Consider the following 57,671-nt stretch of genomic DNA (forward strand, 5'->3'; position numbering starts at 1 on the left):
GCGGGGGCGCCCCCCCTTCTCTTTTTTCGGGAATGGGTTACGGATGCAAACTTGCTTCTTTTCCCCCACCAGGCAGGCCCTTTGTCTGCTCCTTTTGCGGGCGACAAGGGGGGTGGAAATCATCTTCCCCTTTTGCGCCGCTGCCCCTCTACATCCTCCCTTTTGCATTGGGACAGAGGGGTACCGGCGGGCCAAAACCCGGCCCCGCACGGCTTTGGTGGCCGGGCCGCAGACACGACCGCGGGATTGCCGGGGGCAGCGCCCAGGCGGCCCGTTGACCGGCCTGTTACCACTCTTTGCCTGACAGCCATACTGCTTTCTCGTTCTGGTCATGCACCGCCGCCAGTCGAGCAGCATCGACTTTGGCGCGACCAAGGCCCGGCCGCTGATCTGCCAGGCCCTTTTTGCGGGCAGAAAAGGGGCGGGAAGCATCTTTCCGTTCTGCTCTGCTGTCCCTCTATGCCTTTTTTGTATTGGTACAAAGGGCATCCGCAGGCCGAAACTCGGTCGAAGAGCTTCGATGGGCAAGCCGTCGCCACAGTTGCAGGATCGCCGAGGGCAGCGTCTAGGCGGTCGATCGACCGGCCACGCGGTCTCCCTTTTTTCCTATTGGACAGAGGTGCATTGCCAATCTCTCTTGCGGGCAGCAAAGGGGTGAAAAGCATCTTTCTGTCCTCCTGCCAGTCTACACCTCTCTTTTTGTACCGGGGCAGAGGGACACAGCGGGCTAAGGCCCAACCAAACAGCTCCGGCGGCTGGGTTCGTCGATACACCGCAAAATCGCCGAGGGCAGCGCCCAGATGGCCCACTGACTGGTGAACCGTCCCCTCCGTCTCGGCCCTGCAACGCAGGGCAAAGGGGTGCCCTTTTGCAAGGCACTCTCCTTCGCCCGCGGACGGAACACCCACTTGTGGGGCAAAGGATCCCATTTGTCTGTCCCGCGGAGGGGGGCAACCAGTGCCGGCCGGCTGTGGGTTCCTGGCCCTGTGGCGGTCGATCAGCGACCATGAGCAGGTCGTGGGCATCCCCAACCAAATCGTCGGCGACGGCATTTGGAGTAGAACAGCCGGTCAGCGGGCACTCCTCCCCCGGCCGCACTCCCCTTCCAATCGGTCGAGTCGGCGGGCCAGGTGGGCCAGCTGGTTGTGCAGCAAATCGGGGTAGTCCCGCTGGTTGAGGGTCTCGCTGGCGGGCGGATCGACCCGGCGGCCGTTTTGGCGGACCACCGCGGCGGGAATGCCAATGGCGGTGGCCCCGGCGGGTACCGGGCGCAGCACCACGCTGCCCGCGCCGATGCGGCTGCCGTCCCCGATCTCGATGGGGCCCAGCACCTTGACACCGGCCCCCAGCAACACGTCGTTGCCCACAGTGGGGTGGCGTTTGCCCTCCCCCTTGCCGGTGCCCCCCAGGGTGACCCCGTGGTAGATGGTGCAGTTGTCCCCCACCACGGCGGTCTCGCCGATGACCACCCCGGCCCCGTGGTCGATAAAGAGGCCGCGGCCGATCTGGGCCCCGGGGTGGATCTCGATGCCGGTAAAACTCCGCCCCAGCTGGCTCAGCAGCCGGGCGAGAAAGAAGTGTTTCCGCCGGTAGAGGCGGTGGGCGAGCCGGTACCACAATAGGGCGTGGTAGCCGGGGTAGAGCAAAACGACCTCGGCCAGACTTCTGGCGGCGGGGTCTTTTTTTAGGATGGAGCGGGCGTCTTCAAGCCATTTCAATGGGATCTTCCTCCTGTGGCAGCGGGCCGCGCCGAACAGGCGGCGGCCGGTTGAACGGCGGCTGTCACGGGCGGAGACATCGCCCCCAGGGGCGGCGAAGAGGGAACCCCTTGCGCCGCTTTTTTGTGCGGGCAGTCAGTGCGCTCATCACAGGGTCTCCCCTCCTCTCTGCGGCCTTTCGCGGCCGCTTGTACAGTGTATGCCGGGCCGACGCCACCCGGCAAAAAGAAAAAGAGAGCCGCCCGGCACACACCGGGCGGCTCTCGATCGCAGTCGCTTGAAGGGAGCTACTCCTTCTCTTCGTGGTCGCAGCCGCAATCACAGCAGCCGCACTCCTCTTCGTCGTCAAAGGCGAAGTCGGTGTCCAGTTCCAGCTCCTCGCCACAGTTGGGGCAGGGCATGGAACCCACGTCGGTCAGGGTGTCCTCGTCGACATAGATGGTCTCGCCGCAGGTGGGGCAGGTCACTTCGTACATGGGCTCATCGCAGCAACAGTCATCATCGTCGTCATCTTCATCGCCGTAGAGGTCGTCCTCCACATCGGAGAGATCCTCGTCCAGCTCTTCCACAAAGTCCATCACTTCGTCCAGGTCTTCCTCGATGTCGTCGACAGTCAGGGCCAGGTCCTCGATGATGTCGACCATCGCCAGGATGATCTTGGACTCCTTCTTGCCCTTGTCGATGTCCAGCCCCTCGATGAGGCCCTTCAGGTAGGATACTTTTTCGCCGATGGTCATAGCTTGTCTCTCCTATTCAAATCAATTGGGGAAAGGGCGGGCGGGCAGAGTGGTTCTGTCCTACGCTCTCTCCATGTACTCGCCGGTGCGGGTGTCGATGCGGATGCGGTCGCCCTCGCTGAGGAAGAGGGGGACGCGGATCTCGGCGCCGGTCTCCAGAGTGGCCTCTTTCAAGGTGTTGGTGGCGGTGTTGCCCTTGAAGCCGGGGTCGGTCTTGGTGATCTCCAGCTCGACAAAGAAGGGGGGCTCGACGCCAAAGACGTTGCCCTTGTAGGACAGCACCTTGACCACGGTGTTCTCTTTGACAAACTTGAAGTTGTCGCTGAGGATAGACTTGTTGATGGGCAGCTGCTCATAGGTCTCCTCGTCCATGAAGTAGTAGAGGTCGCCGTCGTTGTACAGGTACTGCATGTCCCGCCGGTCGATAAAGGCGGTGGGGTATTTGTCGTTGGGGTTGAAGGTCTTCTCCAAAACCCCACCGGTGATGACGTTTTTAATTTTAGTGCGGACGAAAGCGGCCCCCTTGCCGGGTTTTACGTGCTGAAATTCCACTACCTGCACGACGGTGCCGTCCATCTCAAAAGTAACTCCGTTGCGAAAATCTCCCGCAGAAATCATGGGTCCATCCTCCAAATCATTAGTTCTTATCCATTCTATCCTATCACCGTCTATTTTTCAAGTTCTTTTTCGGCCTGGCGCCGGGGTTTAGAGGAGGAGCAGCTCCTTGGGGGAGCGGGTGATGTCCTCGGTCCCCTGGGAGGTGATGACCACCATGTCCTCGATGCGCACCCCGAACTCGCCGGGCAGGTAGATGCCCGGCTCCACGGTGATGACCATCCCCTCTTCAAGGGCGGTCTTACAGCCGGGCGAAAAGCGGGGTTCCTCGTGGATGTCCAGCCCCACCCCGTGGCCCAGGCCGTGGCCGAATTGGGCCCCGTAACCAAAGGAGGCGATGTAGTCCCGGCTGGCCCGGTCCACCTCCTCGCAGATAACGCCCGCCTGGGCGGCGGCAATGCCGATCTCGTTGGCCTTGAGGACGATGTCGTAGATCTGGCGCTGTTTTTCGCTGACTTTTCCCAGGGCCACGGTGCGGGTCATGTCGCTGCAGTAGCCGTCCACCGTGCAGCCAAAGTCCATGGTGAGGAAATCACCCGTCTGCAGCACGTAGTCCCCCGGCACCCCGTGGGGCTTGGAGGAGTTTTGCCCCCCCACCACGATGAAGTCGAAGGAGACCCCTTCGGCCCCCTGGCGGCGGATGAAAAACTCCATCTCTAGGGCGATCTCCCGCTCGGTCTTTCCCGGGGCGATGTGGCCGAGAATGTGCTGGAACCCCTCGTCGGTGAGGGCCTGGGCAGCCTTTATCTTGGAGATCTCGGCGGCGCTCTTGCGCATCCGCAGGCCGCCCAGCACCTCTTCAAAGCCGCTGCCGTCCACCAGCTGGGCGGGGAGTTTCTCCATCCACCCGCGGGCCTTTGACAGGGAGCAGAGAGAGTCCATCACCCCGTAGGACCGGACCCCGTGCCGGGCAAACAGCTCGCCGATCTGGGCGTAGAGTTTGTCCTGTAAGAGCACCTGGCAATCCCGCGCGGCGGCCCGGGCCATCTCGATATAGCGGAAGTCGATGATCAGGTAGGTCTCCTCCCGGGTGACGACGACGGTGCCCGCCGAGGAGCGGACCCCGGTGAGGTACTGGCGGTTTTTCTCATCGTCCACCAGGGCGGCGTCAATGCCCTGGGGCAGCAGTTCACAGACGCGCATGGCTACACCCTCCCCGCCAGGGCCTCGATGGCCAGCAAATAGCCCTGGGTGCCCAGGCCACAGATTTGGCCCACGCAGACCGGGGCGGTCACCGAGCGGTGGCGAAACTCCTCCCGCTGGTGGACGTTGGAGATGTGCACCTCCACCGCCGGCAGCTTGACGGCGGCCAGGGCGTCGCGGATGGCGTAGCTGTAATGGGTGTAGGCGCCGGGGTTGATGACGATCCCCTGAAAGTCGGTCAGTCCCCGGTGGATGAAGTCGATGAGCTCGCCCTCGCCGTTTGCCTGAAAACAGATGCAGGAAAGCCCCAGCTCGGCACATTTTTGGCGGCAGGACTCCTCCACGGTCTGCAAATTTTCCAGCCCGTAGTGGCCCGGCTCCCGCACCCCCAAAAGGTTCATGTTGGGCCCGTTGATGATGGCAATGGTCTTTTTCACGTGGATCCACCCCTCTTTATTTTCTCCGCCCCGGCGGGGCGGGACAGCGCTTTACCCCTGCAGGGAGCGGTAGTAGTCTTTCATGGTGCGGGCGTCCTCGGCCTGGGTGCCAGCGGACTCGCAGATGAAGGTGGGGCTGCAGCCGTACTGGCAGATGAGCTCCATCAGCGGCTCATAGGCGGGACCGTAGACGGTGTCGGCAAAGGTCAGGTGGACCTTTTCGCCCCCCTTTTCGGTGTACTGGATCTTGGAGAAGTGAGCGTGAAATCCCTTCATCCGCCCGTCGCCCAGCCGCTCCCCCACCGCCAGCAGGATGGCCTCGTAATCGCTCTTCTGGGCGATGCCGCCCAGGGTGCGGGCGTTGAGGTGGCCAAAGTCGATACAGGGGATCAGCCGCTCGTCGAGACAGCAGAGGGAGAGCACCTCGTCCAGGGTGCCCAACTGGTTGATCTTCCCCATGGTCTCGGGGCAGAGGTGGACATGGCCCAACCCCTCCTCGTCCATGGCCGCCAGGGCCCGCTGCAGGGTATCGCCGGCCAGGGCCAGGGCCTCCTCCCTGCTGATTTTCGAGCAGGAGCCGGAGTGGACCACCACCCGGTCGGCCCCCATGCCGGCGGCGGCGCGGACGCTCTGGAGGATGTACTCCACCGACTTCTGGCGCTTCTCCTCCTCCACCGAGGAGAGGGAGATGTAATAGGGGGCGTGCAGGGAGAGGGAGATGCCGTGCTCCACCGCCTTTTTGCCAAAGGCAGCCGCCGCCTCGGGGCTGATGCGCACCCCGTGGCCGCACTGGTACTCGTAGCAGTCAAGGCCCATCTTCTCCACATAGCCGGGGGCCTGGATGGTGGCCTTGTACCCCTGGTCTTTAAAGCTCTGGGAATTGCCCGCCGGGCCGAATTTTGCCGCCATTTCAGTCCTCCTCCCGCTTGATGAACAGCCGTTCCAGCTTGCGCTTGAACTGGATCTGCGCCAGCTCCTGCCCGTCGATGGGGTTGACCAAAATGGTCTTGACCCCGGCGATATTTCCCCCCAGCATGTCGGTGAAGAGCTGGTCGCCCACCATGGCGCAGGCCTCCCGGGGCAGCCCCAGCAGCGCCACCGCCCGGCGGTAACTCTTCGGCAGGGGCTTTTTGGCGCTGTGGACATAGGGCAGGCCCAACAGCTGGGCAAAGGGGCGCACCCGCTCCTCCCCGTTGTTGGAGATGATGCAGAGTTTGATCCCCCCCGCCCGCATGGCCTCGACCCATTCGCGCGCCCCCGGCGCCGGGGTGGGGTCGTCGTGTTTGGCAAGGGTGTTGTCGATGTCGACGATCAGCCCGCCGATGCCGGCGGCCTTCAGAAATTGCAGGGTCACCCCCTGCACGCTCTTTTGCATGTAGTCCGGTCTCAGCACCTGCTCGCTCCCCCTTTGGGCGGCTACGGCCACCCCTTTAGTATCTCAAAAAATTGTTTCAAAATTGCAAAGAAATTGAAGCCGGCAAATGAAAAAGCGGGCTGCAAAGCCCGCTTTTATCTTTTGTTCGCCATGCCCGATGGACCTGCAAGCTTATCTCTTTTTGAATTTGCGCTTGCGAGCCGCTTCGGATTTCTTTTTGCGTTTTACAGAGGGCTTCTCGTAGTGCTCACGTTTGCGAACCTCCTGCAAGACACCCGATTTGGCGCACTGGCGTTTGAACCGCCGCAGCGCGTTGTCCAAGCTCTCATTGTCTTTGACGCGAATTTCCGACATTTACTTCCCCTCCCTCCGCCATGCGGCAGGAGTTTACGGCGCCGCGCCCCCGCAGGGACCGCCCCGTAAGATGCCGCCGCCCAGGGCTCTCACCCGTGGACCTGGCCGCTACAAGTTGTACCGGCAGGCGCAACTTGTATAACAGAGACTATTATACAATGCCCTGCCAAGGGCTGTCAATAGCTTGCAGGGGGCAAGTTGGAAAAATTCAAAAAGCAAACGGTTTCCAGCAAAAAACTCCCTATTTGATGACGATATTCACCAGCCGGCCGGGGACGTAGATCTCGCGGATGGGCATCTTCCCCACCAGCGCCTCGGCGATGGCGGCGTTGTCCTTGGCGATCTGGATGGCGGTCTCCTTGTCGCAGTTGACCGGCACCACGATCTTGGCCCGCACCTTGCCGTTGACCTGCACCGCCAGCTCCACCGTCTCGTCGACGCACTTGCTCTCGTCGAAGAGCGGCCACTTCTCCTTGGCCAACATGAGGCCAAAGCCGTGCTTCTCGTACATCTCCTCGGTGAGGTGGGGGGCGAAGGGGTTGAGGATGACCAGGAAGTCGTGCAGCTCGTCCTTGGTGATCCCCTTCTTGGCGTAGATCTCGTTGATGAGGGCCATCATGGCGGCGATGGCGGTGTTGAACTTGAGGTTTTCGATGTCCTCGGTCACCTTTTTGATGGTCTTGTGGAAGCTGACCTCCAGCTCTTTGGAGTAGCCCTCGCCCGGGATGAGCAGCTTGGAGAGCCCCCAGACCCGGTCTAAAAACCGGCTGCAGCCCTTGATGGAGTCGGCGCTCCAGGGGGCGGCCTTCTCAAAGTCGCCGATGAACATCTCGTACAGCCGCATGGTGTCGGCCCCGTACTGGTCGACGATGTCGTCGGGGTTGACCACGTTGCCGCGGGACTTGGACATCTTCTCCCCGTTCTCGCCCAGAATCATGCCGTGGCTGGTGCGCTTGGCGTAGGGCTCCTTGGTGGGGACCACCCCGATGTCGTAGAGGAACTTGTGCCAGAAGCGGGAGTAGAGCAGGTGCAGGGTGGTGTGCTCCATCCCCCCGTTGTACCAGTCCACCGGCAGCCAGTACTCCAGCGCCTCTTTGCTGGCGATCTCCTGATCGTTGTGGGGGTCGCAGTAGCGCAGGAAGTACCAGGAGGAACCCGCCCACTGGGGCATAGTGTCGGTCTCCCGCTTGGCGGGTCCGCCGCAGTGGGGGCAGGTGGTGTTGACCCAGTCGTCGAGCTTGGCCAGGGGGGACTGCCCGTCCTCGGTCTGGTGGAAGTCGGCCACCTCGGGCAGTTTCAGGGGCAGTTCGGACTCGGGCAGCGGCACCCAGCCGCACTTCTCACAGTAGACCATGGGGATGGGCTCGCCCCAGTAGCGCTGGCGGCTGAAGACCCAGTCGCGCAGCTTGAAGTTGACCTTGGGGTGGCCTTTGCCCTCTTTTTCCAGCCAGGCGATGATGGCCTTCTTGGCCTCCTCCACCTTCATTCCGTCCAGGAAGCCGGAGTTGACCATCACCCCGGTGGCGCAGTCGGTGAACGCCTCTTTCTCCACGTCGCCGCCGGCCACCACCTCGACGATGGGCAGGTCGAAGGCCTTGGCGAAGTCGTAGTCGCGGGTGTCGTGGGCGGGCACCGCCATGATGGCGCCGGTGCCGTAACTCATGAGCACGTAGTCGGAGATGAAGATGGGGATCTCCTTGCCGCTGGCCGGGTTGATGGCCCGCACCCCCTCGATCTCGACGCCGGTCTTCTCCTTTTGCATCTCGGTGCGCTCAAAGTCGGACTTGCGGGCCGCCTTCTCGCGGTACTCCAGCAGCGCAGGCATGTTGGTGATCTGCCCGGCCCACTGGTCGATGTAGGGGTGCTCGGGGGAGAGGACCATATAGGTGGCCCCGAACAGGGTGTCGGGGCGGGTGGTGTAGACGGTGAGCTTCTCGCCGGCGGTGGTGGTGAAGTCCACCTCGGCGCCGGTGGAGCGGCCGATCCAGTTGATTTGGGAGCTCTTGACCCGGTCGATGTAGTTGACCTCTTCCAGATCGTCGATCAGCCGCTGGGCGTACTCGGTGATCTTCAGCATCCACTGGCTCTTGACCTGGCGGATGACCTCGCCCCCGCAGCGCTCGCAGACGCCGCCGACCACCTCTTCGTTGGCCAGCACCACCTTGCAGGAGGTGCAGAAGTTGACGGCCATCTCCTTTTTGTAGGCCAGCCCCCGCTTGTACAGTTGCAGGAAGATCCACTGGGTCCACTTGTAGTAGCTGGGGTCGGTGGTGTTCACCTCCCGGTTCCAGTCAAAGGAGAGGCCCAGGGACTTGAGCTGCTCTTTGAAGTGGGCGATGTTTTTGGCCGTGACGATCTCGGGGTGGATGCCGGTTTTGAGGGCGTAGTTCTCGGTGGGCAGGCCAAAGGCGTCCCACCCCATGGGGTAGAGGACATTGTACCCCTCCAGCCGGCGCTTGCGCGCCACGATGTCCAGCGCGGTGTAGCTGCGGGGGTGCCCCACGTGCAGGCCCTGCCCCGAGGGGTAGGGGAACTCCACCAGGGGGTAAAACTTGGGTTTGGAAAAGTCGGTGGTGGCGGCAAAGACATTCTCCTCGTCCCACCGATCCTGCCATTTCTTTTCGATCTGTTTGAAATCGTAGCTCAAAACTGTATCCTCCCTCAAAACGCCCCAAAGGCCGCGGTCTCCCGCGGCTTTTGGCTGCCTTATTTTTTCAGTTCGTCAATGGCCACCGGCTTGCCGTCGGCCCAGAGCCGCTCGAGCCCGTAGAACTCGCGGGACTCCTTGTGGAAGACGTGGACGATCACGTCGCCGTAGTCCAAGACGATCCACCCGGCGGACTGGTAGCCCTCGATCCGGTCCGGCTCCACCCCGTTTTGTCCCAGGAAGAAATCCACCTGGTCGGCCAGGGCCTTCACCTGGGTGGTGCTGGTGCCCTCGCAGAGGACGAAGTAGTCCCCCAGGGTGGACACCGTGGAGATGTCGAGGGCCTTGATGTCCCCGGCTTTTTTGTCTTCTAGCGCCTGCACAGCCAGTGCGGCGATCTCTCTTGCAGTCATTCTCTGCTCCCTTTTCATCAATTGGTCTTTACTCGCCGCTGGTGGCGCTGGAGGAGGCGGCCGAACTGCTGCTCTCCTTGCCGGAAATGGTGTCTTTGCCCGGCTTGGCCCCGCCCAACAGATCGTCGATGGTGTTGCCGTTTTTGTCGTACCAGGAGGAGGAGTTGGCCACCTCGGGGCAGGTCAGCTTTTCAGCCGGCACCGCCTCGGTGTGGGGGCGAAACTTCTCGTTGAGGAGGTTTGCCAGCTCCTCTTTGTGCACCGAGTAGATGGACAGCCCCGCCTTGGAGTAGGCGGGTTCGCCGGGCACCATGTACATCTCGACTTGCGAGAGGTCCAGCTTGGATGCCTTCTGGGCGTAGTTCAGGATGTCGGCGCCGGTCAGGTCGGTCTCGACCTTGTCGTAGCACAGCCCCACCAGCTTGATCATCTCGTTGGTGGAGAGCTTGGTAATCTTCTCCATCCCCGCGGCGATGAAGAGCCGCTGGGCCTTGACCCGGCCCAGGTCGCCCTCGGCGTAGAGTTCGCGGGAGCGGACAAAGCACTGGGCCTGCTGGCCGCTCAGGGTCTGCTGGCCGGCTTTGATTTCAAGTCCCTCGTCGACGATGGTCACGTCGTAGGGGACGTTCATCTCGATGCCGCCGATGGCGTCCACCGCGTCGATGAAGGTCTGCATGGTGATGGTGATGTAGTGGTCGATGGGCAGCTGGTACTGGGTGGTGATGTAGTTGACCAGGTTGAGGATGTGCTTGTCCTTGTTCTCCCCGCGGGAGAAGACGGCGTTGATCTTGCCCGAGGGGATGTCGTCGCCCACGTAGGTGTCCCGCGGGATCTGTAGGATGTGGGCGGTCCCGTCCTCCATATTGAAGTTGACCACCATGATGACGTCGGTGAGTTCGTGGTCGGCGTATTCGGGGCGGGAGGTGTCGTTGTCGGTGCCGACGATGAGGATGTTCACCGACTTCTCCTGCACCGCCTGCGAGTTGCCGTATTCAGACATGTCCGCGCCGCCGAAAAGGTTGGAGTGCAGCAGCACGTACACCGCCGTTCCCCCCGCTACCACCAGGGCCAAAACCACCGTGGTGACGATGAGCGCGATCTTCTTTTTTCTGTTGCCGGTCTTCTTGCCTTTGTGGGGGGTTTCCCGCATCCTCTTTGCCATGTTACTCTCCCTCGATGTAGTGGTTATACGCCGTGACCGACCCCTCGAAGATGGGGCGGCCCCTCTGGGCCAGGTAGATCAAATTGTTCTGCAGGGCCCAGGCCATAGCGCGGTTTAAATCGGTAAAACAGAGCTGTCGCAGCTGCTCCACCCCGGCGAAGGTCCGCTCGGGGCCGGTCATGTCCGCCAGAAAGACGATCTCCTCCTCCGCCGACATGTTGGGCCGGCCGGTGGTGTGATAGAAGATGGCGTCGAGCACCCGGGCATCGGTGATGCCGAAGTGCTCCCTGGCAAAAGCTGCCGCCGCCGGCCCGTGCAGCAGCGCGCGGCTGCTGCGGGCCAAGGCATTGTTTATTATAGCAAACTCTCTGCACCAATGCAACAAAGTGTCCAGGCTTTCCTCCTTCATGCAGTCGTGCAGCCAGGCCGCCCGCAGACAGACATCCTCGTCGGCCCCGTGGCGCCGCGCCAGGGCACCGGCCTGCTCCACCACGTTTTTGGTGTGGCGGTAGCGCTCGTCGGAGAGGTGGGCCTTGACGTACTCGCGGTAGGGTTTATAGGGGTTCACTTTCCATCCTCCCCTCGGTAGAGGCGGCGCTCCTCGATGTAGCGCAACACCGCCGGGTCCAAATAGTCCGACACGTCCTCCCCGGCCGCAAGCCGGGCCCGCAGCCAGGTAGAGGAGACCTCCAGCGGGGGGGCGTCCACCAGCAGGAAGGTCCCTCCCTCGGCCCGCAGGGAGTCGGCCGCCCCCTGCAGGGCGGCGCGGTCATCCTCCCGCCGCGGGGCCACGCAGAAGGCCGCCATCCCCAGCAGTTCCCGGTAGCGGTGCCACTGGCGAAAACTCAAGAGCATGTCGCTGCCCATGAGGAAGAAGAGCCGGTCTTCGGGCCAGCGGCGGTGGAACTCCGCCAGGGTGTCGAAGGTGTAACTCCGCCCGCCCCGGCGCAATTCCACGTCGCTGATCTCCACCGGGACCCCCCAGTCGCAGAGGGCGGCCATCTCCAGCCGCTGGGCGGGGCTGGCCCCCGCCGCCGGGGCCTTGTGGGGGGGCTGAAAGGTGGGCACCACAACGCAGCGCGCAAGGCCCAGCGCCCGGCAGATGGCCCCCACCAGCAGGGTGTGCCCCCGGTGGGGCGGGTTGAAAGTGCCGCCAAAAATCGCCGTATCCATCTCGCTCGCGTCCTCCCTCGCCTTACAGGGTGTAGGCGGAGTCCTTTTTCTTCTGCTTGAAGAGGACGAACTTGGTGCCGATGACCTGCACCACCTCGCTCTTTGTGTACTCGGCCAGCTCGGCCGCCGCCTCGCGGGGGGTGTAGGGGCTGTTTTCCAGCACCCGGCCCTTGATCAGCTCCCGGGAGGCCAGGGCGTCGGCCACCTGCTTGGTGACCGCCGGCTCGACCCCGTTCTTGCCGATTTGGACGATGGTGTCCAGGCCGTTGGCGCGGCCCTTCAAATACGCTCTCTGTTTGCTTGTCAACATGGTCGCAGTTCCTCTCTATCTCTCACGGGCCGGGCCGGCGGCACGGCTCACAGGTACTTTTTCAGCTCTTCCACAAAGAGCCGCAGGGCCTTGCCCCGGTGGCTCATGGCGTCCTTCTCCTCGGGGGGGATGCTGGCAAAGCTCCGCCCCTCCCCCACCTGGAAGATGGGGTCGTAGCCAAAGCCGTTGTAGCCGATGCGCTGGTGGGCGATCTTCCCCACGCACTCGCCCCGGGTGTGAAAGCTGCGCCCGTCGGGGAAGACAATGGTGATGACGCTGACAAAGCGGGCGGTGCGCCCCTCGTCGGGGACGTCTTGGAGGGCCGCCAGCAGTTTGTCCACATTCTCGTCGTCGGTGGCGTTTTCCCCGGCGTAGCGGGCCGAGTAGACCCCCGGCGCGCCGTCCAAGCAGTCCACCGACAGGCCGCTGTCGTCGGCCACCGCCGGCAGACCGGTCAGATCGCAGATGGTCTGGGCCTTGATGCGGGAGTTCTCTTCAAAGGTGGTGCCGGTCTCCTCGATCTCCTGGCGGATGCCGGCCTCCTTCAAAGAGACGCACTCCACCCCGTAGGGCTCCAGGATGCGGTGGAATTCCCGCACCTTTTTGTCGTTGTTGGTGGCGATGAGCAATTTCACAGCCTCTGTCCTCCTATTTGTTGTCGTCTGGGGCGCTACTCCTCGCAGAAGAGGGCGTCCACAAAGGTCTGGGCGTCAAAGGGCTGCAGGTCGTCGACCTGCTCCCCCACCCCGATGTACCGCACCGGCAGGCCCAACTGGTCCTTGATGGCCACCACCACCCCGCCCTTGGCGGTGCCGTCGAGCTTGGTGAGGACGATGCCGGTCAGGTCGGTGACCTCCATAAACTGCTTGGCCTGGTTGACCCCGTTCTGGCCGGTGGTGGCGTCGAGCACCAAGAAGGTCTCCTTCTTGCTGTCGGCGGCCTCCCGGTCGATGACCCGGTTGATCTTGGCCAGTTCGTCCATGAGGTTTTTCTTGTTGTGCAGCCGCCCGGCGGTGTCGCAGATGAGGACGTCCACCCCCCGGGCCTTGGCGGCGGCCACCCCGTCGTAGATGACGGCGGCGGGGTCGCTCCCCTCCTGGTGGGCGATGACGTCGCAGCCGCTGCGCTGCCCCCAGACTTGCAGCTGGTCGATGGCCGCGGCGCGGAAGGTGTCGGCCGCGCTCAAAAGCACCGTGTGCCCCTGGTTTTTGAGCAGGGCGGCCAACTTGCCGATGGTGGTGGTCTTGCCCACCCCGTTGACCCCGATGACCAGCAGCACCGTGGGCTTGGTGGTGATCTCCAAAGCGGTGTCGCCCTGGAGGATGTCCAACAGGACCCCCTTCAGGTAGCGGCGGATCTCCTTGGGGTCGGTGACCCGGTCGCGCTTGACGGCCTCCCGCAGTTTCTCCACGATCTTGAGGGAGGTGTCCACCCCCACGTCGGCCATGATGAGGGTCTCTTCAATCTCCTCGAAGAGGTCCTCGTCGATTTTGGTAAAGCTGGCGGCAATGCCGCCCAGGGCCCCGGCAAAGGAATCCCGGGTCTTTTGTAGCCCCTTTTTAAATTTGTCAAACAGCCCCATGCTGCGCCTCCTCTCAAGCGGTTGCACTCATTCGGTCTTCAGGGTACCATCCCAGCGGTATCTCTGCAGGTCCACCCGCCGGTCGGGGGTGATTTCGACCCCCTCCGCCTCCAGCAGGAGGCGCTGTTCGTCCAAGGGGCCAAAGGTCCCCTCCGGCGCCAGGCGGCCGTCTCTCCCCACCACCCGGTGGCAGGGGACGCCGGCGCCCGCGGGGCAGCGGCGCATGGCGCCGCCCACCACCCGCGAGGCCCGGGGGCTGCCGGCGAGAAAGGCCAGCTGGCCGTAGGTGGCCACCCGGCCCCGGGGGATCTGTCGGGCCAGGGCGTAGACGGTCTGGTAAAAGTTCATCTGCCCACCCCTTTTATGGTATGTATTTCCCGGGGAAAAAGCCGCCGGCTAGTTCACAAATTCGGACCCCACCTCGGAGACGTCCAGCTTCAGCAGCTTGGAGACCCCCTCCTCCTGCATGGTGACGCCGTAGAGGACGTCCGCCTCCTCCATGGTGCCGCGGCGGTGGGTGATGCAGATGAACTGGGTCTCCCCCGACATGGTGCGCAAGTAGGCGGCGTACTTGTTGACGTTCACGTCGTCCAGGGCGGCCTCGATCTCGTCGAGGATGCAAAAGGGCGACGGGTGGACGGTGAGGATGGCGAAGTAGATGGCGATGGCCACAAAGGCCTGCTCGCCGCCGGAGAGGGATTGGAGGTTGTTGATGATCTTCCCCGGCGGGGCCACCTGGATGTCGATGCCCGACTCGAGGACGTTTTCCGGGTCGGTGAGGCTGAGGGCCGCCTTCCCCCCGCCAAAGAGGTCGACGAAGATGCGGCTGAAGTGGCGGTTGATTTGGGAGAAGTTCTCCTCAAAGCGGGCGATCATCTCCTTGGTGAGGGCGGCGATCAGCTTGTGCAGGCTGTTCTTGCTCTCCTCCACATCCGCGATCTGGGCGCTCATGAAGGAAAACCGCTCCTTCTCGGCCCGGTACTCCTCGATGGCGTCCAGGTTGACCGAGCCCAGGGCCCGCATCTTCCCCTTGAGGGAGGCCAGGCGGCGCTTGGCCTCCCCCTCGTCCTCCAGGGGGCGGGCCTCCTGCTCGGCCTGGCTGCGGGTCAGCTCGTACTGGTCGTAGAGGTCGGCCACGATCTTGTCGTAGTCCTGCTGCATGGTCTGCTTGCGCTCCTCCAGCCGGGCCAGCTCCCTGGCCACCCCGTCCTTGTCGGACTGGATGGACTTTTGCTCCTGGCGGTTTTGCACCGCCTCCTGTTCCAGGGACTGGCGGCGCTGGGAGATCTGGTGGATGGCGGCGCGGCGCTCGGCGATCCGCCCCATGAGGTCGCTGTTTTGCTCGGCCAGCTCGGCGATGTCCCGGTCGATCTTCTCGCTGCGGGCCTTGGCCGCCTCGATCTGGGCGAGGATCTCCTCTCTCTGCTTGCTGCTGCCCAGCTTGGTCTGCTGCAGGGAGATGATCTCCTCCCCCCAGACCAGGGTGTCCTTCTGCAGTCCGGCAATCTCCATCTTCTGCTCGGCGATCTCGTCGAGGATGGCCTGCCGGGCGTCGGTAAAGGCCTTGGCGGAGGTGGAGAGGGCGGCCAGCTCGCCGTCGAGTTTCTGGTAGAGGGCGGTGGTCTGCTCCTGCTCGGTAAGCAGGGCGTCCATCTCCCCCTCCAACTTCTCCAGGTAGGTGCGCTGGGCGAGGGCGTCCCGCTCCAGCCCCTCCAACTGGCTGCCCGCCTGCTCGAGGTACTGGCCGATGCGGGCCAGCTCGCCCTCGCAGCGGATCTTGTCCTGCCCGGCGGTGATGAGCTCGCTCTGGGCGCCCTCCATCACCGCCTGCAGCCGGGCCAGCTCCTCCCGCAGCTCCCGCTCCTCCCCGATCAGTTCGGCCAGGCGGGCCTGCTGTTTGGCCGCCCCCTCCCGCAGGGCGGTGAGTTCGCTCTCGCGGGAGAAGACGCCGGTGGTCTTGGAGAGGGAGCCGCCGGTGAGGCTGCCCCCGGCGTTGACCACCTGGCCGTCGAGGGTGACCACCTTAAAACGGTAGCCAAAGGCCTTGGCCAGGGCCACAGCGGTGTCCAGATCCTCCACTACGGCGGTGCGGCCCAACAGGTTTTCGGCGATGGGGCGCAACCGATCGTCGCAGTCCACCAGCTCGCTGGCGACCCCCACGTAGCCGTCCCAGTCGTCCAGCCCCCGCTCGCTGAGCGAGCGGCCGCGGATGACCGTCAGGGGGAGGAAGGTGGCCCTGCCCCCCCGCTGCTGTTTCAAAAATTGGATGGCCGCCTTGGCTGCCCCCTCATCCTGGCAGACGATGTTCTGGGCGGCGGCCCCCAGGGCCACCTCAATGGCGGTGGCATAGGCGCGCTCGACCTTGAGCAGGGTGGCCACCGGGCCCAAAATGCCCCGCAGCTTTCCCTCCTTGGCCGAGAGGGTCACCTTTTTGACACTGTAGGCAAAGCCCTCCATGTTGTCCTTCAGGTCCTGCAGGACCTTCATCTTGTTCTGGGCGTCGGTGCAGGCGGCCCGCAGGCGGTCCAGCTCCTCTTTCGCCCGGCGGTGCTGCTGCTGGCGGCTCTCCCACTTGAGGGCGTAGCCGTCCTTGGTGTTCTGGGCGGAGGTCAGCTGTTCCACCACCTGTTCGAGCTGCTGGGCGACCTCTTTCCTTTCGGCCTCGGCCTTCTGCATCTCGCCGGTCAAGAGCTCCCTCTTCTCCCCCAGGTCCTGTAAAACGGCCTGGGAACGGGCCCGGTTGTCGGCCCCGGCGTGCAGCCGCACCTTGATTTCGCTGAGTTCCACCGAGTAGCCCGAGAGGGCGGACGTCAGCTCCTCCACCCGCTCCTGGGTGGAGGAGTTTTGCACCACCAGCCCGGAGAGGGTCTCCTCCCGCTCGACAATCTCCCGCTCCCGCTGGGCGGCCAGGGCGCGGCTCTTCTCGATGAGGGCCTGCTTGTCGGCGATCTTCTGGTCGATGTCCTCCCCCCGGCGGGCCAGGTCCTCCAGCTCCCGCCGGTGGCGCTCCACCTCTTCGCCGGCGTGCTTCTGCTCGTTTTGCAGCACCAGCACGCTGGCCTCGTTCTGGTTGATCTGGGCGCCCAGCTCGGCGATGTCGGCGTTGACCTCCTCGATTTCCGAGGCGCAGCGGTTCATCTGCCGGTAGAGCTCCTCATTTTTCTGGTCCATGTCGTCGATCTTCTGCTGCATGGTCTCAAAGTCCCGCTGGGCCAGGAGGAGCTTGTCCTCCTGCTGGCGCAGCAGCTGCCGCGATTTGGCCAGGGTGTAGACCCAGAGGGAGACCTCCAACTGCCGCCGCTCCCCGGCCAGTTGCAGAAACTGGCTGGCCTTTTCGCTCTGCACCCGCAGGGGCTCCAGGCGGCTCTCCACCTCCTGCAGGATGTCCCGCAGCCGCAGCAGGTTTTCCTCTGCCCGCTCCAACTTGCGCTCGGCCTCATTTTTCTTGTAGCGGTATTTGGCGATGCCGGCGGCCTCTTCAAAGATCTCCCGCCGCTGTTCGCTCTTGGCGCTGACGATTTCGGAAATTTTGCCCTGGGAGATGATGGAGTAGCCGTCCTTGCCCAGGCCGGTGTCCATGAACAGCTCGTGCACGTCCTTGAGGCGGACGGCCTGGCCGTTGATGCGGTACTCGCTCTCGCCCGAGCGGTAGAGCTTGCGCAGCACCGTGACCTCCTCGGCCTGCATGCCCGCCAGCTTCCCGTCGGCGTTGTCGATGACCAGGGCCACCTGGGCAAACCCCATGGGGGAGCGGGCCTGGGTGCCGCCGAAGATGACGTCCTGCATCTTGGCCCCCCGCAGGGATTTGCTGGACTGCTCGCCCAGCACCCAGCGCATGGCGTCGGACAGGTTGCTCTTGCCGCTGCCGTTGGGCCCCACCACGGCGGTGAAGCCGTGGTCAAATTCCAGCCGGGTCTTGTCCGGGAAGGACTTGAACCCGTAAATTTCCAGTGCCTTTAAAAACAAACTCTCACATCCTCCGGATGGTGTAGGGCGCCACCGCCCCGTCTTCGTATACCTTGATGCGCTGCCCCCGCTCGGCCAGGGCCCGGCGGTTTTCCCCCCGGTGCCCCACCGCCTTGGAGGCGTGGCCCGGGGCCACCCCCAGCCGGTACTCCCCGGCAGGGAGACCGGCCAGCGCTTCGCCCAGCAGGGCGGCGTACCGCCTGCTCTCGCAGAGTTCCCGAAAGGCCGGGTGAAAGGGGCCCGCCACCCAGCCCTTGGCCAGGCTCTCGTCCGGGTGCAGCCCCACCCGGATGACCCGGATGCGCGCGCTGTCAAAAAGCCGCAGAAGCGCGGCGGTCTGTTCCACCGCCTCTTCCAGCGAAAGGGGCGCGTATGCGCCTTTTTCATAGAGCGCGCAGAGTTCGGTGTCCCGCATCACCAGGGTGGGGTAGATGCGCACCGTGTCGGGGGCCAGGGCGACAAACGCCTCGGCGGTGCGCCGGTCGGTCTCCCGATCGGCGCCGGGGAGGCCGGTCATCATCTGCAGCCCCAGTTCCAGCCCGGCGGCGCGGACGGCCCGGCAGGCGGCACGGACATCCTCCGCCGTGTGGCCCCGCCGGTTTTTCGCCAGCACCCCGTCGTCCATGCACTGGGCCCCCAGCTCCACCGCGGTGACCCCGCGGGCGGCCAGATGGCGGGCCATCGGCCCGTCTAGGCAATCGGGCCGGGTGGAGAGGCGGATGCCCGCCGCCTGTCCCCGGCGGACAAAGGGCTCGGCCACGTCCAGCAGCGCCTCCCGGTAGGCCGGGTCGACGGCGGTGAAACTGCCCCCGAAAAAGGCGATCTCGCAGTGCGCCCCGTCAAAGCCGGGGGCGCGCACCGCCCCTTCGAGCAGCCGGGCCACCTCCTCTGGGGAGGGGGCGCGGGCGGCCCCGGAGATGCGGTTTTGGTTGCAGAAACTGCACCGCTGGGGGCAGCCCAGGTGGGGGATGAAGAGGCCGATGTTGCCGTGTTTCACTCTTCCCCCATCAGCCGCAAGGCCTCTTTGGCGGCGTCCTGCTCGGCCGCCTTTTTGCTGCGGCCCCGGCCAGTGGAGAAGACGTTGTTGTCCAAAATCACCTGCACGGTGAAAATCTTGGCGTGGTCGGGCCCCTCCTCCCCCGCCAGGCGGTATTCCAGCTGGTCCTCGGGGTTTTGCTGGACGATCTCCTGTAGGCGGGTCTTGTAGTCCACAAAGGGGGTGTAGGTGCGGTTGGAGAGGAGGGAGGACATGTTGCGCAGGATGAAGGCGGAGGCCGCTTCCATCCCCCCGTCCAGGTAGATGGCGGCGATCACCGCCTCAAAGGCGTCGGCCAGGATGGAGGGCCGGTCCCGGCCGCCGGAGAGGTCCTCCCCCCGGCCCAGGCGCAGGTAGTCCCCCAGGTGGATGGCCCGCGCCAGGTCGCAGAGGGACTTCTCGCAGACCAGGGTGGCCCGCACCCGGGTCAGCTCCCCCTCGGGCATGTCGGTGAGGTTTTTGAAGATGTAGTCGCTCACCACGATGGAGAGGACCGCGTCCCCCAAAAACTCCAGCCGCTCGTTGTACTGCACGCCGGGCCCCCGCTCGTTGGCAAAGGAGGAGTGGGTGAGGGCCGTCTCGATGAGCTGCTTGTCGAGAAAGCTGTAGTGCAGGGTCCGCTCCAGTTTTTCCATTACTGCTCGCCCCCTTCGGCGGCCTTCTGCCGCATCTCGCCCAGGGCGGTCTCGATGGTGGAGATCACCCCGTTTTCCACCATGGTCTTGGCCTGGCGGATGGCGTTTTGAAACGCCTCGGCCCCCGAGCTGCCGTGGGCCTTGATCACCGGCGCTTTTAGCCCCAACAGGGGGGCCCCGCCGTACTTCGAGTAGTCCATCTTGTCCTTAAAACCCTTCATCCCCCCGGCCATGGTCAGGGCGCCCAGCTTGGTGAGGGGGCTTTTGAACATCACCTTTTTCACCTCGCCCGCCATCATCTTGGCCAGCCCCTCGGTGAGTTTGAGGATGATGTTGCCGGTAAAGCCGTCGCAGACCACCACGTCGGCCACCCCGAAGGGGATGTCCCGCGCCTCGGCGTTGCCGATGAAGTGCAGGGGCGCGCCCTGCATCAGCCGGTAGGTCTCCTGCTGCAAGGAGGTGCCCTTGTGGGGTTCGGTTCCGATGTTGGCGATCCCCACCTTGGGGGCGGCGATCCCCATGATCTTCTCCATGTAGGCCGACCCCATCACCCCGAACTGCACCAGCATCTCGGGGCGGCACTCGGCGTTGGCCCCCACGTCGGCCAGCAGATAGGCGCCGGTGGCCGAGGGGATGACGGTGGTGAGGGCCGCCCGCTTGATCCCCTTGAGCCGCCCGGCGATCATGGTCGCCCCCACCACCAGGGCGCCGGTGTTCCCGGCGGAGACAAAGGCGTCCCCCTCGCCGGATTTGAGCATCCGCAGCCCCTCGGCCATGGAGCAGTCGCCCTTCTCCTTCAAGACGGCGGTGGGCTCGTCCTCCATGGAGATCTGGGTGGGGGCGTGGCGGATGTCCAGCCCTGCCAGGTCGATTGACAGGGCGGCCGCCCGCTCGGTGAGCAGGGGCTCGTCCCCCACCAGGGTGATCTCCACCCCGTATTCGTCCCGGGCCAGCCGGGCCCCCTTGAGGGTCTCGTCGGGGGCGTTGTCGCCGCCCATGGCGTCAAAGATGATTCGCATGGTCATTCCTCCCGTCTCTAGCTCTGTGTGGCCTCGGCCTCGCCCGCCGCCCGCAGATAGTCGCGTAGGCTGCAAAGGGCGCGGGCCGCCAGGGCGCCGTAGCGCTCCTGCTTGCCGCGGACGCGATTTTCCAGCGGGGGCAATACCCCCATGTTGGCCCCCATGGGCTGAAAGTCTGCGTTCCCCCCGTCGCTGACATAGTGGGTCAGCGCCCCCAGCATGGTGTCGCGGGGCAGTTCCAGCAGGGGCCGGCCCCGGGCGGCGCGAAGGGCGTTTTTCCCCGCCAGGATGCCGCCGGCCGCGCTCTCGATATAGCCCTCGGTGCCGGTGATCTGCCCGGCAAAAAAGACCTTGGGGTGGCGCCGCAGGCAGAGGGTGGGGCACAGCAGTTTGGGGGAGTTGAGGAAGGTGTTGCGGTGCATCACCCCGTAGCGCATGAATTCAGCCTTTTCCAGCCCGGGGATCAGCGAGAACACCCGCTTTTGCTCGGGGAACTTGAGGTTGGTCTGAAAGCCCACCAGGTTGTAGAGGCTGCCCTGCACGTCCTCTTTTCGCAGCTGCACCACCGCCCAGGGGCGGTGGCCGGTGGCCGGGTCCCGCAGCCCCACCGGCCGCAGCGGCCCAAAGCGCAGGGTGTCGTGGCCACGGGCGGCCATCACCTCCACCGGCATACAGCCCTCGTAGACCCCCACCTGTTCAAAGTCGTGCAGGGGGGCCCGCTCGGCGGACACCAGGGCGTCGATGAAGGCGTCGTACTCCTCCTTGTTCATGGGGCAGTTGAGGTAGTCGGCATCCCCCCTGCCGTAGCGGGCGGCGGCAAAGACCCGGTCCCGGTCAAGGGACTGGGCGGTGACGATGGGGGCCGCCGCGTCGTAAAAGCTGAGATAGTCCTCCCCAATCAAATCGGCGATGGCCGCCGACAGGGCGTCGGAGGTGAGGGGGCCCGAGGCGACCACGGTCCACTCGTCCGGGTCGATGGCGGTGACCTCCCCCTCCACAACCTCGATGTTGGGGTGGCGGCGCACCGCCTCGGTGATCAAATCGGAAAACCGCACCCGGTCCACCGCCAGGGCGCCCCCGGCGGGAACCCGGGTCTCGTCGGCGGCCCGGCAGACCACCGAGCCCAGCAGCCGCATCTCGGCCTTGAGCAGCCCGGCGGCGCTCTCCACCCGCTCGGCCTTCAGGGAGTTGGAGCAGATGAGCTCGGCAAAGCCGGGGTACTGGTGGGCGGGGGTGTATTTTTGCGGCTTCATCTCGCAGAGGAGCACCCGCTCCCCCCCGTCTGCGATCTGCAGGGCCGCCTCACAGCCGGCCAGACCGGCGCCGATGACCCGAATCATTCTGCCCGGTCCTCCCGCTCGTAGCCACAGCCCTCTTTGGCGCAGTAGATCTTGGCGTCCCGCCCGGTCTTTTTAAAGAGGGTGGCGCCGCACTTGGGGCAGGTCTCGGGGATGGGCAGGTCCCAGGTCATAAAGGAGCAGCTGGGGTTGTGCTCGCAGCCGTAGAATTTCCGCCCCCGCTTGGATTTCTTCTCCAGCATCTTGCCGCCGCAGAGGGGGCAGAGCCCGCCGGTCTCCACGGTGATGGCCTTGGTGTTTTTGCACTCGGGGAATCCTGGGCAGGCCAAAAACTTGCCGTAGCGGCCGGTCTTGATGACCATCTTACGCCCGCAGAGCTCGCAGACGATGTCGGTCTCCTCGTCGGGCACCTTGAGGCGGGTGCCCTCCATGGCCTTCTCCGCCTTGTCCAGCGTCTCCTCAAACTCGCCGTAAAAGGCGTGCAGGACCTTGACCCAGTCGGCCTTCCCCTCCTCGATCTCGTCGAGGCTGCTCTCCATCCCCGCGGTGAACTTCACGTCGACGATGTTTTGAAAGTGCTCTTCCAGCAGCTGGGTGGTCACCTCCCCCAGACTGGTGGGGACCAGCATCTTCTGCTGGCGCTCCACATAGCCCCGGCCCAAAATGGTGGTGATGGTGGGGGCGTAGGTGCTGGGGCGGCCGATGCCGTTCTCCTCCATCGCCTTGATGAGGGTGGCCTCGGTGTAGCGGGGGGGCGGCTCGGTGAAGTGCTGGCCCAAATCGATCTTGTCGGTGAGGATCTTCGAGTCCTTGCGGATGGGGGGGAGGGACTTCTCGTCGTCCTCGGCGGTGTCCTTCCCCTCGATGTAGACCTTGGTGAAGCCGTCGAAGCGGACGGTGAAGCCGGAGGCGCGGAAGTTGTACCCCTCCACCAGCAGGTTGACCGTCACCGTGTCCAGCAGGGAGGAGGCCATCTGGCTGGCGATGAACCGCTTCCAGATGAGGCTGTAGAGCCGGTACTGGTCGGGGCTCAGGGAGTCCTTGATCTGCATGGGGGTCAGGGAGGGCATGGTGGGGCGGATGGCCTCGTGGGCGTCCTGGGTGTTGGCCCCCTTGCGGGCCGAGTAGGCCCGGGGCTTTTCGGGGAGGTAGTCCTTCCCGTACTGCTTTTCAATGAAGGCGGTGGCCTCGTCCTGGGCGTCCTTGGAGATGCGCAGGGAATCGGTCCTCATGTAGGTGATGAGGCCGACGGCCCCCATCCCCTCGATCTCAATGCCCTCGTAGAGCTGCTGGGCGGCCTGCATGGTGCGCCGGGACTGAAAGCCCAGTTTGCGCGAGGCCTCCTGCTGCATGGTGGAGGTGGTGAAGGGGGGCGAGGGGTTGCGCTTGCGGCTGCCCTTCTTGATGGAGTCGATGACGAATTCCCTGCCGACAATGTCCTGGTAGATGGCCTGGGCGGCCGCCTCGTCGGGGATCTCGATCTTTTTGCCGCCCTTGCCCACCAGCTTGGAGGAGAAGGCGGCCTGCGAGCCCTCGACCCGGTGGCGGGCCTCCACGCTCCAGTACTCGGTGGGGACAAAGGCGCGGATCTCCTTTTCCCGGTCGACGATCAGCCGCACCGCCACCGACTGGACGCGGCCGGCGGAGAGGCCCTTGCGGACCTTGCGCCAGAGAAAGGGGCTCAGCTTGTAGCCGACGATGCGGTCGAGGATGCGCCGGGCCTGCTGGGCGTTGAAGAGGTCCATGTCGATGGTGCGGGGGGCCTTCATCCCGTTTTGGATGCCGGTCTTGGTGATCTCGTTGAAGGAGACCCGGTTGGGCTCGCTCACATCCAGGCCCAAAATCTGCGCCAGGTGCCAGGAGATGGCCTCCCCCTCCCGGTCGGGGTCGCTGGCCAGGTAGACCTTGTCGCTCTTTTTGGCGGCGGCCTTCAGCTCGTTGATCAGCTTGCCCTTGCCCTTGATGTTGATGTATTGGGGGGCAAAATCGTGCTCGAAGTCCACCCCCATTTTGGTTTTGGGCAGGTCGCGCACATGGCCCATGGAGGCCACGACGCTGTAGCCCCGGCCCAGATATTTTTTAATGGTCTTTGCCTTGGCAGGCGATTCCACTATAACCAGTTTCGACAATCCATTCACTCCTCGTTTTTCGAGTGGGTTTCACACGGCCCTCGCCGCGAATACTTCATTATAGCACCCTCCGGTAGCGCCCGTCCACCCCCCGGGCGATCTGCCCGGCCAGTTCCAGCTTTGAAAGCGCCGCCAGCACCGCCGGGGGCGGGGCCTGCACCCCGGCCAAGATCCCCTCGAGGGGGGCGGGGCCCGAGTGCAGCAGGGCGAGGATCGCCCCGGCCGGGCCGGCCGGCACTTCTCTCGGCGGGGGCGGCGGGGCGGCCGGCTCTCCTTGAGGATGGTCCAGCAACTGGTGGGGATATACGCAGACCTGTCCCCCTTCCTGCAACAGCCGCCAAAAACCGGCGGCAAAGGGGGTGCGAACATCCCCTGGCAGGGCGTAGACCGGTTTTTGCAGGGCCCGGGCAGCGGCGGCCGCCAGGTGGGCGCCGCTCTTCTGGGCGCACTGGGGGACAAAGAGTCGGTCCCCCAGCGCCGCCAGGAGCCGGGCCCTCTGGTGGTAGGCCTGGCGGGTGACCGGGCAGTCGTCGGGGTGTTCGCTCACCACCGCGCCCCCGGCGCGGGCGATCCGTTCGCAGAGGTCCCGGCAGCCGGCGGGGGTCAGATGGCCAAACCCCGCCGGGAGGACGGCCACCGCCCTTCCCCCGGCGGAGAGGGCCCCCTCCAGCGCGGCCTGGTCCACCCCGTAGGCCACCCCGGCCACCACCGCCGCGCCCCCTTGGGCCAGGGCCCTGCCAAAGGCGCGGGCACAGTCGGCGCCGTAGGCGTCGGGGGTGCGGGACCCGGCCACCGTCACCGCCGGGCCCGCAAGGGCCGCCGGGTCCCCCTCGCAGAGGAGAAAGCCCGGCGGGTCGGGCAGCGCCGACAGCCGGGCGGGGTAGTCCTCCCCGCCCCAGCAGAGGGCCCGGTGGGAAAAGGGCGGCTCGTCCGCCGGGTCGCGGGAGAAGAGGCGCGCCCGCTCCCGCGCGGTGAAAAAGCCGTCCTCCCGCCCCCGCTGCCAGACGGCTTCGGGGGAGCCAAAGTGCGCCAGCGCCGCCTTTAGCCGGGGGGTGGCCGGGCCCAGCCCCCGGTAGAGCCAGAGGGCCGGATTCAACGGGCCATCTCCCACAGGAAGAGGGAGGCTGCCACCCCGGCGTTGAGGGATTCGCAGCCGGGCGCCATGGGGATCTCCACCAGTTTGTCGCACCGCTGGGCCACCTGGGGGGAGATGCCCGCCCCCTCGTTGCCTACCACCAGGGCGCAGGGGGACTTCCAGTCGATCTGCCCCACCGGCACGCTCTCCCGGTGGAGGGCGGAGCCGTAGACGGGGAGCCCGGCGGCCTGCAGCTCCCCCACCGCCTCGGCCAGGTCGGGGACCACCGTCAGCGGCACCTTGAAGATGGCGCCCATGGCCCCCCGCACCACCTTGTCGCCCAGAAAGTCGGCCCCGCCCTCCCCGGCGATGATGCCGGTGACCGAAAAGGCGCAGCCGCTGCGGACGATGGTGCCCAGATTGCCCGGGTCGGCCACCCCGTCTAGAAGGAGGTAGTGGCCGCCGGGGTCGATGGGGCCCAGCCGGCGGTGGACCAGCCCTGCCCGGCAGGCGGCGAGCACCCCCTGGGGGCTTTCGACCCCGCTGATTTTGGCCATCACCCCGTCGCTGACACAGAAGGCCGATCGGGCCGCCTCCTCGAGGGCGGCGACTACGTCGGGCCAGCGGGTGCGGGCCTCTTCGGTAAAAAAGGCGCTCTCCACCGCGCCGGAGGCGGCGGCCTCAGCGCAGAGGCGGGCCCCCTCGCAGAGAAAGAGACCCGCCTCCCGCCGGGCCTTGGCCGACGAGCGCAGGCGGCAGATCGCCTTGACGCGGGGATTGTCCCGGCTGGTGATGTATTCTGACACGGCAGTTTCCTCCTCTTGCCGCCCGCGGCGGTACGAAAACCGCCCGGTCAAATGGCTTGACCGGGCGGCAGATGCGCATATTACGCCCCTTTACAGAGCGGCCTTGGCCTTTTCGCACAGGGCGGTGAAGGCGGCGGCGTCATGGATGGCGATCTCCGACAGCATTTTGCGGTTGAGGGAGATGTCGGCCTTTTTCAGGCCATTGATAAAGGTGGAGTAGTTCATGCCGTTCGCCTTGCAGCCGGCGGAGATGCGGGTGATCCACAGTCTGCGGAAGTCGCGCTTTTTCTGCTTGCGGCCGATGTAGGCGTACTGGCCGGACTTCATCACGGCCTGTTTGGCGGTTTTAAACAGCTTGCTCTTGGCGCCGTAGTAGCCCTTGGCCAGCTTCAGAACCTTTTTTCTTCTCTTGTGCGTCATGGTCGCTCTCTTAATACGAGCCATATCCTTATACCTCCTAGGTTTCCTTCAAAAATTCCGGCCTCTATTTAGGCGTAGGGCAGCAGTTTCTTGATGGCCTCTACGTTGGTCTTGTCGGCGTAAGCCGCTTTGCGCAGGCCGCGTTTTCTCTTGGTGTCCTTCTTGGTCAGGATGTGGGACTTGTAGGCGTGACCCCGCTTCACCTTTCCGTTTTTGGTCAGCTTAAAGCGTTTTTTGGCACCGGTGTGCGTCTTCAGCTTCGGCATCTTATATGCTCCTCCTTAAAATGTTACTTCACGGGCTTGGGGGACAGAAAGGCGACCATGCTGCGCCCTTCCATCTTGGACGGTTTGTCGACCACGGCCTCGTCGCCGATGAGCTCAATAAAGCGGTTCATCAGTTCGACGCCCAGGCTTTTGTGGGCCATCTCGCGCCCCCGGAAACGGATGGACACCTTGACCTTGTTGCCCTGGCCCAAAAACTTGTTCGCCTGGCCGATCTTGGTCTCCAGATCGTGGGTATCGATGTTCAAAGACATGCGAACTTCTTTGATTTCGACGATTTTCTGCTTCTTTTTGGCCTCTTTGTCCCGCTTGGACTGTTCAAAGCGGTACTTGCCGTAGTCCATGATCTTGCAGACCGGCGGCTGTGCCGTCGGGGAGATCATGACCAAGTCCAGATCGCGGCTGTACGCCATCTCCAACACCTGACGGGTGGGGAGAACGCCCAGCTGGCTGCCGTCGGAATCGATCGCCCGAACCTCTTTTTCTCGAATACTCTCATTGATGAGCATGTCTTTCTTAATTGCCCATACACCTCCATAAGCCCTGAAATTACAAAAGTGCGACAACACCGTTGCCGCACTTGACCAATCGCCCAAACGCGCGCCGCCCCTGTGGGGAGACGCCCCTTTTCTGATTGACCGCACCGCCACAGAAGGCCGGTGGGTGAGAACGGCAGATGTTGTTCTACTTTGTTGTCTCAACTAGTATAGCAGCCCCACCCCGCCCTGTCAACTGTTTTTTTTGCGGCGGGCGGCGGCCTTTTCCTCCTCCAGCTCCAGCGCCTTTTGCAGGTAGAAGGAGTAGAGGATCTTGTGGCGCACCGGCTTTTCCAGCAGGTCGCCGATGCCCTTGGTGTAGACTTGCAGCTGCACGGCGTAGCGCTCGCCCAGGGCCGCCAGGTCCTTCACCCGGTCGGTCTTGTAGTCGATGATGGTCAGCTCGCCCCCCTCTTCGAGGACGCAGTCGGCCACCCCCTGCACCAGCACCGTCTCCCCAAAGCCGGCGGCCTCGCCGTCCAGCTCCCCCGCGTCCATCCGGGTGAAAAACCGCAGCTCCCGGTAGAGGCGGTCGGCCCGGGCGATGCGCCGGCCCACCGGCCCTGCAAAAAAGCTGCGCAGGACGGCGGGGTCGATGCAGTCGGCCTCGGGACCGGTGAGGTACTGCTCCCCCCTCAGGCGGGCGATCTCCCCCTCGGGGTCGGCCGCGGCGGCCCGGTAGTCGCAGTACTGCATGAACTTGTGGTGGGCGTTGCCCCGCTCGGTGGGGGTGAGCCCCCCCTGGTAGGTAAAGACCGGGCGGGTGTTGAGCCAGCTCTTGCGCCCCTTGGCCAGCTGGGAGACCGAGGCCTTGGCCGGCAGGGCGGTCAGGGCCCGGTAGGGGTACTGGTAGGCGAGCTTCTCCCGCAGCCGGGCCACCTGGGCGGGGTCGGCCGGCACCTCTTCCCGCGCGGTCTCCCGCGGGGCGGGCAGGGCGGGGCGGACCACCGCCGCCACCATGGGGAAGGGCGCTTCCCCCGCCGGGAGGAGGACCCCCGCCCCCCGAAAGAGGCCGTCGGCCCCCGGGTGCTGGGCCAGGGCCGCCAGCACAAAGTCGGCAAAGCAGCCGCTGCGGCGGACGGCGTAGGGGCTGGTGCCCCGGGCCCAGCAGGCGCGGGCATAGCCCTGGGGGTCCTTCTGGGCGGCGGTGAGGATCAGCTTCTGCTTGGCCCTCGTCAGGGCCACGTAGAGCACCCGCATCTCCTCGCTCAACGACTGCTGCACCGCCTCCCACTTGGCCGCCTCGTGCATCAGGGTGGAGTGCTGCAAAAAGTGCTCCCGCCGCCGGTAGCAGGTAAAGCCCATGGCCGGGGAGACCTGGGCCCGGGCCCGGGCGTCTTTCAGGTTGTAGCCGCCCCCCAGCCGGGAGACAAAGCAGACGGGGAACTCCAGCCCCTTGGAGCGGTGGATGCTCATCACCTGCACCCCGTTGCCCCCGCCGCCGGACTGGGCGCCGGGCAGGTCGTCCCCCCCCTCGGCCACCCGCTCCAGATAGCGCAGGAACTCCCGCGCCGAGCCGGACTGGGAAAACTCCTGGGCGTAGGTGAGAAAGAGGCGGAGGTTTTCCCGCCGGGGGGCGGGGTTTGCCAGCCCGCTGACCAGGTTCTCCACGTCGGTGGCCAGGTAGATGCGCCCCAGCAGCTCCCGCGCGGGGAGGACGGCCGCCAGCTCGCGGAAGTAGCGCAGGTCCTTTAAAAACCCGTCCAGCTTGGGGGTGCGCGCCGCCCCCAGCAGCCGGGCGTAGAGACTCTTCCCCGCCCCCTTGGGCGCGCCGGCGCGGATTTCGGCCAGCTCGTCGGGGGTGAAGCCGTAGAGGGGGGAGAGCATGGCCCCGGCCAGGGCCACGTCGTCTTTGGGGTTGTCGATGCACTTGAGCAAGTCGGTGAGCATCCCGATCTCCTTGCGGCCGAGAAAGCCCTGGCTGCCGCTGCCGCCTGCCGGGACCCCCGCCAGCTCCAACCGCTCGAGATAGAGGGGGGCCAGGGTGTTGGCCGAGCGCAGCAGCACGGCAAAGTCGCCGTAGCGGGCGGGGCGGGTGACCGGGCCGTCCTTGACCAGGAACCCGCCCTCCACCATGGAGCGGATCTTCTGGGCGACAAAGTCGGCCTCCCGCTCGTCCAGGGTGCGGCGGTCGGGCGGGGGCGGCTCCTCCCCCTCCCCCGGCTGTTCGGGGCTGCCGTCCACCAGGTAGATTTCGGGCGCGTCGTCCACCGCCGCGCCGTCGTACCCGCCGGAGTAGACCAGCTCCTCCCCCTCGCCGTAGGGGATCTCCCCCACCTCCCGGCTCATGACCCGGGAGAAGAGGAAGTTGACAAAGTCGGTGACCCCCTTGGCGCTGCGGAAGTTTTGGTCCAGGGTGATGAGGGCCGGGTAGGCGCTGCCGTCGTAGGGGTGAAACTGCTCCTTCTTGGCGATGAAGATCTCCGGTTTTGCCTGGCGGAAGCGGTAGATGCTCTGCTTGACGTCCCCCACCAAAAAGAGGTTCTCCCCATTTTTGGACAGGGACTGAAAGAGGGCGTCCTGCACCCCGTTGGTGTCCTGGTACTCGTCCACCATGATAAAGGAGATGGTGCTCGACAGTTCCCCCGCCAGCTCGCTGGGGAGGATCTGCACCCCGTCGGTGGTGGTGCACAGCCGCAGGGCATACTGCTCCAAGTCGGAGAACTCAAACTGGTTTTCGGCCCGCTTGCGCTCCTCCAACTTGCGGCCAAAGCGGCTCACCGCCCCGTAGAGGGCGGCCACCAGGGGGCGCAGGGCGGCCACGTCCTCCCGGTGCTGGGCGGGGGTGCGGCAGAGGCGCTTGTCCCGCCACTCGGCCCAGTCGGCCCGCACCTCGTCGCGCAGCTCTTTGACGCGCACCTTGAGCGGGTCGTCGGCATAGCCCCGCACCGTGGGGAAACGGGCAAAGCCGCCCGCTCGCAGCCGCTCCTCCAGGCCGCCCAGGTCCCCGGTCAGGGCCGCGTCCAGGGCGCCTTGCACCAGGGCCCGATCGCTCTCGAGCACCGGGGCCAGGGCCGCGGACAGCTTTCCGTCCCCGGCGGCGAGGTCGCCCATCTTCTCCAGTTGGGCGAGGGAGAAGGAGAGCATCTCCGCCGCGCCCGCGAGGAGGGCCCTGCCCCAGACGCTCTCCCCCGCCGGCTGGTCCCCGTCGTAGAGGGCCAGGGCGCTGTCGAGCCAGTTTTGGGGGTAGGGCAGGGACTGGAGAAAGTCGTGCAGCTTTAAGAGGATGTCCTCCAGCCGCCGGTCGCTGCGCTCGGCGTTGACCAGTTCGGCCATCTGCAAAAAGGCGGGCTCCGCCTCCTCGTAGAGCTCCTGCAGGGTCTCGCCCAGGGCCCGCTGCTTGAGCAGCCCCGCCTGGGCCCCCTCCACGATGGAGAAGTCCCGGCGGATGCCCAGGGCCGAGAAGTGCTCCCGCACCAACTTGATGCAAAAGGAGTCGATGGTGCAGATGTCGGCGCGGGAGACCAGGGCCTGCTGGCGGCGCAGAAAGGCGCTGCCCGGCCGGGCGGCGATCTCGGCGGCCAGGCCGGTGTAGATGCGCTGCTTCATCTCGGCGGCGGCGGCGTTGGTGAAGGTGACGATGAGCAGCTCCTCCGGGCTGACGGGGGTCGTCTCGTCGGCCAGGAGGGAGACCACCCGGCTGGTGAGGACCGAGGTCTTGCCCGAGCCGGCGGCGGCGCTGACGAGCAGGGTGCCGCCCCGGTCGTCCACCGCGGCCTGCTGCCACCTGGTAAAGCGGGGCTTTTCAGCCATCACTCACTCCCCCTTTGTCCTCTGGTAAAATTCGGCGTCCCCCTTCAGTTTGGGGCACTCCCGCCGCTCGTCCTTCTCCTCGATGAGACAGACCCGGCGGTAGTCGCAGTAGGTGCAGGGGAGGAACTGGTCCTTTTGCAGGGGCACGGCGCCGATCTCCCCCTGGCGCAGCGCGTCCACCAGCCCGGCCATGGTGCGGCGGATGTGCCCCTCGATCTGGCCCATCTGCTCCAGCGTCGCCAGGCGGCTGTATTTGCTGAAGGTGCCGTCCTTGTTCTGCTTGACGGGGATGAAGTCCCCCGCCACCCCCGACTCCATGGCGCGGACGACCTCCAGGTCCCGCAGCACCAGTCCGCTCTGGGTCAGCCCCTTTGAAAAGAGGGCGGCGGAGCCCTCGTCCGGCTCCCCCTCCACGTCGGAATAGGTGACAGCGGCGGGCATGTAGAGGACCCCGGCGGGCAGGCTGCCGGCAAAGGGCCCCTCCCCCTGGCAGAGGGAGAAGAGGTAGATGAGCATCTGCATGTTCAGCCCGCTGTACACATCGCTCAGGGAGAAGGCCTTCCCCCCCGACTTGTAGTCCACCACCCGCAGATAGGGCTGGCCGTCGATCTCGCAGGTGTCCACCCGGTCCACATACCCCTGCACCGCCACCTCGGTGCCGTCGGCGGCCTGCACCCGCAGGGGCGGGGCGTCCTTCCCCTCCCCCACCGGCAGCTCGAAGGCAGCGGGGAAAAAACGGCTCTGGGCCAGCTCCCTCTGCAGGTGGGTCAGCAGCAGCTTGGTGTTTTCCCGCACCTTTTGCAGCAGGTACTGCTGGCGCTTGGTGAGGTTTTCCTCCCCCAACTGCTCCTTCCCGTAGCGGGCGGCGGCGGTGTCCACAAAGCCGTCCAGCTCCTCTCTGGGGACGGCGGGGAACGCCCGCCCGTAGGTCTTGAGGGCCTGTTCCAGCAGGTAGTGGATAAAGCTGCCCGTCTCCAGGGGGGAGACCTCCCCCTTGGGGGGCGGGGCAAGCCCCAGCCCCCGCTTGAGGTAGAAGGAGAAGGGGCAGTTTTCAAACTGCTCCAGCCCGGTGGGGGAGAGGTTCAGCTTGGACCCGAAGAGGAGGTAGCTGGCCTCCCTCCCGAGGGTGAAGCGGTACCCCTCGCCGCTGCGGTGCACCCGCTCCAACCGGCGGCGCTCCGGCTCGCCCAGGGCCTGGGCCAGGGCGGCCGCCAGGGCCGGGTCCTCCCCGGCGCAGAGGGCGGCAAAGGCGGTCTCCCGGTTGGAGACGGCCTCCTCTCCCGGAAGCTCTCCGGCCTCCACCTTGAGGCCGGGGATCTTCAGGGCGGTCTCCACCAGCTCGCTGGGCTCAAACTGCTCCCCCTTCAGCGAGGCGGTGTGGTAGCCGATGTAGAGCCGCTCGCTGGGGGCGCAGACCGCATTGTAGCAGTAGCCCAGCTCCCGGCTCACCGCCTCGCCGGTGTCTACGGCGTAGGCGAGGCCCCACTCGGCCAGGGCGTTTTTCTCCTTTTGGGTCAGCAGCCCCGGCAGGTCCTCCTGCAGGGGGAAGGCCCCAAAGGTCGCCCCCAGCACAAAGCAGACCCGACAGCCCTCCAGCCGGGTCTTGTCCGCCGAGCCCACGATGACCTGGTCGAGGCTGCGGGGGATGGCGCCGAAATCCCCCGCCTTGAGGGAGAGGCGAAAGATCTCGGCAAACCGGTCGATGTCCAGCGGCTGGTCCCCCAGGGTGAGGTAGAGCTCGTCCAGCACCGCCACCAGGGCGTCCCACTGGGCCACAAAGTCGTCGGCCAAAGCGCTCTCCCCCAGCTCGTCCAGCCGGGCCACCTGCCGCTCCCCCAGCCGGGCCGCGCCGTATCGCTCCAACAGCGAAAAGAGGCCCTTGACGATTTTCCCGCCGGTGCTGCGGCGGCAGCTCTTTTCAAAGGCAAACAGGGGGTCGCAGACGGCCTGGCGCAGCGCCTCGACCCGGCGCAGGGTCTCGGCCCCTTCGGGGGTGAGGGGGCCGCCGAATCCGTCGGGATTTTTTTCAAAGGGCCGCTTGAGGGCCGCCCCCGAGAGGTTCCAGGTGTAGAGGTAGTTCTCCAGGTCGCAGAGGGTCTCCTCGTCGGCGGCGGCCAGCCCCTGCCGGGCGATGAGGAGGAGGCCGTCTGCGTCCAGCCCCCGGGTGAGGGCCCGCAAAATGGCCAGCACCAGGCTGACGGTGGGCTTGGCGTAGACCGGCTGGTTCTCGTCGATAAAATAGGGGATCTCCCGCCGGTCGAACGCCTGGCGGATGGCCACGGCGCAGTCGTCGGCCCGGCGGCAGAGGACGGCGATCTCCCGGTAGCGGTAGCCCTGGCGGCAGAGCCGGTCGATCTCGGCCGCGGCCCAGTCGCACTCGGCAAACCGGTCGGGGGCGGCAAAGACCCGCACCTTCCCCTCTTCCAGCGGCGCGGGGCGGCGCCCGGCAAAGGCCGCCTCTATCTGGCAGAGGTCGGCGGAGACAAAGCGGGGGGTGTCCAGCCGCTCGGGCTCGGCCACCGCCACCCCCATCTCCCGGCAGTTGCGGGCCAGGCGGCGGGCGGTCTTGCGGGCCTCGTAAAAGGGGGAGAGCTCCCGCCCGTCCCCCTGCCAGGGGTCGTCGCAGCAGAGGGCCACCGTCACCTCCTCCGCCTCCCGCAGGATGCAGTCGAGCAGGTCGTGCTGGGGCTTGGTGAAGCCGGTGAAGGCGTCGACAAAGACCGACTTGCCCAAAAAGAAATCCCCCCGCCGGTCGATGGCGCGGTAGATCTTCCCCGGCTCGTCGGTGAAGCTGCGGTCCAAAAGGGCGTCAAAGGCGGCGAAGACGGCGGAGAAATCGCCCAGCTTGTCCTGCAGGGCGGGGCTCCCCAGGGCCTGGGCGGCCTCGTCGATGGCCTGGGGCGAGAGGCCCATGTTCTGAAACTCCTCCCGGGCGGCGATAAGGGCCGAGAGAAAGCCCTCGGTCACCGGCTGGCCGCCGTAGAGGCGCAGCTGGTCTTTGGTCTCGTAAAAGGCCGAGGCCATGAGGGAGGCCGCCCCCACCCCGGTCAAGTCGGGGACGGAGAGGCCGCCGTTTTGGGCGAAGATGGTCTCACACAGCCGGGTGATGGAGAGGACCTGCACCCGGCTGAAATCGCCGTGGGGCAGGGCGGAAAAGAGGCGGCTCTCGGTCTGGTAGGAGGCCTGTTCCGGCACCAGGAACAACACCTCCCGCCCCTGGGCGGCCCGCTGGGCGACCCGGCTCTCCAGCAGGGTGCTCTTGCCGGTCTTGGCCCGGCCCAGCACCAGTTGCAGCATCTCTCTTCCCCCCTTTCGGTCCGGCCCTCCCGCCGCCCAAAAGGGGCGGTGGGAGGGGGTATCGTTTGCCTTTCAGAATAACACGTTTTGGCCCGCCGGGCAACCCGCGCGGGGCGCAAAAAGGCGGGCGGCCGCGGCGGAAGATCTTTCCGCTTTGGCCGCCCGCCCGGGACCCGCTCTAGTGGGTGTAGTGCTCGGCGCTCTTCTCGCCGGAGAAAAAGCGCTGCACCCCCTCAAACCACTCCACCACCTTGAACTTGACCTCCACCCCCTGGGCGGGGTCGATCTCCCCCGCCGCCTCGCCGTAGACCGAATCGGGGGTCTGCTCGCTGGCGGTGGGGACGCAGAGGGGCGGGAACATGACGCACCACCAGTTGTGGCCCTGCCCCTCGCCGATGACCAGTTGCAGCGCGTCGTACTCCCCTGCGGGGAGGATCGCCCGGTCGCCGTAGCGCTTGATGTCAAAGTAGAGGTTTGTCACCCCGGCGCGCACCGGCTCCTGGCAGCCGTTTTCCCGCAGGGCCGCCTCGGCGGCCTCCTCGATGGCGGGCAGCTTCTCCCGGATGGTGTCCAGGGCCTCTTCCTTCCCCTCGAGATCGCCGAAGAGCTCGTCGGAGCGGGCCAGCACCGCATCGCGCACCTGCAGCTTGAGGGCCTGGTCCTCCGGCGAGTCGGAGTTCGCCACGATGTGCAGCCGCACGGTGTTCTCGCGGATGGCCTCCACCGACTCCCCCTCTGCGGACACCGCCGCGTAGAAGATGCAGAGGACCGAGGCCAGAGCCAGGGCCCACTCCCACTTGTGGACTTTTGCAAAACGCTTCACTGAAAACGCCCCTTCCGATTTGTCTGGGGAGAGTATGGAGCGCTCTTTTTCAAATTATACCTGGAAAATCAAATTTATTTTGCCGCCGGCAGAGCAGGGGATAGAGATGGAGAAGGGGCCGGGGGCCTTCCCCCGCCCCATCGGCAGCCATTGCCCCTTTCCGGTGCGGAGGGGCCCTTCTGCCAGCGCACTGTTAAAGGCGCGCGGCCCCAACGGAGCCCTAGACCGGCTGTCGGTCCCTAGATCGGCTGTCCCCGGCGGTCGGTCACCCCAAAGGGGGTGGGGCGGCAGAGGACGGTCTGGGGGTAGACTTCCCGCAGCGCCGCCTCGGCCCGGCGGGCGGGCCCCTCCCGGTCAAAGAGGCCGAAGACCGCCGAGCCGCTGCCGCTCATGCAGGCCCCCAGCGCCCCCCCTTCCTCCATCCGACGGGCGATTTCCCAGACCGCCGGCGGCACCACCCCCGGCAGCTGCATGGCGTTTTTCAGGGCCTGTCCCAGGGCGGGCAGGTCCCCCGCCGCCAGGGCGGCCAACAGCCGCTGGGTGTCGGGGCGGGGGGGATCTTCCGCTCCGTCAAAGGCGGCAAAGGCCGCCCCAGTGGAGACCCCCTCCTCCGGCTTGGAGAGGAGGAGAAAGCAGTCCCCCAGCGGGGGAAGGGGGGTCAGCTTTTCGCCAAATCCCCCCCCCCGGGCGGGGCCCCCCAGCACCAGAAAGGGGATGTCGGCCCCCACCTCGGCCCCCACCTCGCAGAGCTGGGGGGTGGTGAGCCCCGCGCTGTAGAGGGCATTCAGCCCCCGCAGCACCGCCGCGCCGTCGCTGCTGCCGCCCCCCAGCCCTGCCTGGGCAGGGAGCCGCTTTTGGATGTGGATGGCGCAGCCGCCCGGCCGTCCGGTCCGCTCAAAAAAGGCGCGGGCGGCCCGGTGGGCGATGTTTCGCTCGTCGCAGGGCAGGGTCGGGTCGTCCCCGGTGAGGGAGATGCCCGACGGCGTCCGGCACAGGGTGATCTCGTCGCAGAGGGTGATCGTCTGCATCACCATGTCCATCTCGTGGTAGCCGTCCGGCCGCCGGCCGAGGATGTCCAGAGACAGGTTGATTTTGGCGTTGGCCCGCAGGTGCAAACCGTCCATGGGCGCGCCCTCCTCTCGCTTTTAGTGTTTGGTGAGGATGTTTTTGGAGACGCGGATGGCCCCCACCGGGCACATCTCGTGACAGCAGTAGCAGCGGATGCAGCGCTCTCTCCGGATGCGGGCCTTCCCCCCCTCCAGGACAATGGTCTGGGGCGGGCAGCTCTCGGCACACTTCCCACAGCCCACGCAGGCGGCGGTATCGATGAGCGGCCGGGGGGTGAAGAGGGTGCGCATCACCCACCTGGCCGGGCGGCGCAGGGGGGCAGGCACCCCGGCCATAAAGTCCACGGTGGAGGAGCGGGGCCGCTGAAAATGGCGGTTTTGCAAGGCGTCCTCGTCCCCCGTCAGCGCCACCTCCCCGCCAAAGAGCCCCCGAGCCCGGGCCAGCCGCACCGTGGCCACCTGTTCGGGGGAAAAGCCCATCAGCCGGCAGAGGCACTCGTCCACGGCGTAGGGGCTGCGGCCGCAGAGGGTCAGCCCCACCTGCTTTTTCACCCCGCTGGAGGGGCCGTCCCCCTCCATGCACTCCACCGCGTCCACCAGCACCAGATCGGGCCGCACCGCGCCGCAGAGGTCCAGGAGCATTTGAGAGAAGTCCTCGGTCTCGGGGAAGCGGTAGTGCATCCGCGGCTTTTGCAGGCCGGGGATGCTGCCGAAGAGGTTTTTCACCCCGCCGGAGAGGGTGGTCATGCAGTGGGTCTTGCACTTGGCGACATCCACGATAAAGTCGGCCCGGCAGATGGGGGCGATGACGGCGAACTTCTTGGCCTTCACCCCGGCAGGGTTCTCCCGCTCCCCCTCCCCCAAATCGAAGTTGAGGCGGGCGCCGGTGTCCCGAGCCACCTCCTCCATCCCGCAGGCGCGGTAGATGCCCCGCAGGGCGCTCTCGGTGTAGGGGCCGCCGGGGCTGTCGGCAATGACGATCTCCCGCACCCCCAGCTCCTGCAGGCAGACCACCGCCGCGTAGACCAAGTCGGGGTGGGTGGTGGTGGCCCCCTCGGGGGCCCGCTTCATCAGCAAATTGGGCTTGATGAGGGCGCGGGTGGCCGGGCCCACCTGTTCCTTCACCCCCAGGGCCGCAAAGTGGCGGCGGACGGCGGCCACCGCCTCCTCCCGCCCGTAGCGCGGGGTCTTTATCACCGAAACCAGTTCAGCGGACATCTTCCGATCCCCCATTTCTCAAAACGGGCCGCGGCCCCTTCGGTCGCGGCCCGTGCCGTTTGGTTTTTTGGCGGGGCGTCCTCACCCCTGCCGCTCTTCCAGAAATTCGCCGATGCGCTTGATCGCCTTTTTCAGGTGGGAGAGGGAGTAGGAGTAGCTCACCCGGATAAAGCCCTCCCCGCTCTCGCCGAAAGCGTCCCCCGGCACCACCGCGATTTTCTTGGAGTAGAGCAGCTCCTCGCAGAACTGGGCGGAAGACATCTCGGTGGAGCGGATGCAGGGGAAGACGTAGAAGGCCCCCTTGGGGGTGAAGCAGGGCAGCCCCAGCTTGTTGAAGGCGTCGACGATGTAGCGCCGGCGGCTGTCGTACTCCTCTTTCATCTCCTCGATGCTGTCGTCGCAGTTGTTGATGGCCTCCAGCGCGGCGTACTGGCTGACGGTGGGGGCGCACATGATGGCGAACTGGTGGGCCTTTTTCATCTGGGCGAGGATGGGGGCCGGGCAGCAGGCGTAGCCCAGCCGCCAGCCGGTCATGGCAAAGGCCTTGGAAAAGCCGTTGACGGTGATGGTGCGCTCCCACATCCCCTCGATGGCGGCAAAGGGGGTGTGTTTCAGCCCGCCATAGGTCAGCTCGGCGTAGATCTCGTCGGAGAGGACCATCACGTCGGTCCCCCGCAGCACCTGGGCGATCTCCTCCAGGTGGCGCCGCTCCATCACCGCGCCGGTGGGGTTGTTGGGGAAGGGCAGCACCAGCAGCTTGGTGCGCTCGGTGAGGGCGTCCTTCAGCTCCTGGGCGGTGAGGCGAAACTCGTTTTCCTCCCTGGTGGGGATGGGCACCGGCACCCCGCCGGCCAGCTGGACGATGGGGGTGTAGCAGACAAAGCTGGGCTCGGGGATGATCACCTCGTCCCCCGGATCCACCAGGGTGCGAATGGCGATGTCGATGGCTTCGCTGCCGCCCACCGTGACCAGGATCTCGTCGCTGGGGTCGTAGGTGAGGCCGTCGAACCGGCGCTGCAGGTAGCGGGCGATCCCCTCCCGCAGGGGGGCCAGGCCGGCGTTGGCGGTGTACCAGGTCTTGCCCTCTTCCAGGCTCTTGATGCCGGCCTGGCGCACCGAGTAGGGGGTGTCGAAGTCGGGCTCCCCCACCCCGAGGGAGATGACCCCCTCCATCTCGGCGGCGATGTCAAAGAACTTGCGGATGCCGGAGGGCTTCACCTGCAAAATTTTGTTGGAGAGGATTTTGTTGTAGTCGATCACAGGTTGGTGAGTCCCCTTTCATCGCGTTTTTCACCGCAGAAGAGGATGTCGTCCTCCTTGTATTTCTTGAGGACAAAGTGGGTGGCGGTGCCGGTCACCCCGTCGATGGTGGAGAGTTTTTTGGCCACCATCATGGCGATGTCCTGAAAGGTCTTGCCGGAAATGTGGACCGACAGGTCATAGCCGCCGCTCATCAGGTAGAGGGAATCCACTTCCTTCATCTGGGCGATCTTGTCGGCCACGTAGTCAAAGCCGCAGTCCTTGCGGGGGGTCACCTTCAGGTCCACCAGGGCCTCCACATGGTTCTCCTCGGTCTCCTCAAAATCGATGACCGCCCGGTAGCCCTTGATGACCCCGTCCTCTTCCAGCTGGCGAAGCCGCTCTTCCACCTCCGCCTCGCTCTGGTCCAAAAGCAGCGCCAGCTGCGCCACCTCCATCATGCCGTTGCGCCGTAAGATCTTCAGTAATTTGTCCATCCGTCACTCACTCCTTCACGTCTTTTTTTCCGCCCCCCGGTAAAAGGGGCCGATTGAGTAAACAGTATACTCCCTTTTGCCCCTGCGCACAAGGGGGGCGCGCCGGGCAAAAACCCGTTACCGGGCGCATTTTTCTGCCCCTGCACGGTGTTTTTGGGCGGAGAAATATGCTATAATGACCGCATGGCGATATTCGCCAGGGCGGGCCCGGCAGCCGGCGGCCCCTCCCCCCTGTTTGGGCGGGGCGGCGCGCCGGCGCATGCCCCCCTTTCCCCCCGCCGCGGGCGCGCTGTCCGCGCCGGGGCCCCATCTCTTTTTGGCAAGGAGGTCTCTTTTTTGGAAAGCATTGTACGGGTGGCGGCGCTCACCTCTCGCATCTCCCTGGGGGACATGCACAAAAGCGCCGAGGCCCTGATCGAGGCGGCCCAGCAGTTGGGGGATCGCGCCCCCGACCTGGTGCTGCTGCCCAAATACACCCTCACCGGCGGCTCGCTGGGCGACCTGGCCCAAAACGGCCAGTTTGCCAAGACGGCCGGGGAGCTGCACCCCTATCTCGGCGCCAAGCTGGCGGCGCTGGGGGGGCTGTTCCTCTTCACCGCCCCCGCCCCCGGCGGGGAGCGCGCCTACCTCTACCGGGAGGGACAGCTGCTGCTGGACCTCCCCGCCGAGACCGAACTGGGCCGTCCCCTCCCCACCTTCTCGGTGGGCGGCGGCACCGCCGCCCTCTTCTTCGGCGACCCGGCGCACCTCTCCCTCTACGCGCGGGAGATCGTGGAGAGCGGGGCCGACCTCCTCCTCCTCTGCGCCTGCGAGCCCGACCGGCTGGGTTACGGCGACCGGGTGCTGCGCCAAATCAAGGAGGTCAGCGCCGCCCTGGGGGTCTGCTGTGTCCTCTCCCAGGGGGGCGAGGGGGACTCGTCCGCCCCCCGGCTCTTCACCGCCCAGACCGCCGTCTTCGAGTGCGACCGGCTGCTGGCCTTTGCCCAGGCGGTGAGCGGGCCCCCCGCGGCCGTCTGCGATGTGGATCTGGACATCATCGCCGGGTACCGGCGGGGACAAACCCTCCCCGCCTTCCGGCGGCCTGAGCCCGCCTTCTCGGTGCCGGTGCGCACCGGCGGCAAAAAGCTGCTGCGCCCCCTGGGGCAAAACCCCTTCATCACCCGCCCTGAGCAGCTCGACGAGCTGTTCTCCCTGCAGGTCAAGAGCCTGGCGGTGCGGATGGAGAACACCGGCATCAAGGGGCTGGTGGTGGCCCTCTCCGGCGGGCTGGACTCCACCCTGGCACTGCTGGTGGCCGCCGGGGCCTGCGACCGGTTGGGGCTGCCCCGCTCGGCCGTCACCGCAGTGACCATGCCCGGCTTCGGCACCTCGCAGCGCACCAAGTCGAACGCCGAAAAGCTCTGCGAGGCGGTGGGCGCAAAACTGCGCAAGATCCCCATCGGCCCGGCGGTGGAGGCGCACTTTGCCGACATCGGCCACGACCCCCAAAGCCACAACGTCACCTTTGAAAACGCCCAGGCCAGGGAGCGCACCCAAATTTGCCTGGACATCGCCAACGAGACCGGGGCCCTGGTGGTGGGGACCGGCGACCTGTCGGAGGCCGCGCTGGGCTTTTGTACCTTCGGCGGCGACGCCCTGGCCAACTTCAACGTCAACATCTGCCTGCCCAAGACCCTGGTGCGGGCCGTCTGCCGGCGGCTGGAGGAGCGCTTTGCCAAGGCCGCCCCCTTCATTCAGGACATCCTGGACACCCCGGTCAGCCCAGAGCTGCTCCCCCCCGACGAGTTCGGCAACATCGCCCAGAAGACCGAGGAGATTTTGGGGGAGTACGACCTGCTGGACTTCATCCTCTACCACCACCTGCGCTACGGCCTGCCGCCGGAGAAGATCTTCTACTACGCCTGCGCAGCCTTTGGCGAGCGCTATACCGGCGCCTACATCAAGGAGAAGCTGGGCCTCTTCTACAAGCGGTTTTGCGCCTCGCAATTCAAACGGGTCTGCGCCCCCGAGTGCGCCGTCATCACCGACGTCACCCTCTCGGGCGGGGCCTTCGCCATGCCCGGCGACATGGGCTCCAAAACCTTTTTAGAGGCGGTGGAGGCCATTTCGGTCTGACCCCCGTCACCCGTCTGTTCGCCGCCCCGGCGGGCGGCCTTTCAAAATAGAAGCAAAGTGAGGAAGAAAAGATGAAAGCTGTTATCTCTGTTATCGGCAAGGACACCGTGGGCATCCTGGCGGCCGTCAGCACCGTCTGCGCCGAGGCCAACGCCAACGTGCAGGACGTGACCCAGTCCATCCTGGGGGACATCTTCGCCATGATCATGGTGGTGGACATCTCCAAGTGCAACCTGGAGCTCTCCGAGCTGCGCGCCCGTCTGGAGACCCTGGGCCAGGAGCGGGGCCTGCAAATCAACCTGATGCACGAGGACATCTTCAACTCGATGCACCGCATTTAGGGAGGGCGGCTCATGATCAGCACCAACGAAATACTCGAGACCATCAAGATGATCCAGGAGGAGAGCCTGGACATCCGCACCATCACCATGGGCATCTCCCTGCTGGACTGCGCCGATTCCGACATCGACCGCTCCTGCGAAAAGATCTACCAAAAAATCACCACCCGCGCCCGCGACCTGGTCAAGGTGGGGGAGGAGATCGAGGGCAAGTACGGCATCCCCATCATCAACAAGCGCATCTCGGTCACCCCCATCGCCATGCTGCTGGGGGCCAGCGGCGGCGACCCGGTGAAGTACGCCCGCACCCTGCAGCGCTGTGCCGAGACGGTGGGGGTCAACTTCATCGGCGGGTACAGCGCCCTGGTGCAAAAGGGCTTTGGCCCCGGCGATTTGGAGCTCATCGAGTCCATCCCCGAGGCGCTGCGGGTCACCGACCGGCTCTGCTCGTCGGTCAACATCGGCTCCACCAAGGCGGGCATCAACATGGACGCCGTCCGGCTGATGGGCCAGATCATTCGCCAGAGTGCCGAGAACACCGCTGACCGCGACTGCGTGGGCCCCTCCAAGCTGGTGGTCTTCTGCAACGCGCCGGAGGACAACCCCTTTATGGCCGGCGCCTTCCACGGGGTGGGCGAGCCCGACTGCGTCATCCACGTGGGGGTATCCGGCCCCGGCGTGGTGCGGGCCGCCCTCTCCAAGATGGAGGGGGGCGACCTGACCGACGTGGCCGACCTGATCAAAAAGACCGCCTTTAAAATCACCCGCATGGGCCAGCTGGTGGGGGCCGAGGCCTCCCGCGCCCTGGGGGTGCCCTTCGGCATTGTGGACCTCTCCCTCGCCCCGACCCCGGCGGTGGGGGACAGCGTAGCCCACATCCTGGAGGAAATCGGGCTGGAGCAGTGCGGTGCCCACGGCACCACCGCCGCCCTGGCCATGCTCAACGACGCGGTGAAGAAGGGCGGGGTCATGGCCTCCTCCGCCGTGGGCGGTCTCTCGGGCGCCTTTATCCCGGTGTCGGAGGACGCGGGGATGATCGACGCCGCCCGCTCGGGCTGCCTGCTGCTGGAAAAGCTGGAGGCCATGACCGCCGTCTGCTCGGTGGGGCTGGACATGATCGCCGTGCCCGGCGACACCTCCGCCGACATCTTGAGCGCCATCATCGCCGACGAAGCCGCCATCGGGATGGTCAACTCCAAGACCACCGCCGTGCGGATCATCCCCGCCATCGGCAAAAAGGAGGGCGAAGAGCTGGAATTCGGCGGCCTCTTCGGCAGCGCCCCCATCATGAAGGTCAACTACGCCTCCCCCGCCAAGATGATCGCCCGCGGCGGCCGCATCCCGGCCCCGCTCCAAAGCCTGAAAAACTAGCGAAATGGCGGCAGCCGGTTTGCAGAGCAAATGCCAAAGCAGCGCTTTGGCAAGGCCGATGCCGCCAAGCAAACAGAGCCCGTTTGCGGGGCTGTGCTACAGAGCCTGAAAAACCAGCGAAAGGGCAGCGGCCGGTTTGCGGAGCAAATGCCAAAGCTGTGCTTTGGCAAAGCCGGTGCCGCCAAGCAAACGGAGCTCGTTTGCGGGGCTGCGCTGCAAAGCGCTTAAAGCCATCTAAAAAGAGCGGCGGCCGCCCGGCCCCTCCCAATTGCAAAAAAGCCACCCATCCGGGTGGCTTTTTTATTTCAGCGAAGACAGCCGCTCTATCTCGCCGAGGCAGGCTGTCCCAGTTTGCACAGGGCCTCTTCCCTGCTGTCGGCAAAAAAGACCGCCCTCCCCCGGTTGCTCTCGCGAATAAAGTCCTTCAGGGCCTTGCTGGCATACCCCGAATGATCCCCCCAGATGGCCACCTGCACCCGGTACTGGACAAACTTCTCCAACACCTCGCCCGCCAATCCGGTGCGGAGGTCAAAAAAGGATTCGGCGAGGGCTTCCTTCTCGATGGCGAGCTTGTGACACCCCATCTCAAATGCCGTCGCCGCAATCACGTCCAGGGCGGACGGCAGGTCACAGATGGCCTCCTGCACCCCTTCCAACACGGCGATGGACCCATCGCCAACGGCCTGTATTGTCCATTTCATCTCATCTCTCTCCTCTCTGTGAGCACCCCGTCCGCTGCAGGGCATTTTGGCAATCGAAACCACCGGTAAAATGGGCGGCTTGCATCGGCCCCGCAAGGGGGCATCGCGAATGTTTGCCTGCGCTGCGCGCGTTGCCGACAGACCGGCAATTTCGGATGCTGTTTTGCGTCATCCGTCCCCAAAGCCGCTTCCCCTTTTTCGCCTCCGGCCCTTTCTTTCAGGGCGCCCTGTGCAAAAGCGATCTGTCTCCCCGGCAAAATTGGGGGTTGGGGAGGTGGCGTTGCCACAAAAAAAGAGGGGGCGCTCCCCCCTCTTTTCTCTCCCGATTAGTCGTAAAAGGCGCCGTGGATGGCAGAGACCGCCCGGTCGGCGTCCGCCCGGTCGATGATGACCGAAATCTTGATTTCGCTGGTAGAGATCATCTTGATGTTGACGCCCGCATCCCCCAGGGCGGCGAACATGTCGGCGGCCACGCCGGGGTTGGACTGCATCCCCGCCCCCACGATGGAGACCTTGGCGATGTCGTCCTCGCTGTAGATCTTGGCGCCGGGGTAGCGGTGGCCGTGCCGCTCCAACACCGCCAGGGCCTCGTCCTTCTGGTCGTCGGAGATGGTAAAGCTGATGGCCTGGAAGCCGTCCTTCGGGGGGGTCTGCAAAATGATGTCCACGTTGATCTTGTGGTTGGAGAGCAGGGAGAAAATCTTGAAGGCGGTGCCCGGCTGGTCCGCCACCCCGTCCACCGTGATGCGCACCACGTGCTCGTCCTTGGCCACGCCCTTGATCAACATCTTTTCCATCTTTACATCCTCCTTCACAATGGTGCCCGGCACCCGGCTCAGGCTGGAGAGCACTTCGATCTGCACCCCAAATTTTTTCGCCATCTCCACCGAGCGGTTGTGCAGCACCTGGGCGCCCAGGGTGGCCAGCTCCAACATCTCGTCAAAGGAGATCTCGTCGAGTTTCTTTGCGTTTTTCACCTTGCGGGGGTCGGCGGTGTAGACCCCGTCCACGTCGGTGTAGATCTGGCAGGTGTCGGCGTGGAGCGAGGCCGCCAGCGCCACCGCCGAGGTGTCCGACCCGCCCCGGCCCAGGGTGGTGATGTCGTCGAACTTGTTGAGCCCCTGAAAACCGGCCACCACCACGATGCTGCGCCGGTCCAACTCGGCCTGCAGCCGCTCGGTGTCCACCCGGTGGATGCGGGCGTTGGAGTAGTTGCTGGTGGTGAAAAAGCCCGCCTGCCAGCCGGTCAGGGAGATGGCCGGATAGCCCATGGCCTCAATGGTCATGGCCAGCAGGGCACAGCTCTGCTGCTCCCCGCTGGAAAGGAGCATATCCATCTCCCGCTTGGAGGCGTTGGGGTTGAGTTCCGCCGCCTTTTCGATCAAGTCGTCGGTGGTGTCCCCCTGGGCGGAGACCACCACCACCACACTGTTGCCCGCTTTGTAAGTATCCGTGACGATCTGCGCCACATTGCGCACCCGCTCGGCATCCCGCACCGAGCTACCGCCGAATTTCTGCACGACCAAAGCCATGGGAATCCCTCCTCTTTCTTCTCATCACTCTTATATCTATTCGCAGACGCGCACCGTTGCCCCCCGATTGTCGGGGCGAAGTTTGACCAGTTCAAAGGTCCGGGTCTCCCGCTGGGCCTGGAGCAGGGCGGCCGCCCGGTCGCCAAAGGCGGCGTTCTGCGCGTCCACCAGGGCGAGGATGGTGGGGCCGGCGCCGCTGACAAAGACCGCCAGGGCCCCGCACTCGTAGGCGATGTCGAAGACCCGCTGCCCCCCTTCGATCAGCCCCAGCCGGTAGGGCTGGTGCAGCCGGTCCCCCGCCGCGACCCGGATGTTTTCCAGCTTGCCGGTGCAGATGGAAGTGGCCATCAGCGCCGCCCGGGAGAGGTTATAGACCGCGTCCTTGTGGCTGACCTGGGGCGGCAGCGCCGCCCGGGCCACCTCGGTGGAGAGGCTGAAATTGGGGATAAAGGCCGCAAAGTGCATCCCCTCGTCCAGTTCCTTTTTCACGTAGTAGACGTGCTCCTCCTCGAGCACGGCGGAGACAAAGCCCCCCAGGATGGCCGGGGTGGAGTTGTCGGGGTGCCCCTCCAGATGGGCGGCCATGTCCACCAGCTCGTCTCTGGTGAGGGGCTCGCCCAGCAGGGTGTTGGCCCCCAACAGCCCCCCCACGATGCAGGCCGAGCTGCTGCCCAGCCCCCGGGTCATGGGGATGTTGTTGACCTGCTCGATGCGCAGCCCCCGAAAGGGGCGGCCCACCCGCTGATACAGGGCCTTGGCGGTGCGGTAGATGAGATTGTCCTCCCCGGTGGGGACGGGCCGCCCGTCGCGGGAGGAGATGGCCGGGCCGTCCCACTCCTCCATATAGATCTCATTTTGCAAATTGAGGGCCAGCCCCAGCGAGTCAAAGCCTGCGCCGATGTTGGCGCTGGTGGCCGGCACGGTGATGTGGATCACGAATGAGTCCCTCCAATGGTCAAAATTTGCATCCCCTCGCGGGGCGCCGGATCAGTAGGGCAGCACCTTCAGGGCGGTGGCCACCTTGGCCCAATCGGGCAGGGCGGCGATGCCGGCGGCAAAGGCCTTGCCGCTCTGGGCGGGGAGGATGCAAACGATCCCCTCCCCGCTGGGCTGCACCAGTTCGGGCGCGCCAAAGGCGGCGGCCGCGGCCTTGGAGAGGGCCTCCTGTGAGCCGCCCTCCAGCCGCAGGTAGCGGCGCAGCACGTCCTCTGCCGGGTCGGCCAGGAACTCCTCCTCGCTCTTGACCCAGAAGAGGGTGCGGTGGACGTCCTCGCTCTTGACGCAGTCGATGATGTCGCTGACCACGGCGCTGGCGGTGGGCAGCTTGCCCGCCCCCCGGCCGTAAAAGAGGACGTCACCCAGCATGTCGGAGCGCACCAGGATGCCGTTGTACACGTCGCTCACCGAGGCCAGCTGGCTCTCCCCTGGCAGCAGGGCCGGGCAGACCTCGGCCAACACTCGCCCGTCCTCCAGCCGCTTGGCCCGGCCGATGAGTTTGATGGCGTAGCCCAGGCGCCCGGCGGCCGCCATGTCGGCGGTGGTGATGGCGCGGATCCCCTCGGTGGGCACCTGGGCGGGAAAGATGTGCCGCCCAAAGGCCAGGGAGCCGAGGATGCAGATTTTGCGGCAGGCGTCGTGTCCGTCCACGTCGGCCGAGGGGTCGGTGGTCTCGGCGTACCCCAGGCTCTGGGCCAGCTTCAGCGCCTCGTCAAAGGAGAGGTCCTCCCGCTTCATCTTGGTGAGCATGAAGTTGGTGGTGCCGTTGAGGATGCCGGCGATCTCGGTGAACTCGTTGGCCGCCATGCACTGGTAGATGGGGCGGATGATGGGGGTGCCGCCCCCCACGCTTGCTTCAAAGAGGAACTGGATCCCCCTCTCTTTGGCGATCTGCAGCAGCTCCCAGCCGTGGGTGGCCACCAGCTCCTTGTTGGAGGTGACCACGCTCTTGCCGGCCAGCAGGCTGTCCTTTACAAACTGGTAGGCGGGTTTCAGCCCGCCGATGGACTCCACCACCACCGAGACCTCGGGGTCTTTTAAGACCACCCCGAAATCCTTGCAGAGCTTCCCCTCGTTGGGGTCGCCGGGGAAGTCGCGGATGTCGCAGATGTATTTGACGGCGATGGGCTGCCCGGCCTTGCGGGCAATGCCCTCGGCGTTTCTCTCAATGACCTCGGCCACGCCGGAGCCAACGGTGCCGTACCCGATGATTGCTACCTGTATCATTTGCTACTCTCCTAACAATTGCTTTAATTCCACGATCCCACCCAACTGCCCGATCTCCTCGGTCAGCTCCTCCAGCGGGAGGCAGGCGCTGCCCATGCGAAAGGAGATGGTCACCGGGGCGACCCCATCGATGGGGATGGATTGGTTGATGGTGAGGATGTTGGCGCCGCTGTTTGCGATGGTGTTGATGACCCGGGAGAGGACCCCCGGCTCATCCCGCAGGGAAAAGGAGAAGGTGCACAGCTGCCGGCTGTCCCCCGCCGGGCGATAGACCCGGTCTTTGTACTTGTAGAAGGCGCTGCGGGAGATGCCCACCTTCTTCACCGCCTCGCTGGAATTTTTGGCAAGGCCCTGGGCCAGCATCTCCTTGGCCTCCACCACCTTTAAAAACACCGGGGGCAGCGCCCCGGTATCCACCAGCAGAAACTTAGGTGTGTCCTGCATAAGTCCACCTCACAAACACTGTTGTTTTTCTGTAAGATACAGTATAGCGCCATCTGCCCAAATTGACAACCATTTTTTTGCCGAAACCCTCCAAAACTCGTTTCCTTTTGTTGACTTCGGCGATTCCCCCAAAAAAATGGCGGATTGGGGGGTGAGGACGGGCGGTATCACCGTCGGGGTCCCCGACGGATCTCCCCGGCGAAATTGGCGGGGCGCACACCAGCCCGAAAGGGCGCGATACGGGCTTCGCCCCGCAAGGGGCATCATATTTTTTCATCGCACTGTCGCCGGTAAAGCCACGCCGTCGGAGTTTATTGCTCATCGCCCATACCCCGGCCTTTCGCTTGCACCTTTGGCGCCCCACTGTTCAGGAGACCCTGTGGTCAAAGCAGCTGCCTTCCCCGGCAGGACCGGAGCCTTGGGATGCCAAAGCTGCAAAAAAAGAGGACCGGGCGGCTTGGCTGCCGCCCGGTCCTCAAAATCTGTCAACTGTGTGCCGTCCGCTCCCAGGCGGGGGAAATCACTGCTTGGGGGCCGCCTGGCTGGAACTCACCGGCGGCACCACCGGTTTGCTGGAAGAGCTGGCCGAACTGGAGGAATTGGAAGAGCTGGAGGCGCTGGAACTGGCCGAACTGGACCCGCTCGACGAGGCCGCCGAACTGCTCTGCGGCTTTTGCTCCTCCTCCACCGGGGGATCGCCCTCGTGCACCCCAGAACAGGTCTCGGGGATGTTGGAGGTCTTGTACCAGCCCACCGCGGTCTCGGTGCACTTGTCGGAGGCCAGCAGCCCGCTCTTGACGCAGTAGGTCTTCTGCACCACGCCGGAGGCGTTGGGGAAGTTCTTGTAGGCCTTGCCGGAACTGATCTGGCTCATGATGTTCTTCCAGATGGCGGCAGGGGGATAGCCGCTCTCGGACACGCCGTACTTGGAGTCGTAACCCCACCAGACGCCGGTCACGTAGTAGGGGTTCATCCCCACAAACCACACGTCGCGGGGCAGATTGTTGTCGGTGTCGGAGTCGGTGGTGCCGGTCTTGCCCGCCAGGGGCATGGAGCCGTAGCGGAACGAGGCGGCGGTGCCCCCCGACTGCAGGACCTGCTGGAGCATCTGGTTTGTCACCTTGGCGGTGGACTCGGAGAAGGCGCGGTTGCTGCCGAACTCGCTGCCGTCGAGCACCACGTTGCCGAACTGGTCCTCCACCCGGGTGTAGGTGCGGGGCTCGTAGTAGACCCCGCCGTTGCCGAAGACGGCGTAGGCGGCCGTCACCTCCAGGGGGGAGATGCCGTCCGTCAGCATCCCCAGTGCCAGGCTGTCGTCCACATCGCTCTCGGTGAGGGTGGTGATCCCCAGCTTTTCCTTCAAGAACTCATAGCTGTTTTTGGCGCCGACTTTCTGGATGGTCCGCACCGCCACGGTGTTGACCGACTTTTTCAGGGCGGTCTCGGCGGTCATCTTCCCTTTGTAGCCCGCGTAGTAGTTCTTGGGCCAGGGGCGGCCGTTGAGGGTCTTGACCGGGGAGTCGTCCATGACGGTGGAGTAGGTGATCAGATCCTGCTCGATGGCCGGCCCGTAGGCCGCCAGGGGTTTCATGGTGGAGCCGTTGGAGCGGCCGGCCACCACCGCCCGGTTGAGGGCCCGGTTGACCGTCTTCTCGCCCCGGCCGCCCACCAGGCCCAGGATGTTGCCCTCGAAATCCATCACCACCGCCGCCGATTCGGGGCGGATGGTGACCTCGCTCTTGTTGCCCTCCTCGTCGGTGACGGTCTCTTTTCTGGACACGTTGGGGAAGCTCTTGTCGTTTTCGTAGACCGATTCCAGAGTATTTTGGACCGAGGTGTCCACGGTGGAGTAGATGCGCAGGCCGCCGGTGTAGAGGTAGTTGGTGGCCTCCTCCTTGGTGTAGCCGTATTTCTCCATCAGGTGATCGATGACGTCGTCGATCATGTAGTCGGTGAAGTAGCTCTCGATCTTCTGGGCGTTGGCGGCGTACTCCTCGCTCTTGAATTCGGGCTCGGTGTTGACCGCCTCGTCGTACTCCTCCTGGGTGATGTAGCCCAGTTCCAGCATCTTGCTGAGCACGTAGTCCCGCCGGGTCTTGTTGTTCTCGGGGTGGATAAAGGGGTTGTACTCGGAGGGGCTCTGGGTCATGCCGGCGATGGAGGCGCACTCCACCAGGGAGAGTTCAGACACGTCCTTGCCGAAGTAGACATAGGCCGCCGCCTGCACCCCGTCGGTGTTGTTGCCCAGGTGGAAGGTGTTGAGGTAGGCCTCCAGGATGTCCTCTTTCGAGTACATCTTCTCCAGGTTCAGGGCGCGGAAAATCTCCCGCGCCTTGCGGGCATACCCCTCCAAAAAGTTGGTGGACTTGTCGTGGGTGATGTTTTTGATGAGCTGCTGGGTGATGGTGGAACCGCCTGGCCGCCCCTTGTAGATGGGGATGATCTCGTTGACGGTGGCGGCGATGGTGCGCTTCCAGTCCACCCCGTGGTGCTTGTAAAAGCGCTCGTCCTCCACCGCCACCACGGCGTGGATCATATTTTCAGGGATGTTCTCATAGTCCACCCAGATGCGGTTTTCGGCCGAGTTGAGGCGGGTCACTTCCACCTCTTCACCCGACCCGTCCTTGCCGTATACAATGGTGGTAAAGGCCAGCTTTACATTTTCCAGGCTCAAGATCTGGTCGTCGTTTTTCATGGTGCTGAAGACGTACATCATGAAAGAGGTGGCCGCAATGGACACCACGATCACCAGGATAAAGAATACCGTCAGGCAGACCTTGAACCATTTTCTCTCCCGCAGTTTCCGCTTGGGGCCCTTTTGGCCCTTTTTCGAGGCGGCGTTTGCGGCGGTCTGCTTGGTGGTTCCCTTCTTTTTCTCCGACGGGGACTTGCCGCCGTCCGGCGATTTTTGGTTGGGCACAAGCATAACCTCCTTCCAATGGTAAGTTATTATAGCATATACCGTCGATTTTGTTAAACCGATTTTTCTGCATATTCATTTATTTTTAAGAGAATACTGGACTCGAGAGGTGATTGATGTGACGAAAAACCGGTGGATTCTCTCGACCGTGACCGCTTTTCTCTGCTGCGCGGCCCTATTTCTTTCCAGCTTGTTGGTAGGATGGCACCGCGGCGCCGACTCTATGCAGGCCGAGGCCCCTTCCCGCTATCTTCTGCGGGTGGAAAACGGGCAGCTGGCCGTCTACGCCGGCGGCTCCGGCCAGCCCGAACTCTGCGGAGAGGTGACCCTCAGCGCCCTGCCGGAAGAGGAACAACAACACCTGCTGCAGGGCGTCTGGGCGGAGAGCCGCCAGGAGCTGGAGGGGCTGTTGCAGGACTATTCCAGCTGATCGCGCCCCCCGCCCCCCTGTCGGCCCGGCCCTTTGGCCGGGCCGCTTTTTGCGCCGGTGCAGATTTCCAAAAAGGCGGTGGCCGCCGGGGTCAGGTACTTGTTTTTGTGGTAGACCGCGCAGAGGCTGCGCACCAGGGGCATCCCCTCCACCGCCAGGCGGCAGAGGGCACCGGAGGCCATCTCTTCGGCGGCCAGCCGCACCGGCAGCACGGCGATCCCCAGCCCCTGGCGGGCGGCCTCCTTCAGCGCCCGGGTGGAGCTGGATTCCCAGGCAGGGCTCACCTCCATCCCCCGGGTGATGAGGGCGCTCTCAAAGACCTTGCGGGCGCCGCTGCCCGCCTCCCGCAGCAGGAGGGGCTGGCGGGCCAACTCGCCCGGCGGCAGGGGCTGGCGGGCCAGCAGCGGGTGGCCGGGGCGGCAGAAAAGGCCCAGCTCGTCCTCCAAAAAGGGGTGGGCGGCCAGCTGGCCGTCCCGGGCGGGGCCGTCCATCAGCCCCATATCCAGCCGGTTTTCCAGCAGGAGGCCCTCGATGGTCTCGCTGCTGTCCACCCGCACCTGCACCTCCACCTCCGGCCAGGCGGCGGAAAACCGCTCCACGCAGCCGGGGAGGAACTCGCTGCCGACGGTGATGCTGGCGCCGATGCGCAGCCGGCCGCCCCGGCCGCCGGGCATCTCCTCCTCCAGCTGGTCGATGAGGTCGAGGATCTGCCCGGCCCGGGCCAGCAGCTGCCGCCCCGGCTCGGTGATGTGCAGCCGCCGGGAGATGCGGTCGAAGAGCCGGACGCCGTAGTGGCTCTCCAGCTCCGAGATGGCCAGGCTCACCGCCGGCTGGGTCATGTAGAGGCGGCGGGCCGCCTCGGTGGCGCTGCCGCACTGGCAGACTGCCGTGAAGATGCGCAGGTGGCGCAGGGTCATCCCGCTCCCCCCTTTTCATAAGCGATTCGATATTTATCTTATAAAATTATATTATTTTACTTATTAAAATGCAAGGCGTATACTGGGGGTGAAAAGAGAAAGAGGAGGCCATGCAGTTGGCAAAGAGAGATTTGCGGTTTTACTGGAAGCTGTTTTCTTCCACCTTCACCCTCAGCGCCTTTACCTTTGGCGGCGGGTATGTCATCATCCCCCTGATGCGCAAGAAGTTTGTGCAGCAGTACCACTGGCTGGAGGAGGACGAGATGCTCGATTTGACGGCCATCGCCCAGTCCTCCCCCGGGCCCATCGCCGTCAATGCGGCCATCATCATCGGCTACCGCCTGGCGGGGATGTTGGGGGCCCTGGTGGCCATTGCGGGCACGGTGCTGCCCCCCCTGATCATCCTCTCGGTGATCTCCCTGTTCTACCAGGCCTTTCGGGCCAACCAGGTGGTGGCCAACGTCCTGCGGGGGATGCAGGCCGGGGTGGCGGCGGTCATCGTCGACGTCACCGTGACCATGGGCTGGGGGGTCGCCAAGGAGAAGAACCTCCTCTCCATCCTGATGATGGCGGCCGCCTTTGTGGCGACCTACGTCTTTAATGTCAACGTGGCCTTCATCGTGCTGGCCTGCGGCCTCATCGGCTTTCTCTGCTTCCGGCAGAAAAAGAGCGGGGAGGTGTCCAAATGATTTACCTGCAGCTGCTGTGGAGCTTCTTCCAAATCGGCCTGTTCAGCTTTGGGGGCGGCTACGCCTCCATGCGGCTGATCCAAAACCAGGTGGTCACCCTACACCACTGGCTGGACATGACCCAGTTTGCCGACATCATCACCATCTCCCAGATGACCCCCGGGCCGGTGGCCATCAACTCGGCCACCTTCGTGGGCACCCACATCGCCGGGTTCTGGGGCTCCATCGTCGCCACCATCGGCTGCGTGATCCCCTCCTGCATCATCGTCATCGCCCTGGCCAAAATCTACACCAAGTACCGCCAGCTCGACGCCATGCAGGCGATTTTAAAGGGGCTGCGGCCGGCGGTGGTGGCCCTCATCGCCTCGGCGGGGCTGTCCATCCTCATCCTCTCCCTCTGGCAGGGGGGCGCGGTGAGCTGGTCGCCCGCCAGCGTCGACTGGATCTGCGCCGCGATGTTTGCCGCCGCCCTCTTCGTCCTGCGCAAGTGGAAACCCAACCCCATCTGGGTGATGGTGGGCTGCGGGGTCCTGGGCGCCATCATCTTTCCCTTTATGGGGTAAATTCCTGTCCTCCCCTTCCCCTCTCGGGGATTTCCATAGCAAAAGCGCCGCTGTCTCCAGGGGGGAGACGGCGGCGCTTTTGTGCACTCTTGACCGGTTAGACCTTATCTTTAAAGTAGGAGTGGGCACAGTAGAGGGCGCCCGCCGGGTTGTGGGCCAGGGCCCTGTCCTTGGTGACCAGGGTGGTGGTGGGCGCCTGGGCGTATTTGTAAAAGAGGGAGTCGTGCCCCACACAGAGGCCGATGACAATGTTGAACTCGGTCTGCTGCTCATTTAAGAGCATGGCCTGGGCGATGGGGTTGCACATGGGCTCGAACTGACCGGGGTGGACCTTGTCCTCCTCTCCCAGGCCCACCTGCTCCTTGGGCACCCCGCCGGCCTTGCAGATGGCCGAGACCACCGTAAAGCCGTGGGCGCGAAAGATCTCGCAGGCGATCCGCCCCTCCTCCTTCAAGCCGCCGCAGAAGGCCACCCCCAACTTCTGGTAGCCCATGGCCTTGCAGAACTCGGTGATCTCCCGCACCCGGGGCCAGCGGCCGTAGCCGGTAGCCTCGATCTTGGAGCTCTCCAGGTAGAACTTGTGGTTTTCCTCTTCGCCGTATTTGGCGAAGGCGGCCTCCATCAGCGGGGTGTTGCGGATGGGGCAGTTTTTGGGCAACTTCTCAAAGTCGCCGGACTGGCAACCGTGAACGGTGCAACTTCCACAGGTGTAGTACACGATCTCTCTCCTCTCTGCGGGCCGCGGTATTGGCGACCCTTTCCCCCATGATACCTCGACCCGGGCGGAGAAGCAATCGCTTTTCCCATCGGGAATGTAGATGGGGACCCCAACCTCTGCAAGCCCCTCCTCACCCGTGGGGCAGCGCGCCTCGGCCCCATCGTATGTGGCAAGGGAAGGCGGGCGGGCAAGGCAGGGAAAGAGGCCACGGCTGCAGCCATCCCACGCCGGGGCTAGGGCGGCTCGTCCCGGCCCTCCTCGTTTGCAGCAAAGGAAAGCGGCCATCGAGACAGGGGAAGGGGCCCTGGCTGCGGCCACCCCGCGCTGAGGCCAGGACGGCCCGCTTCAGCCCCATCGTTTGCAATAAAGGAAGGGGACGGTCGAGACAGAGGAAGGGGGCAGACTGCAGCCGCAAACAATGGGGCCAGGACGACTCGTCTTGGCCCCATTGTTTGCGGCAAAGGAGATGGAGGTCAAAGCCAGGGGAAGGGGGCCCGGCTGCTACCACCCCGCGCCGGGACCAGGACGGCCCGCTCTGCTCACAGTCCGCTGTCCAAGGTCATGGCAGTCTCTCTTTTTTCCCAATCGGCGGCCGTCAGCTCCCTTGGCTCCTCAGTGGTAAAGGGAGCAGGAGTATATTCACCGCCAGGGAGCGGCCCTCCCCCGGCAGCCTCGGCACAGGGCGCTCACCCCAGGACTGCAAAGGCCCGCCCCAGCCTCTTTTTAGGGTCCCTGCCCTGCGGCGCGCCGGTGACGGCCAGCGCGCCGCCCAAACGCCGCTTCAGCGGGCGCGCCTGAAAGTTCCGCCCCGCAGCCGGGTCGCCTGCCTCTCCTCTGCCGCCATCCCTTCACAACAGGAGAGGCCGGCCTTGCGGCCGGCCTCTCCCACGCATTGGGCGTCTATTCTACGATGGTGCCCCCCAGGAGGGCGTAGAGTTCCTTGGTCTCCTCGTCGCTGGCGCCGGTGAAGTAGTAGATGCCGCTCTCCCCCTCCAGGCGGACGGCGCAGCCGCTGCCGCCGTTGAGGTAGAGGTGGGCGCTCTCGCCGTTTGCCAGCAGGTACTGGCCGCGGAAGGTGCCGTTGAACTCCTTCACCTGGCTCTCGGCCTTCTGGCGCTGGGGCAGCTCGCTCTGCAGGGTGATTTTGGCCCCGGAGAGGGGCACCTCCCCCTTTTCGCCCCCGGCAATCACCAGGGTGCCGTCCTGCACGGTGTAGCTGTTGGGGGAGAAGGCAAAGGTAAAGCTGACGGAGAAGTAGAGAAACCCGGTGAGGATGCCCGCCAGCACAAAGACCAGCTTCATGGTCTTTGTCCCGGCGCTGACAAAGGTCTTGCAGAGAAAGCGGACAAACAGCCCCAGGTAGATGCCCATGAACAGCTCTTTATAAAAGTAGAGATTGCACAGGGACAGCACCCCCGAGACAGCGGCCGCCGCCCCCATGAGGTAGAGGCTGCGCACGGCGCTGGTCTTGCGCTTTGCCTCCATTTCCTGCATCTCTTCCTCGCTCATGTCGGGGTTGTAGTAGGTGACAAACAGGGTGAGTTTGCCGGTCTGGGTGAGATAGCCCAGGGCGGCCATGGCAACGGCCAACAAAATGGGTAGCACGGGTTGTCCTCCTTGCAGGGCGGGCCTGGCCGCCTGTGTTTTTTCGATAACTTTTAGTCTATCACAGACGACCCAAAAAAGCCAGAAGCATTTTTTGAATGCTGTTAATTTTCTGTCAATGACCGTCATATTCGTCGTTTGCTACAATGTGAAACGACTATAATTATGCAAATTCACCTAATAAAACGGCGTTTTCAAGTTGAAATCTCACCTTTTCTTCGCTATAATGGTAAACAGGGAAAGTTGTTTTTTTACAACCAAAACCGCACTTTAGAAAGGGGCATATCACCTATGACGAACAACAAGAATGTCTTGAACTGGGTCGACGAGATGGTCGCGCTGTGCAAGCCGGACAAGGTTGTCTGGATCGACGGCAGCAAGGAGCAGCTCGAAGAGATCCGCGCGCTGAGCGTCTCCACCGGCGAGATGGTCAAGCTCAACGAGGAAAAACTCCCCGGTTGCTATATTCACCGCACCGCTGAAAACGACGTGGCCCGTGTCGAGGGCCGCACCTTCATCTGCACCCGCAACAAAGAGGATGCCGGTCCGACCAACAACTGGGAGGACCCGAAGGTCATGTACGAGAAGCTGGGCGCCATGTTTGACGGCGTCATGAAGGGCCGCACCATGTATGTCATCCCCTACTGCATGGGCCCCGTCGGCTCCAAGCTGTCCAAAGTCGGCGTCGAGCTGACCGACTCCACCTACGTGGTGCTGAACATGGCCATCATGACCCGCATGGGTCAGGCCGCCTGGGATCACCTGGGCGACGAGTCCAACGACTTTGTCCGCGGCCTGCACTCCAAAGCCGACATCGACGAGGAGAAGCGCTACATCGTCCACTTCCCCGAGGACAACACCATCTGGTCCATCAACTCCGGCTACGGCGGAAACGTGCTGCTGGGCAAAAAGTGCTTTGCTCTGCGCATCGCCTCCTTCCAGGGCAAAAACGAGGGCTGGATGGCCGAGCACATGCTCATTTTGGGCCTTGAGAACCCCCAGGGCGAGGTCAAGTACGTGACCGCCGCCTTCCCCTCTGCCTGCGGCAAGACCAACCTGGCCATGCTCATCCCCCCCGAGATCTACCAGCAGAAGGGCTACAAAGTCTGGACTGTCGGCGACGACATCGCCTGGATGCGCATCGGTGACGACGGCCGCCTGTGGGCCATCAACCCGGAGAACGGCTTCTTCGGTGTCGCCCCCGGCACAAACATGAAATCCAACCCCAACGCCCTGATCTCCACCCAGAAAGACACCATCTTCACCAACGTGGTGCACAACCTGGACGAGAACACCGTCTGGTGGGAGGGCCTGGACAAGAACCCGCCGAAAAACGCCCTGGACTGGAAGGGCAACAAGTGGGATCCTGAAAGCGGCGTCAAGGGCGCACACCCCAACAGCCGTTTCACCGCTCCCGCCATCAACTGCCCCTGCATCAGCTCTGAGTTCGACAACCCCGAGGGCGTGCCGGTGACCGCCATCGTCTTCGGCGGCCGCCGCGCCAAGACCGCTCCCCTGGTCTACCAGGCCAGAGATTGGGAGCACGGTGTCTTCGTCGGCTCCATCATGGCCTCTGAGACCACTGCCGCCGCCACCGGCGCTGTCGGCGTGGTCCGCCGCGACCCCATGGCCATGCTCCCCTTCTGCGGCTACCACATGGGCGACTACTTTGCCCACTGGCTGGAGATGGGCAAGAAGCTGGGCGACAAGGCCCCCAAGATCTTCAACGTCAACTGGTTCCGCACCGACGACGAAGGCCACTTTATCTGGCCCGGGTTCGGCGACAACATGCGGGTGCTGGAGTGGATCATCAACCGCTGCGACGGCAAGGCCGACGCCGTTGAGACCCCCATCGGCTACGAGCCCAAGCCCGAGGACATCAACCTCGAGGGCCTGGACATCGACCTGGAGACCCTGAAGGGCCTGCTGAGCGTGGATGTGGACCTCTGGAAAGAGGAGGCCAAGGGCATTCACGAGTTCTACGGCAAGTTCGGCGATCACCTGCCCAAGGAGCTGGCTCACCAGCTGGAGATCCTGGAGGAGAACCTGAACAAGTAACCTTCCCCTTTCGTGCGACAAAGGGCCTGCGCAACATTGCGCAGGCCCTTTTTGCATCCCCCGCCTCTCAAAAGGGTACGGGAACGCGCCAAACGCGCCCGGCGGGCTTTTACCGCCGGGCGCGTTTGACCTGTGGGCGCGGGTCCCTAGTGGCCCCGGTGTTTCTCCCGCCGCTTTTCCTGGCGCAGGGCAAACTGCCGCTCCCGCTCGGCCTCCCGCTGCTGGCGGGTAAAGGTGCGGCGCTCTTTCTTACCCGCTTCCCGCTGCAGTTGCAGCGCCTGCT

At 64.9% G+C, this 57,671-nt stretch carries 52 protein-coding genes (1 of these 52 cut by a window edge); 7 read left to right on the forward strand and 45 right to left on the reverse strand.

Annotated features, from left to right (window positions below):
- Positions 1-1,070 precede the first annotated feature (1,070 nt).
- The 35 genes from epsC to GT748_RS02415 all read right to left on the reverse strand — a co-directional run bounded on the left by epsC (position 1,071) and on the right by GT748_RS02415 (position 38,764).
- Positions 1,071-1,718 carry a serine O-acetyltransferase EpsC gene (gene epsC, locus GT748_RS02245; RefSeq protein WP_021658446.1) on the reverse strand — a complete coding sequence of 216 codons (648 nt, stop codon included), beginning with the start codon at positions 1,716-1,718 and terminating at the stop codon, positions 1,071-1,073.
- Between the two features lie 287 nt (positions 1,719-2,005).
- Positions 2,006-2,455, reverse strand: a complete 450-nt coding sequence (locus GT748_RS02250) for a CD1247 N-terminal domain-containing protein (protein WP_021658447.1) — start codon at positions 2,453-2,455, stop codon at positions 2,006-2,008.
- A gap of 60 nt (positions 2,456-2,515) precedes the next feature.
- Positions 2,516-3,073, reverse strand: coding sequence for an elongation factor P (gene efp / locus GT748_RS02255; protein ID WP_021658448.1), 558 nt, complete (start codon positions 3,071-3,073; stop codon positions 2,516-2,518).
- An 87-nt stretch (positions 3,074-3,160) separates the two neighbouring features.
- On the reverse strand, positions 3,161-4,213 hold the full coding sequence (locus GT748_RS02260) for a M24 family metallopeptidase (RefSeq protein ID WP_021658449.1): 1,053 nt from the start codon (positions 4,211-4,213) through the stop codon (positions 3,161-3,163).
- A gap of 2 nt (positions 4,214-4,215) precedes the next feature.
- The gene (gene aroQ, locus GT748_RS02265) at positions 4,216-4,650 is read right to left on the reverse strand and encodes a type II 3-dehydroquinate dehydratase (protein ID WP_021658450.1); all 435 of its coding nucleotides are present in this window, start codon (positions 4,648-4,650) and stop codon (positions 4,216-4,218) included.
- 51 nt (positions 4,651-4,701) lie between these two features.
- The gene (locus GT748_RS02270) at positions 4,702-5,559 is read right to left on the reverse strand and encodes a TIM barrel protein (protein ID WP_161213275.1); all 858 of its coding nucleotides are present in this window, start codon (positions 5,557-5,559) and stop codon (positions 4,702-4,704) included.
- Between the two features lies 1 nt (position 5,560).
- The gene (locus GT748_RS02275; RefSeq protein ID WP_081692924.1) at positions 5,561-6,043 is read right to left on the reverse strand and encodes a YqeG family HAD IIIA-type phosphatase; all 483 of its coding nucleotides are present in this window, start codon (positions 6,041-6,043) and stop codon (positions 5,561-5,563) included.
- 153 nt (positions 6,044-6,196) lie between these two features.
- The gene (gene rpsU, locus GT748_RS02280) at positions 6,197-6,379 is read right to left on the reverse strand and encodes a 30S ribosomal protein S21 (RefSeq protein ID WP_021658453.1); all 183 of its coding nucleotides are present in this window, start codon (positions 6,377-6,379) and stop codon (positions 6,197-6,199) included.
- Between the two features lie 241 nt (positions 6,380-6,620).
- Entirely contained in the window at positions 6,621-9,026 is a 2,406-nt protein-coding gene (gene leuS / locus GT748_RS02285) for a leucine--tRNA ligase (RefSeq protein WP_044991993.1), read from the reverse strand.
- 59 nt (positions 9,027-9,085) lie between these two features.
- On the reverse strand, positions 9,086-9,439 hold the full coding sequence (rsfS, locus tag GT748_RS02290; protein WP_044991994.1) for a ribosome silencing factor: 354 nt from the start codon (positions 9,437-9,439) through the stop codon (positions 9,086-9,088).
- Between the two features lie 28 nt (positions 9,440-9,467).
- A complete protein-coding gene (locus GT748_RS02295) occupies positions 9,468-10,601 on the reverse strand; it encodes an LCP family protein (protein ID WP_021658456.1) in 1,134 nt (377 codons plus the stop codon).
- Between the two features lies 1 nt (position 10,602).
- Positions 10,603-11,169: a bis(5'-nucleosyl)-tetraphosphatase (symmetrical) YqeK gene (yqeK, locus tag GT748_RS02300; RefSeq protein WP_021658457.1), complete on the reverse strand. Its 567-nt coding sequence runs from the start codon at positions 11,167-11,169 to the stop codon at positions 10,603-10,605.
- Positions 11,166-11,774, reverse strand: a complete 609-nt coding sequence (gene nadD, locus GT748_RS02305; protein ID WP_021658458.1) for a nicotinate (nicotinamide) nucleotide adenylyltransferase — start codon at positions 11,772-11,774, stop codon at positions 11,166-11,168. Before nadD ends, yqeK begins: the two co-directional genes overlap by 4 nt.
- Positions 11,775-11,796: 22 nt before the next feature.
- Entirely contained in the window at positions 11,797-12,084 is a 288-nt protein-coding gene (locus tag GT748_RS02310) for a YhbY family RNA-binding protein (RefSeq protein WP_059004873.1), read from the reverse strand.
- A gap of 47 nt (positions 12,085-12,131) precedes the next feature.
- Positions 12,132-12,719, reverse strand: a complete 588-nt coding sequence (locus GT748_RS02315) for an XTP/dITP diphosphatase (RefSeq protein ID WP_021658460.1) — start codon at positions 12,717-12,719, stop codon at positions 12,132-12,134.
- A gap of 35 nt (positions 12,720-12,754) precedes the next feature.
- On the reverse strand, positions 12,755-13,666 hold the full coding sequence (gene ftsY, locus GT748_RS02320; protein ID WP_021658461.1) for a signal recognition particle-docking protein FtsY: 912 nt from the start codon (positions 13,664-13,666) through the stop codon (positions 12,755-12,757).
- 27 nt (positions 13,667-13,693) lie between these two features.
- Positions 13,694-14,014, reverse strand: coding sequence for an MGMT family protein (locus tag GT748_RS02325; RefSeq protein ID WP_059004871.1), 321 nt, complete (start codon positions 14,012-14,014; stop codon positions 13,694-13,696).
- 48 nt (positions 14,015-14,062) lie between these two features.
- On the reverse strand, positions 14,063-17,632 hold the full coding sequence (gene smc, locus GT748_RS02330; protein WP_021659812.1) for a chromosome segregation protein SMC: 3,570 nt from the start codon (positions 17,630-17,632) through the stop codon (positions 14,063-14,065).
- A 4-nt stretch (positions 17,633-17,636) separates the two neighbouring features.
- The gene (locus tag GT748_RS02335) at positions 17,637-18,629 is read right to left on the reverse strand and encodes an elongator complex protein 3 (RefSeq protein WP_021659813.1); all 993 of its coding nucleotides are present in this window, start codon (positions 18,627-18,629) and stop codon (positions 17,637-17,639) included.
- Complete coding sequence (gene rnc / locus GT748_RS02340) at positions 18,626-19,303, reverse strand: ribonuclease III (protein ID WP_021659814.1); 678 nt, start codon at positions 19,301-19,303, stop codon at positions 18,626-18,628. Before rnc ends, GT748_RS02335 begins: the two co-directional genes overlap by 4 nt.
- Positions 19,303-20,322, reverse strand: a complete 1,020-nt coding sequence (gene plsX, locus GT748_RS02345) for a phosphate acyltransferase PlsX (RefSeq protein ID WP_044992756.1) — start codon at positions 20,320-20,322, stop codon at positions 19,303-19,305. Before plsX ends, rnc begins: the two co-directional genes overlap by 1 nt.
- Before the next feature lie 17 nt (positions 20,323-20,339).
- Positions 20,340-21,662, reverse strand: coding sequence for a methylenetetrahydrofolate--tRNA-(uracil(54)-C(5))-methyltransferase (FADH(2)-oxidizing) TrmFO (trmFO, locus tag GT748_RS02350; RefSeq protein WP_021659816.1), 1,323 nt, complete (start codon positions 21,660-21,662; stop codon positions 20,340-20,342).
- On the reverse strand, positions 21,659-23,749 hold the full coding sequence (gene topA / locus GT748_RS02355) for a type I DNA topoisomerase (protein WP_021659817.1): 2,091 nt from the start codon (positions 23,747-23,749) through the stop codon (positions 21,659-21,661). Before topA ends, trmFO begins: the two co-directional genes overlap by 4 nt.
- A 58-nt stretch (positions 23,750-23,807) precedes the next feature.
- Positions 23,808-24,845 (reverse strand): DNA-processing protein DprA, encoded by a 1,038-nt coding sequence (locus tag GT748_RS02360; RefSeq protein WP_073260989.1) that lies wholly within the window; start codon positions 24,843-24,845, stop codon positions 23,808-23,810.
- Positions 24,842-25,630, reverse strand: coding sequence for a TrmH family RNA methyltransferase (locus GT748_RS02365; protein WP_044993618.1), 789 nt, complete (start codon positions 25,628-25,630; stop codon positions 24,842-24,844). The genes GT748_RS02360 and GT748_RS02365 overlap by 4 nt, the downstream gene beginning before the upstream one ends.
- A 90-nt stretch (positions 25,631-25,720) precedes the next feature.
- The gene (rplT, locus tag GT748_RS02370) at positions 25,721-26,074 is read right to left on the reverse strand and encodes a 50S ribosomal protein L20 (protein WP_021661505.1); all 354 of its coding nucleotides are present in this window, start codon (positions 26,072-26,074) and stop codon (positions 25,721-25,723) included.
- A 44-nt stretch (positions 26,075-26,118) separates the two neighbouring features.
- Positions 26,119-26,316 (reverse strand): 50S ribosomal protein L35, encoded by a 198-nt coding sequence (gene rpmI / locus GT748_RS02375; RefSeq protein ID WP_021661506.1) that lies wholly within the window; start codon positions 26,314-26,316, stop codon positions 26,119-26,121.
- Between the two features lie 23 nt (positions 26,317-26,339).
- Positions 26,340-26,843 carry a translation initiation factor IF-3 gene (gene infC, locus GT748_RS02380; protein WP_021661507.1) on the reverse strand — a complete coding sequence of 168 codons (504 nt, stop codon included), beginning with the start codon at positions 26,841-26,843 and terminating at the stop codon, positions 26,340-26,342.
- A 219-nt stretch (positions 26,844-27,062) separates the two neighbouring features.
- Positions 27,063-30,623, reverse strand: coding sequence for a UvrD-helicase domain-containing protein (locus GT748_RS02385; protein WP_021661508.1), 3,561 nt, complete (start codon positions 30,621-30,623; stop codon positions 27,063-27,065).
- 3 nt (positions 30,624-30,626) lie between these two features.
- Positions 30,627-33,920: a PD-(D/E)XK nuclease family protein gene (locus GT748_RS02390; RefSeq protein ID WP_021661509.1), complete on the reverse strand. Its 3,294-nt coding sequence runs from the start codon at positions 33,918-33,920 to the stop codon at positions 30,627-30,629.
- Positions 33,921-34,098: 178 nt separating this feature from the next.
- Positions 34,099-34,743 carry a stage II sporulation protein R gene (gene spoIIR, locus GT748_RS02395; protein WP_021661510.1) on the reverse strand — a complete coding sequence of 215 codons (645 nt, stop codon included), beginning with the start codon at positions 34,741-34,743 and terminating at the stop codon, positions 34,099-34,101.
- Between the two features lie 239 nt (positions 34,744-34,982).
- Entirely contained in the window at positions 34,983-35,867 is an 885-nt protein-coding gene (ispE, locus tag GT748_RS02400; protein ID WP_161222305.1) for a 4-(cytidine 5'-diphospho)-2-C-methyl-D-erythritol kinase, read from the reverse strand.
- A 21-nt stretch (positions 35,868-35,888) separates the two neighbouring features.
- Positions 35,889-37,028, reverse strand: a complete 1,140-nt coding sequence (locus tag GT748_RS02405) for a DUF362 domain-containing protein (protein WP_161213274.1) — start codon at positions 37,026-37,028, stop codon at positions 35,889-35,891.
- Between the two features lie 81 nt (positions 37,029-37,109).
- The gene (locus GT748_RS02410) at positions 37,110-38,288 is read right to left on the reverse strand and encodes an aminotransferase class I/II-fold pyridoxal phosphate-dependent enzyme (protein ID WP_021661513.1); all 1,179 of its coding nucleotides are present in this window, start codon (positions 38,286-38,288) and stop codon (positions 37,110-37,112) included.
- Positions 38,285-38,764, reverse strand: a complete 480-nt coding sequence (locus tag GT748_RS02415; protein WP_021661514.1) for an Lrp/AsnC family transcriptional regulator — start codon at positions 38,762-38,764, stop codon at positions 38,285-38,287. The genes GT748_RS02410 and GT748_RS02415 overlap by 4 nt, the downstream gene beginning before the upstream one ends.
- A 336-nt stretch (positions 38,765-39,100) precedes the next feature.
- On the opposite strand from GT748_RS02415, the gene nadE reads away from it, so the two are divergent.
- The 3 genes from nadE to GT748_RS02430 all read left to right on the forward strand — a co-directional run bounded on the left by nadE (position 39,101) and on the right by GT748_RS02430 (position 42,588).
- Complete coding sequence (nadE, locus tag GT748_RS02420; RefSeq protein ID WP_052537743.1) at positions 39,101-40,879, forward strand: NAD(+) synthase; 1,779 nt, start codon at positions 39,101-39,103, stop codon at positions 40,877-40,879.
- Between the two features lie 71 nt (positions 40,880-40,950).
- The gene (locus tag GT748_RS02425; RefSeq protein ID WP_021661517.1) at positions 40,951-41,220 is read left to right on the forward strand and encodes an ACT domain-containing protein; all 270 of its coding nucleotides are present in this window, start codon (positions 40,951-40,953) and stop codon (positions 41,218-41,220) included.
- 12 nt (positions 41,221-41,232) lie between these two features.
- Positions 41,233-42,588, forward strand: coding sequence for a PFL family protein (locus GT748_RS02430; RefSeq protein ID WP_021661518.1), 1,356 nt, complete (start codon positions 41,233-41,235; stop codon positions 42,586-42,588).
- A 323-nt stretch (positions 42,589-42,911) separates the two neighbouring features.
- On the opposite strand, the gene GT748_RS02435 is transcribed toward GT748_RS02430, so the two are convergent.
- The 6 genes from GT748_RS02435 to GT748_RS02460 all read right to left on the reverse strand — a co-directional run bounded on the left by GT748_RS02435 (position 42,912) and on the right by GT748_RS02460 (position 50,408).
- Entirely contained in the window at positions 42,912-43,289 is a 378-nt protein-coding gene (locus tag GT748_RS02435; RefSeq protein WP_021661520.1) for a DUF4180 domain-containing protein, read from the reverse strand.
- 326 nt (positions 43,290-43,615) lie between these two features.
- Complete coding sequence (locus GT748_RS02440; protein ID WP_021661522.1) at positions 43,616-44,821, reverse strand: aspartate kinase; 1,206 nt, start codon at positions 44,819-44,821, stop codon at positions 43,616-43,618.
- Positions 44,822-44,857: 36 nt separating this feature from the next.
- Positions 44,858-45,757, reverse strand: coding sequence for a homoserine kinase (gene thrB, locus GT748_RS02445; RefSeq protein WP_021661523.1), 900 nt, complete (start codon positions 45,755-45,757; stop codon positions 44,858-44,860).
- A gap of 51 nt (positions 45,758-45,808) precedes the next feature.
- Positions 45,809-47,044: a homoserine dehydrogenase gene (locus GT748_RS02450; protein WP_161213273.1), complete on the reverse strand. Its 1,236-nt coding sequence runs from the start codon at positions 47,042-47,044 to the stop codon at positions 45,809-45,811.
- Between the two features lie 3 nt (positions 47,045-47,047).
- Entirely contained in the window at positions 47,048-47,488 is a 441-nt protein-coding gene (locus GT748_RS02455; RefSeq protein ID WP_021661525.1) for an ACT domain-containing protein, read from the reverse strand.
- Positions 47,489-48,008: 520 nt separating this feature from the next.
- Positions 48,009-50,408 carry a transglycosylase domain-containing protein gene (locus tag GT748_RS02460; protein WP_052537744.1) on the reverse strand — a complete coding sequence of 800 codons (2,400 nt, stop codon included), beginning with the start codon at positions 50,406-50,408 and terminating at the stop codon, positions 48,009-48,011.
- Between the two features lie 118 nt (positions 50,409-50,526).
- On the opposite strand from GT748_RS02460, the gene GT748_RS02465 reads away from it, so the two are divergent.
- Positions 50,527-50,838 carry a hypothetical protein gene (locus GT748_RS02465; RefSeq protein ID WP_143161564.1) on the forward strand — a complete coding sequence of 104 codons (312 nt, stop codon included), beginning with the start codon at positions 50,527-50,529 and terminating at the stop codon, positions 50,836-50,838.
- Here the strand turns inward: GT748_RS02465 and GT748_RS02470 are convergent.
- A complete protein-coding gene (locus tag GT748_RS02470; RefSeq protein WP_073260991.1) occupies positions 50,826-51,755 on the reverse strand; it encodes a LysR family transcriptional regulator in 930 nt (309 codons plus the stop codon). The genes GT748_RS02465 and GT748_RS02470 overlap by 13 nt on opposite strands.
- A 110-nt stretch (positions 51,756-51,865) precedes the next feature.
- On the opposite strand from GT748_RS02470, the gene GT748_RS02475 reads away from it, so the two are divergent.
- On the forward strand, positions 51,866-52,444 hold the full coding sequence (locus GT748_RS02475; protein ID WP_021660433.1) for a chromate transporter: 579 nt from the start codon (positions 51,866-51,868) through the stop codon (positions 52,442-52,444).
- A complete protein-coding gene (locus GT748_RS02480; RefSeq protein WP_021660434.1) occupies positions 52,441-53,007 on the forward strand; it encodes a chromate transporter in 567 nt (188 codons plus the stop codon). The genes GT748_RS02475 and GT748_RS02480 overlap by 4 nt, the downstream gene beginning before the upstream one ends.
- A 97-nt stretch (positions 53,008-53,104) precedes the next feature.
- Here GT748_RS02480 and GT748_RS02485 read toward each other — a convergent pair whose 3' ends face one another.
- On the reverse strand, positions 53,105-53,725 hold the full coding sequence (locus GT748_RS02485) for a DUF1847 domain-containing protein (RefSeq protein WP_044993021.1): 621 nt from the start codon (positions 53,723-53,725) through the stop codon (positions 53,105-53,107).
- Between the two features lie 900 nt (positions 53,726-54,625).
- On the reverse strand, positions 54,626-55,330 hold the full coding sequence (locus GT748_RS02490) for a hypothetical protein (RefSeq protein WP_143161565.1): 705 nt from the start codon (positions 55,328-55,330) through the stop codon (positions 54,626-54,628).
- A 291-nt stretch (positions 55,331-55,621) separates the two neighbouring features.
- On the opposite strand from GT748_RS02490, the gene GT748_RS02495 reads away from it, so the two are divergent.
- Positions 55,622-57,388, forward strand: coding sequence for a phosphoenolpyruvate carboxykinase (GTP) (locus GT748_RS02495; protein ID WP_021660440.1), 1,767 nt, complete (start codon positions 55,622-55,624; stop codon positions 57,386-57,388).
- Between the two features lie 146 nt (positions 57,389-57,534).
- Here the strand turns inward: GT748_RS02495 and GT748_RS02500 are convergent, their stop codons facing one another.
- Positions 57,535-57,671 carry the final stretch of a YjdF family protein gene (locus GT748_RS02500; protein WP_021660441.1) on the reverse strand. 286 nt of this gene lie beyond the right edge of the window, so 137 of the gene's 423 nt are visible here — the last part of the coding sequence; the start codon falls outside the window, past its right edge; its stop codon occupies positions 57,535-57,537.

It is taken from the genome of Bittarella massiliensis (ex Durand et al. 2017) (genome assembly GCF_009876955.1).
GTDB lineage: Bacteria > Bacillota > Clostridia > Oscillospirales > Ruminococcaceae > Bittarella > Bittarella massiliensis.

Bases quoted from the DNA above. Each gene is read 5' to 3' on its own strand.
- GT748_RS02250 (WP_021658447.1), bottom strand. From the start codon at position 2,455: ATGACCATCGGCGAAAAAGTATCCTACCTGAAGGGCCTCATCGAGGGG.
- efp (WP_021658448.1), bottom strand. From the start codon at position 3,073: ATGATTTCTGCGGGAGATTTTCGCAACGGAGTTACTTTTGAGATGGAC.
- GT748_RS02260 (WP_021658449.1), bottom strand. From the start codon at position 4,213: ATGCGCGTCTGTGAACTGCTGCCCCAGGGCATTGACGCCGCCCTGGTG.
- GT748_RS02270 (WP_161213275.1), bottom strand. From the start codon at position 5,559: ATGGCGGCAAAATTCGGCCCGGCGGGCAATTCCCAGAGCTTTAAAGAC.
- rpsU (WP_021658453.1), bottom strand. From the start codon at position 6,379: ATGTCGGAAATTCGCGTCAAAGACAATGAGAGCTTGGACAACGCGCTG.
- rsfS (WP_044991994.1), bottom strand. From the start codon at position 9,439: ATGACTGCAAGAGAGATCGCCGCACTGGCTGTGCAGGCGCTAGAAGAC.
- GT748_RS02295 (WP_021658456.1), bottom strand. From the start codon at position 10,601: ATGGCAAAGAGGATGCGGGAAACCCCCCACAAAGGCAAGAAGACCGGC.
- nadD (WP_021658458.1), bottom strand. From the start codon at position 11,774: ATGGATACGGCGATTTTTGGCGGCACTTTCAACCCGCCCCACCGGGGG.
- GT748_RS02310 (WP_059004873.1), bottom strand. From the start codon at position 12,084: ATGTTGACAAGCAAACAGAGAGCGTATTTGAAGGGCCGCGCCAACGGC.
- ftsY (WP_021658461.1), bottom strand. From the start codon at position 13,666: ATGGGGCTGTTTGACAAATTTAAAAAGGGGCTACAAAAGACCCGGGAT.
- GT748_RS02325 (WP_059004871.1), bottom strand. From the start codon at position 14,014: ATGAACTTTTACCAGACCGTCTACGCCCTGGCCCGACAGATCCCCCGG.
- rnc (WP_021659814.1), bottom strand. From the start codon at position 19,303: ATGGAAAAACTGGAGCGGACCCTGCACTACAGCTTTCTCGACAAGCAG.
- plsX (WP_044992756.1), bottom strand. From the start codon at position 20,322: ATGCGAATCATCTTTGACGCCATGGGCGGCGACAACGCCCCCGACGAG.
- trmFO (WP_021659816.1), bottom strand. From the start codon at position 21,662: ATGATTCGGGTCATCGGCGCCGGTCTGGCCGGCTGTGAGGCGGCCCTG.
- rplT (WP_021661505.1), bottom strand. From the start codon at position 26,074: ATGGCTCGTATTAAGAGAGCGACCATGACGCACAAGAGAAGAAAAAAG.
- rpmI (WP_021661506.1), bottom strand. From the start codon at position 26,316: ATGCCGAAGCTGAAGACGCACACCGGTGCCAAAAAACGCTTTAAGCTG.
- infC (WP_021661507.1), bottom strand. From the start codon at position 26,843: ATGCTCATCAATGAGAGTATTCGAGAAAAAGAGGTTCGGGCGATCGAT.
- GT748_RS02385 (WP_021661508.1), bottom strand. From the start codon at position 30,623: ATGGCTGAAAAGCCCCGCTTTACCAGGTGGCAGCAGGCCGCGGTGGAC.
- GT748_RS02390 (WP_021661509.1), bottom strand. From the start codon at position 33,920: ATGCTGCAACTGGTGCTGGGCCGGGCCAAGACCGGCAAGAGCACCCTG.
- ispE (WP_161222305.1), bottom strand. From the start codon at position 35,867: ATGGACGGTTTGCACCTGCGGGCCAACGCCAAAATCAACCTGTCTCTG.
- GT748_RS02405 (WP_161213274.1), bottom strand. From the start codon at position 37,028: ATGTCCGCTGAACTGGTTTCGGTGATAAAGACCCCGCGCTACGGGCGG.
- GT748_RS02415 (WP_021661514.1), bottom strand. From the start codon at position 38,764: ATGGACAAATTACTGAAGATCTTACGGCGCAACGGCATGATGGAGGTG.
- GT748_RS02425 (WP_021661517.1), top strand. From the start codon at position 40,951: ATGAAAGCTGTTATCTCTGTTATCGGCAAGGACACCGTGGGCATCCTG.
- GT748_RS02430 (WP_021661518.1), top strand. From the start codon at position 41,233: ATGATCAGCACCAACGAAATACTCGAGACCATCAAGATGATCCAGGAG.
- GT748_RS02435 (WP_021661520.1), bottom strand. From the start codon at position 43,289: ATGAAATGGACAATACAGGCCGTTGGCGATGGGTCCATCGCCGTGTTG.
- GT748_RS02440 (WP_021661522.1), bottom strand. From the start codon at position 44,821: ATGGCTTTGGTCGTGCAGAAATTCGGCGGTAGCTCGGTGCGGGATGCC.
- GT748_RS02450 (WP_161213273.1), bottom strand. From the start codon at position 47,044: ATGATACAGGTAGCAATCATCGGGTACGGCACCGTTGGCTCCGGCGTG.
- GT748_RS02455 (WP_021661525.1), bottom strand. From the start codon at position 47,488: ATGCAGGACACACCTAAGTTTCTGCTGGTGGATACCGGGGCGCTGCCC.
- GT748_RS02470 (WP_073260991.1), bottom strand. From the start codon at position 51,755: ATGACCCTGCGCCACCTGCGCATCTTCACGGCAGTCTGCCAGTGCGGC.
- GT748_RS02475 (WP_021660433.1), top strand. From the start codon at position 51,866: ATGCAGTTGGCAAAGAGAGATTTGCGGTTTTACTGGAAGCTGTTTTCT.
- GT748_RS02480 (WP_021660434.1), top strand. From the start codon at position 52,441: ATGATTTACCTGCAGCTGCTGTGGAGCTTCTTCCAAATCGGCCTGTTC.
- GT748_RS02495 (WP_021660440.1), top strand. From the start codon at position 55,622: ATGACGAACAACAAGAATGTCTTGAACTGGGTCGACGAGATGGTCGCG.